Origin of the sequence: Vibrio sp. SCSIO 43132 (assembly GCF_019904195.1) — a bacterium.
In the GTDB taxonomy this organism is placed as follows: Bacteria; Pseudomonadota; Gammaproteobacteria; order Enterobacterales; family Vibrionaceae; genus Vibrio; species Vibrio nigripulchritudo.
The window spans coordinates 3916931-3974601 of record NZ_CP063199.1 but is presented as its reverse complement, the minus strand read 5'-3'; the positions used below and the strand labels follow the sequence as shown (position 1 = coordinate 3974601).

General features: G+C 47.8%; 53 protein-coding genes, 4 tRNA genes and 3 rRNA genes (2 of these 60 running past the window's edge). 36 read left to right on the top strand and 24 right to left on the bottom strand.

All coding sequences use genetic code 11. The features are described from left to right. The 14 genes from mnmG to glmU form a co-directional block, all read left to right on the top strand. On the top strand, nt 1-21 hold the end of the coding sequence (gene mnmG / locus INR79_RS18045) for a tRNA uridine-5-carboxymethylaminomethyl(34) synthesis enzyme MnmG (RefSeq protein WP_223095418.1). 1872 nt of this gene lie to the left of the window's left edge; the window shows 21 of its 1893 coding nt (coding positions 1873-1893); its start codon lies off the left edge, out of view; its stop codon occupies nt 19-21. Continuing rightward, entirely contained in the window at nt 22-654 is a 633-nt protein-coding gene (rsmG, locus tag INR79_RS18040; protein WP_022552164.1) for a 16S rRNA (guanine(527)-N(7))-methyltransferase RsmG, read from the top strand. A gap of 15 nt (nt 655-669) precedes the next feature. Next, complete coding sequence (locus INR79_RS18035; RefSeq protein ID WP_045966205.1) at nt 670-1443, top strand: ParA family protein; 774 nt, start codon at nt 670-672, stop codon at nt 1441-1443. A gap of 22 nt (nt 1444-1465) precedes the next feature. Continuing rightward, nucleotides 1466-2347 (top strand): ParB/RepB/Spo0J family partition protein, encoded by an 882-nt coding sequence (locus INR79_RS18030; RefSeq protein ID WP_223095416.1) that lies wholly within the window; start codon nt 1466-1468, stop codon nt 2345-2347. A gap of 189 nt (nt 2348-2536) precedes the next feature. Further along, a complete protein-coding gene (locus tag INR79_RS18025) occupies nt 2537-2926 on the top strand; it encodes a F0F1 ATP synthase subunit I (RefSeq protein ID WP_223095414.1) in 390 nt (129 codons plus the stop codon). Nucleotides 2927-2934: 8 nt separating this feature from the next. After that, complete coding sequence (gene atpB / locus INR79_RS18020; protein ID WP_004400245.1) at nt 2935-3747, top strand: F0F1 ATP synthase subunit A; 813 nt, start codon at nt 2935-2937, stop codon at nt 3745-3747. Between the two features lie 50 nt (nt 3748-3797). Beyond that, nucleotides 3798-4055 carry a F0F1 ATP synthase subunit C gene (atpE, locus tag INR79_RS18015; protein ID WP_004400247.1) on the top strand — a complete coding sequence of 86 codons (258 nt, stop codon included), beginning with the start codon at nt 3798-3800 and terminating at the stop codon, nt 4053-4055. A 72-nt stretch (nt 4056-4127) separates the two neighbouring features. After that, complete coding sequence (atpF, locus tag INR79_RS18010; RefSeq protein WP_004400248.1) at nt 4128-4598, top strand: F0F1 ATP synthase subunit B; 471 nt, start codon at nt 4128-4130, stop codon at nt 4596-4598. 15 nt (nt 4599-4613) lie between these two features. Next, complete coding sequence (gene atpH, locus INR79_RS18005) at nt 4614-5147, top strand: F0F1 ATP synthase subunit delta (protein ID WP_004400249.1); 534 nt, start codon at nt 4614-4616, stop codon at nt 5145-5147. A 13-nt stretch (nt 5148-5160) separates the two neighbouring features. Further along, complete coding sequence (gene atpA, locus INR79_RS18000; RefSeq protein WP_004400250.1) at nt 5161-6702, top strand: F0F1 ATP synthase subunit alpha; 1542 nt, start codon at nt 5161-5163, stop codon at nt 6700-6702. Between the two features lie 50 nt (nt 6703-6752). Beyond that, a complete protein-coding gene (atpG, locus tag INR79_RS17995; RefSeq protein WP_004400252.1) occupies nt 6753-7619 on the top strand; it encodes a F0F1 ATP synthase subunit gamma in 867 nt (288 codons plus the stop codon). Nucleotides 7620-7653: 34 nt separating this feature from the next. Further along, nucleotides 7654-9057: a F0F1 ATP synthase subunit beta gene (gene atpD, locus INR79_RS17990; protein WP_004400253.1), complete on the top strand. Its 1404-nt coding sequence runs from the start codon at nt 7654-7656 to the stop codon at nt 9055-9057. Between the two features lie 18 nt (nt 9058-9075). Continuing rightward, nucleotides 9076-9498, top strand: a complete 423-nt coding sequence (locus INR79_RS17985; protein WP_004400254.1) for a F0F1 ATP synthase subunit epsilon — start codon at nt 9076-9078, stop codon at nt 9496-9498. Between the two features lie 223 nt (nt 9499-9721). After that, on the top strand, nt 9722-11083 hold the full coding sequence (gene glmU / locus INR79_RS17980) for a bifunctional UDP-N-acetylglucosamine diphosphorylase/glucosamine-1-phosphate N-acetyltransferase GlmU (RefSeq protein WP_223095412.1): 1362 nt from the start codon (nt 9722-9724) through the stop codon (nt 11081-11083). A gap of 73 nt (nt 11084-11156) precedes the next feature. Here glmU and INR79_RS17975 read toward each other — a convergent pair whose 3' ends face one another. After that, nucleotides 11157-11894: an amino acid ABC transporter permease gene (locus INR79_RS17975; RefSeq protein WP_410482888.1), complete on the bottom strand. Its 738-nt coding sequence runs from the start codon at nt 11892-11894 to the stop codon at nt 11157-11159. A 109-nt stretch (nt 11895-12003) separates the two neighbouring features. Here INR79_RS17975 and INR79_RS17970 point away from each other — a divergent pair, with 109 nt between their 5' ends. Further along, complete coding sequence (locus INR79_RS17970; RefSeq protein WP_223095408.1) at nt 12004-12777, top strand: transporter substrate-binding domain-containing protein; 774 nt, start codon at nt 12004-12006, stop codon at nt 12775-12777. Nucleotides 12778-12825: 48 nt separating this feature from the next. On the opposite strand, the gene punC is transcribed toward INR79_RS17970, so the two are convergent. Then, on the bottom strand, nt 12826-14034 hold the full coding sequence (gene punC / locus INR79_RS17965; protein ID WP_223095406.1) for a purine nucleoside transporter PunC: 1209 nt from the start codon (nt 14032-14034) through the stop codon (nt 12826-12828). Nucleotides 14035-14171: 137 nt separating this feature from the next. Between punC and punR the strand changes: the two genes are divergently transcribed. Next, the gene (punR, locus tag INR79_RS17960; protein ID WP_022597350.1) at nt 14172-15080 is read left to right on the top strand and encodes a DNA-binding transcriptional activator PunR; all 909 of its coding nucleotides are present in this window, start codon (nt 14172-14174) and stop codon (nt 15078-15080) included. A gap of 40 nt (nt 15081-15120) precedes the next feature. Here the strand turns inward: punR and ilvA are convergent, their stop codons facing one another. From ilvA to ilvG, 5 genes are read right to left on the bottom strand one after another with little or no spacing between them, the layout of a single operon-like run. Further along, complete coding sequence (gene ilvA, locus INR79_RS17955; protein WP_022597349.1) at nt 15121-16650, bottom strand: threonine ammonia-lyase, biosynthetic; 1530 nt, start codon at nt 16648-16650, stop codon at nt 15121-15123. Between the two features lie 3 nt (nt 16651-16653). Further along, entirely contained in the window at nt 16654-18495 is a 1842-nt protein-coding gene (ilvD, locus tag INR79_RS17950) for a dihydroxy-acid dehydratase (protein WP_022608415.1), read from the bottom strand. A gap of 12 nt (nt 18496-18507) precedes the next feature. Beyond that, nucleotides 18508-19455: a branched-chain-amino-acid transaminase gene (ilvE, locus tag INR79_RS17945; protein WP_004406522.1), complete on the bottom strand. Its 948-nt coding sequence runs from the start codon at nt 19453-19455 to the stop codon at nt 18508-18510. Between the two features lie 15 nt (nt 19456-19470). Further along, nucleotides 19471-19755 (bottom strand): acetolactate synthase 2 small subunit, encoded by a 285-nt coding sequence (ilvM, locus tag INR79_RS17940; RefSeq protein ID WP_004406520.1) that lies wholly within the window; start codon nt 19753-19755, stop codon nt 19471-19473. Beyond that, nucleotides 19755-21401, bottom strand: a complete 1647-nt coding sequence (ilvG, locus tag INR79_RS17935; RefSeq protein ID WP_223095404.1) for an acetolactate synthase 2 catalytic subunit — start codon at nt 21399-21401, stop codon at nt 19755-19757. Before ilvG ends, ilvM begins: the two co-directional genes overlap by 1 nt. A 455-nt stretch (nt 21402-21856) precedes the next feature. On the opposite strand from ilvG, the gene INR79_RS17930 reads away from it, so the two are divergent. Next, nucleotides 21857-23380 (top strand): YifB family Mg chelatase-like AAA ATPase, encoded by a 1524-nt coding sequence (locus INR79_RS17930; RefSeq protein WP_022552154.1) that lies wholly within the window; start codon nt 21857-21859, stop codon nt 23378-23380. A 43-nt stretch (nt 23381-23423) separates the two neighbouring features. Here INR79_RS17930 and INR79_RS17925 read toward each other — a convergent pair whose 3' ends face one another. After that, a complete protein-coding gene (locus INR79_RS17925) occupies nt 23424-24398 on the bottom strand; it encodes a DUF2860 family protein (RefSeq protein WP_022591111.1) in 975 nt (324 codons plus the stop codon). Nucleotides 24399-24609: 211 nt separating this feature from the next. Between INR79_RS17925 and INR79_RS17920 the strand changes: the two genes are divergently transcribed. After that, on the top strand, nt 24610-25494 hold the full coding sequence (locus INR79_RS17920) for an acyltransferase (protein WP_223095402.1): 885 nt from the start codon (nt 24610-24612) through the stop codon (nt 25492-25494). A 68-nt stretch (nt 25495-25562) separates the two neighbouring features. Here the strand turns inward: INR79_RS17920 and INR79_RS17915 are convergent, their stop codons facing one another. The 5 genes from INR79_RS17915 to INR79_RS17895 form a co-directional block, all read right to left on the bottom strand. After that, nucleotides 25563-26165, bottom strand: coding sequence for a thiol:disulfide interchange protein DsbA/DsbL (locus INR79_RS17915; protein WP_004406510.1), 603 nt, complete (start codon nt 26163-26165; stop codon nt 25563-25565). Nucleotides 26166-26188: 23 nt separating this feature from the next. Further along, complete coding sequence (locus tag INR79_RS17910) at nt 26189-27175, bottom strand: serine/threonine protein kinase (protein ID WP_223095400.1); 987 nt, start codon at nt 27173-27175, stop codon at nt 26189-26191. Nucleotides 27176-27220: 45 nt separating this feature from the next. Next, the gene (gene ccoG, locus INR79_RS17905; protein ID WP_022552150.1) at nt 27221-28639 is read right to left on the bottom strand and encodes a cytochrome c oxidase accessory protein CcoG; all 1419 of its coding nucleotides are present in this window, start codon (nt 28637-28639) and stop codon (nt 27221-27223) included. Between the two features lie 309 nt (nt 28640-28948). Beyond that, on the bottom strand, nt 28949-29212 hold the full coding sequence (locus INR79_RS17900) for a YihD family protein (protein ID WP_004406505.1): 264 nt from the start codon (nt 29210-29212) through the stop codon (nt 28949-28951). Nucleotides 29213-29303: 91 nt separating this feature from the next. After that, nucleotides 29304-29471, bottom strand: a complete 168-nt coding sequence (locus INR79_RS17895) for a hypothetical protein (RefSeq protein WP_022597318.1) — start codon at nt 29469-29471, stop codon at nt 29304-29306. A gap of 316 nt (nt 29472-29787) precedes the next feature. On the opposite strand from INR79_RS17895, the gene INR79_RS17890 reads away from it, so the two are divergent. After that, on the top strand, nt 29788-30588 hold the full coding sequence (locus INR79_RS17890; protein WP_004406503.1) for a sporulation protein: 801 nt from the start codon (nt 29788-29790) through the stop codon (nt 30586-30588). Nucleotides 30589-30679: 91 nt separating this feature from the next. Further along, the gene (trhA, locus tag INR79_RS17885) at nt 30680-31333 is read left to right on the top strand and encodes a PAQR family membrane homeostasis protein TrhA (protein ID WP_223095398.1); all 654 of its coding nucleotides are present in this window, start codon (nt 30680-30682) and stop codon (nt 31331-31333) included. A gap of 12 nt (nt 31334-31345) precedes the next feature. Here trhA and INR79_RS17880 read toward each other — a convergent pair whose 3' ends face one another. The 5 genes from INR79_RS17880 to def all read right to left on the bottom strand — a co-directional run bounded on the left by INR79_RS17880 (nt 31346) and on the right by def (nt 37129). Beyond that, complete coding sequence (locus INR79_RS17880) at nt 31346-32791, bottom strand: TrkH family potassium uptake protein (RefSeq protein ID WP_223095396.1); 1446 nt, start codon at nt 32789-32791, stop codon at nt 31346-31348. Nucleotides 32792-32848: 57 nt separating this feature from the next. Further along, a complete protein-coding gene (trkA, locus tag INR79_RS17875; RefSeq protein ID WP_004406496.1) occupies nt 32849-34225 on the bottom strand; it encodes a Trk system potassium transporter TrkA in 1377 nt (458 codons plus the stop codon). Nucleotides 34226-34260: 35 nt separating this feature from the next. Continuing rightward, a complete protein-coding gene (gene rsmB / locus INR79_RS17870) occupies nt 34261-35541 on the bottom strand; it encodes a 16S rRNA (cytosine(967)-C(5))-methyltransferase RsmB (protein WP_022597308.1) in 1281 nt (426 codons plus the stop codon). An 86-nt stretch (nt 35542-35627) separates the two neighbouring features. Next, nucleotides 35628-36575 (bottom strand): methionyl-tRNA formyltransferase, encoded by a 948-nt coding sequence (fmt, locus tag INR79_RS17865; RefSeq protein ID WP_223095395.1) that lies wholly within the window; start codon nt 36573-36575, stop codon nt 35628-35630. A gap of 32 nt (nt 36576-36607) precedes the next feature. Then, nucleotides 36608-37129, bottom strand: coding sequence for a peptide deformylase (gene def, locus INR79_RS17860; protein WP_004406486.1), 522 nt, complete (start codon nt 37127-37129; stop codon nt 36608-36610). Nucleotides 37130-37246: 117 nt separating this feature from the next. On the opposite strand from def, the gene INR79_RS17855 reads away from it, so the two are divergent. From INR79_RS17855 to INR79_RS17840, 4 genes are read left to right on the top strand one after another with little or no spacing between them, the layout of a single operon-like run. Then, nucleotides 37247-38341, top strand: coding sequence for a LysM peptidoglycan-binding domain-containing protein (locus INR79_RS17855; protein ID WP_223095393.1), 1095 nt, complete (start codon nt 37247-37249; stop codon nt 38339-38341). A gap of 1 nt (nt 38342) precedes the next feature. Beyond that, on the top strand, nt 38343-39446 hold the full coding sequence (gene dprA, locus INR79_RS17850) for a DNA-processing protein DprA (protein WP_223095391.1): 1104 nt from the start codon (nt 38343-38345) through the stop codon (nt 39444-39446). Between the two features lie 2 nt (nt 39447-39448). After that, on the top strand, nt 39449-39922 hold the full coding sequence (locus INR79_RS17845) for a DUF494 family protein (RefSeq protein ID WP_004406478.1): 474 nt from the start codon (nt 39449-39451) through the stop codon (nt 39920-39922). A gap of 11 nt (nt 39923-39933) precedes the next feature. Further along, nucleotides 39934-40503 carry a type I DNA topoisomerase gene (locus tag INR79_RS17840; RefSeq protein WP_223095389.1) on the top strand — a complete coding sequence of 190 codons (570 nt, stop codon included), beginning with the start codon at nt 39934-39936 and terminating at the stop codon, nt 40501-40503. 45 nt (nt 40504-40548) lie between these two features. On the opposite strand, the gene INR79_RS17835 is transcribed toward INR79_RS17840, so the two are convergent. Next, on the bottom strand, nt 40549-41676 hold the full coding sequence (locus INR79_RS17835; protein WP_223095387.1) for a 5-(carboxyamino)imidazole ribonucleotide synthase: 1128 nt from the start codon (nt 41674-41676) through the stop codon (nt 40549-40551). A 5-nt stretch (nt 41677-41681) separates the two neighbouring features. After that, complete coding sequence (gene purE, locus INR79_RS17830) at nt 41682-42167, bottom strand: 5-(carboxyamino)imidazole ribonucleotide mutase (protein ID WP_223095385.1); 486 nt, start codon at nt 42165-42167, stop codon at nt 41682-41684. 191 nt (nt 42168-42358) lie between these two features. Here purE and INR79_RS17825 point away from each other — a divergent pair, with 191 nt between their 5' ends. From INR79_RS17825 to INR79_RS17810, 4 genes are all read left to right on the top strand, one after another. Next, complete coding sequence (locus INR79_RS17825; RefSeq protein ID WP_223095383.1) at nt 42359-42916, top strand: L-threonylcarbamoyladenylate synthase; 558 nt, start codon at nt 42359-42361, stop codon at nt 42914-42916. 22 nt (nt 42917-42938) lie between these two features. Further along, nucleotides 42939-43856: an oxygen-dependent coproporphyrinogen oxidase gene (hemF, locus tag INR79_RS17820; RefSeq protein ID WP_022552141.1), complete on the top strand. Its 918-nt coding sequence runs from the start codon at nt 42939-42941 to the stop codon at nt 43854-43856. A 101-nt stretch (nt 43857-43957) separates the two neighbouring features. After that, the gene (gene aroE / locus INR79_RS17815) at nt 43958-44788 is read left to right on the top strand and encodes a shikimate dehydrogenase (RefSeq protein ID WP_223095381.1); all 831 of its coding nucleotides are present in this window, start codon (nt 43958-43960) and stop codon (nt 44786-44788) included. Nucleotides 44789-44792: 4 nt separating this feature from the next. Beyond that, nucleotides 44793-45059 carry a DUF1488 domain-containing protein gene (locus INR79_RS17810; protein WP_022592594.1) on the top strand — a complete coding sequence of 89 codons (267 nt, stop codon included), beginning with the start codon at nt 44793-44795 and terminating at the stop codon, nt 45057-45059. Here the strand turns inward: INR79_RS17810 and INR79_RS17805 are convergent. Continuing rightward, complete coding sequence (locus INR79_RS17805; protein ID WP_223095379.1) at nt 45049-45600, bottom strand: gamma carbonic anhydrase family protein; 552 nt, start codon at nt 45598-45600, stop codon at nt 45049-45051. The genes INR79_RS17810 and INR79_RS17805 overlap by 11 nt on opposite strands. 486 nt (nt 45601-46086) lie before the next feature. Between INR79_RS17805 and INR79_RS17800 the strand changes: the two genes are divergently transcribed. The 7 genes from INR79_RS17800 (at nt 46087) to INR79_RS17770 (ending at nt 51565) form a co-directional block, all read left to right on the top strand. Beyond that, nucleotides 46087-47638, top strand: a 16S ribosomal RNA gene (locus INR79_RS17800). Nucleotides 47639-47703: 65 nt separating this feature from the next. Further along, a tRNA-Ile gene (locus INR79_RS17795) sits at nt 47704-47780 on the top strand. Nucleotides 47781-47821: 41 nt separating this feature from the next. Further along, a tRNA-Ala gene (locus INR79_RS17790) sits at nt 47822-47897 on the top strand. Nucleotides 47898-48204: 307 nt separating this feature from the next. Beyond that, nucleotides 48205-51090 (top strand): 23S ribosomal RNA (locus tag INR79_RS17785). Between the two features lie 93 nt (nt 51091-51183). Further along, a 5S ribosomal RNA gene (gene rrf / locus INR79_RS17780) occupies nt 51184-51299 on the top strand. Together the 16S, 23S and 5S rRNA genes with 4 tRNA genes alongside form the textbook arrangement of a ribosomal RNA operon. Before the next feature lie 44 nt (nt 51300-51343). After that, nucleotides 51344-51420, top strand: a tRNA-Asp gene (locus tag INR79_RS17775). 68 nt (nt 51421-51488) lie between these two features. Beyond that, nucleotides 51489-51565, top strand: a tRNA-Trp gene (locus tag INR79_RS17770). Nucleotides 51566-51853: 288 nt separating this feature from the next. Here the strand turns inward: INR79_RS17770 and ilvY are convergent. After that, on the bottom strand, nt 51854-52738 hold the full coding sequence (gene ilvY, locus INR79_RS17765; protein WP_022599053.1) for an HTH-type transcriptional activator IlvY: 885 nt from the start codon (nt 52736-52738) through the stop codon (nt 51854-51856). Between the two features lie 160 nt (nt 52739-52898). Between ilvY and ilvC the strand changes: the two genes are divergently transcribed. Beyond that, a complete protein-coding gene (ilvC, locus tag INR79_RS17760) occupies nt 52899-54383 on the top strand; it encodes a ketol-acid reductoisomerase (protein ID WP_004399648.1) in 1485 nt (494 codons plus the stop codon). 221 nt (nt 54384-54604) lie between these two features. Here the strand turns inward: ilvC and ubiK are convergent, their stop codons facing one another. Together ubiK and INR79_RS17750 are read right to left on the bottom strand one after the other, a co-directional pair. Then, a complete protein-coding gene (gene ubiK, locus INR79_RS17755; RefSeq protein WP_004399649.1) occupies nt 54605-54856 on the bottom strand; it encodes a ubiquinone biosynthesis accessory factor UbiK in 252 nt (83 codons plus the stop codon). A gap of 116 nt (nt 54857-54972) precedes the next feature. Further along, on the bottom strand, nt 54973-57671 hold the 3' portion of the coding sequence (locus INR79_RS17750; RefSeq protein WP_022604151.1) for a multidrug efflux RND transporter permease subunit. 427 nt of this gene lie beyond the right edge of the window; 2699 of the gene's 3126 nt are visible here — the last part of the coding sequence; its start codon lies off the right edge, out of view; the stop codon is at nt 54973-54975.

Sequence of the window (57671 nt, the reverse complement as noted above, 5' to 3'; positions counted from 1 at the left end):
TTGAAAAAAGGAGCAGCCTAAGTGACAGAGCTTCGACAAAAACTGGATAGCCTGCTGGCTCAGACCGATCTGGATGTTTCCGATCATCAGCGCGATCAACTGGTTGGCTATGTGGCTCTGCTGCATAAGTGGAACAAAGCGTACAATCTGACCTCTGTGCGCGACCCGATGGAAATGCTGGTGAAACATATCCTCGATAGCATCGTAGTGAGTACTCACCTTGAGGGTGAGAGATTTATCGATGTCGGAACAGGACCGGGTTTACCTGGTATTCCGCTGGCAATCATGAATCCCGATAAGTCGTTCACTCTGCTTGATAGCCTTGGCAAACGCATCCGTTTTATCAAACAAGTGCTTCATGAACTGAATATCGAAAACGTTAATGCCGTTCAAAGCCGAGTGGAAGAATTTGACCCGGAAAATGGCTTTGATGGAGTGTTAAGTCGTGCGTTCGCTTCGATTTTAGACATGGTAGAGTGGTGCCAACATTTACCAAAAGCAGATTCCGGCGTATTTTTAGCACTGAAAGGGGTAAAACCCGAATCAGAGCTTGCTCAGCTACCGGACTGGTGTTCTGTGATAGACATCAAATCTTTGGCAGTTCCAGAGCTGGAAGGTGAGCGACATCTTGTAATCTTATCGCGCAAGGGATAATAGCGAGGTCATTCCGTGGGAAGAATCATTTCAATTGCCAACCAGAAAGGTGGTGTGGGCAAAACCACAACGTGTATAAATTTGGCTGCATCAATGGCAGCAACAAAACGCAAAGTACTGGTAATTGATCTTGATCCTCAAGGCAATGCAACCATGGCAAGTGGCGTCGACAAATACAATGTCGAAGCCACGGCTTTTGATCTTCTGGTGGAAGACACCCCGTTCGAACACGTGGTTACGCGTACCACATCAGGTGGCTACGATTTGATTGCCGCCAATGGTGATGTGACCGCCGCAGAAATCAAGCTCATGGAAGTGTTCGCCCGAGAAGTCCGTTTGAAAAACGCGCTTGCGTCAGTTCGTGACAACTATGATTTCATCTTTATCGATTGTCCCCCTTCGCTAAACCTCCTTACAATCAATGCGATGGCTGCCTCTGATTCGGTATTAGTCCCTATGCAGTGTGAATATTTTGCCCTTGAAGGCTTAACTGCACTCATGGATACCATCAGCAAGCTGGCTGCAGTCGTGAATGAAAACTTAAAAATTGAAGGTTTGCTTCGAACTATGTATGACCCTCGCAATCGATTGTCCAACGAGGTGTCGGATCAGCTAAAAACGCATTTTGGCGACAAAGTGTACCGAACGGTGATCCCACGAAACGTTCGATTGGCCGAGGCGCCAAGTCATGGTAAACCTGCAATGTATTACGACAAGTATTCCGCTGGGGCTAAGGCGTATTTAGCGTTGGCTGGCGAGATGCTGCGTCGTGAAGAAATGCCTGCATAGCTCAATTTAGAAGGAAAGCATCATGTCCAAACGCGGCTTAGGAAAAGGCCTCGATGCGTTGCTTGCGACCAGCTCTATGGCGCGAGAAAAGCAACAGACAATCAGCCACAGCCAGTCTCTGTCCTCTGAAGGGGATTTGAGAGACCTTCCTGTGTCGCAATTGCAGGCAGGCGTGTACCAACCTCGTAAGGACATGGAACCTGAAGCGCTGAGCGAGCTCGCGGCATCGATTAAATCGCAGGGCATCATTCAGCCTATCGTTGTGCGTCAGGTTGGAGAGCAGCAGTTCGAAATTATCGCCGGTGAACGTCGCTGGCGAGCGGCCAAACAGGCAGGGCTGAAACAGGTTCCTTGCCTAGTGAAAAAAGTGCAGGATCGCGCTGCGGTTGCTATGGCGCTGATTGAAAACATTCAGCGTGAAGATTTAAACGCCATTGAAGAAGCACAGGCTCTCGAGCGTCTACAGGATGAATTTGAGCTGACGCATCAACAGGTTGCGGATGTGATAGGCAAATCTCGCACAACCGTTTCTAACCTGCTTCGCCTGAATCAACTGAGCGTTGATGTGAAGCGTTTGGTGCAAACCAATAAGTTGGAAATGGGTCATGCCCGTGCCCTGTTGGCCGTCGAAGAAGATGAGCAGCCAGGCATTGCTGAAACAGTGATCGCCAAGAAACTTAACGTGCGTCAGACAGAGCAGTTAGTAAAAAAACATCTCTCACCACAGGTTGAGAGCAAAAAAGCGAAAACTGACCCTGAAACGCAAGCTTTATCGGAAAGATTGAGCGAAAAACTGGGCTCTCAAGTGTCGATTGTCCGTTCTTCGAACGGCAAAGCAAAACTGACAATAAGTATTGATGAACCTCACAAATTGGAGCAACTCGTTGCAATATTAGAGGCTTAAGTGAGATAATTGATGTAGGTCAATTATTAAAAAATGTTTTTTTGTTCGAAAGTTGTCGGTTTGTAAACAAAAATGTAAGTTTTTGCTGCGTTTTAATTGCATTCAAAGCGACTGACCGTATAATTTTCGGCAATTTCTATTCGCTCGCGATTATGGAGTGATGCGGGTGTTTATGAGAGGTACGAATACATGGTAGCTGCGATAGCCAGACCAGGACGAGAGCTTGCAAAGCAATTGTTATTGATCGAGGTTGGCGCGGTTATGTTTGTGGCAGCTGGAATGGCAGTTGTTGTGAATGTTGAATGGGGAATATCAGCGCTGATAGGTGGGAGCATCTTTGTAGTTGCCAACGCCGTTTTCGCAGTATGTGCATTCTTGTTTGTCGGGGCGCGAGCAGCTAAGTTTGTCGCCGCTTCTTTCTATACAGGTGAAGCCCTCAAAATTCTCATCACAGTAGCCCTGTTTTCAGTCGCCTACATGTATATGCAGGTGGAACTTGTTCCCCTGAAACTAACCTATTTGCTGGTTTTAGGGATAAATATCTTTGCTCCAGCGCTATTCATTAACAACAAAAAATAGGATGAGTTATGGCTGCGCCAGGCGAAGCGTTAACACCTTCTGGTTACATTACTCACCACCTTACTAACCTATCAACTCACAAGTTAGGGTTAGTGGCGGAAGAGTCTAGTTTCTGGAATGTACATATCGATAGCCTGTTCTTTTCATGGTTTACTGGTTTAATCTTCCTCGGAGTGTTTTATGCAGTAGCCAGAAAAGCGACAGCAGGTGTACCAGGGAAGCTTCAGTGTTTTGTTGAAATGATCGTAGAATTTGTCGCGTTAAACGTCAAAGATACGTTCCATGGACGCAACCCTCTGATAGCACCTTTGGCACTGACTATCTTTTGTTGGGTATTCCTGATGAACTTGATGGACTTAGTTCCTATCGATTTCGTACCTTACCCAGCAGAGCATTGGCTCGGTATTCCTTACTTGAAAATAGTACCGTCGGCTGATGTGAATATCACCATGGCTATGGCAATAGGCGTTTTTGCTCTGATGATTTACTACAGCATCAAAGTGAAAGGTCTAGGTGGATTTGCAAAAGAACTCGCACTACACCCATTCAATCACTGGACCATGATCCCGTTCAACCTGCTTATTGAAGTGGTATCGCTACTGGCGAAACCTCTGTCTCTAGGTATGCGTCTGTTCGGTAACATGTTCGCAGGTGAGGTTGTATTCATTCTTTGTGCTGCAATGCTACCATGGTATCTACAATGGATGGGTTCACTACCGTGGGCTATTTTCCATATTCTGGTAATCACGATTCAGGCATTCGTGTTCATGATGTTGACAATTGTCTACATGTCCATGGCACACGAAGATAATGATCATTAATTTTTTATTCTTATTTAGTTTAAGTTAATCGCTATATATTGGAGATAGTAATGGAAACTGTATTAAGCTTCTCAGCAATCGCAGTAGCAATCATCGTAGGTCTGTGTGCAGTTGGTACTGCGGTAGGCTTCGCAATTCTGGGTGGTAAATTCCTTGAAGGTGCAGCACGTCAGCCTGAAATGGCACCAATGCTTCAAGTTAAGATGTTCATCATCGCAGGTCTTCTGGATGCGGTTCCAATGATCGGTATCGTAATCGCTCTACTATTCACATTCGCAAACCCATTCGTTGGTCAACTAGCTGGTTAATCATAGGTAATGAGCGACAGGCTCTGGCTTGTCACTGATTAACACTAAGTCCAATAAAGAGGGGTAGCTGTTGTGAATATGAACGCAACTCTGCTAGGTCAAGCAATCTCGTTCGCACTGTTTGTGTGGTTCTGCATGAAGTATGTATGGCCGCCAATTATGCAGGCGATCGAAGAGCGTCAGAAGAAGATTTCTGACGGTCTACACGCGGCGGAACGTGCTGCGAAAGACTTGGATCTAGCGCAAGCCAATGCTTCTGATCAATTGAAAGAAGCTAAGCGCACAGCAACTGAGATCATCGACCAAGCGAACAAGCGTAAGTCTCAAATTCTTGATGAAGCTCGTGAAGATGCTTTGGCAGAACGCCAAAAGATTCTGAACCAAGCGGAAGCAGAAGTTGAAGCGGAACGCAACCGTGCGCGCGATGAACTGCGCAAACAAGTTGCTACTCTGGCTGTAGTTGGTGCCGAGAAAATTCTGGAGCGCTCTATTGATGCAGACGCGCACAAAGATATTCTCGACAACATTACTGCAAAACTTTGATGCAAGGGGCAGCATATGTCTGATTTGACTACAATCGCACGCCCCTATGCTAAAGCAGCTTTTGACTTTGCTGTTGAGAAAGATGCGCTGGACCAATGGGGACAGATGCTCACTTTCGCAGCGGAAGTCGCAAAAAATGACGATGTTGCTGACTTGCTAGACGGGTCAATGACAGCTGAAAAGCTTTCTGAGCTTTTTATCGCGATTTGCGGCGAACAGTTTGATGAATATGGCCAAAACCTGATTAAGGTGCTGGCTGAAAATGGCCGACTTAAGGCTCTGCCTGAAGTGTGTGAAGGTTACTTTGCTCTTAAACGCGAGCATGAGAAAGAAATCGAAGTTGAAGTTACTTCAGCTACCGAGCTTTCTGAACAGCAACTTGCAGACATCAGCAGCAAACTGGAAAAACGCCTAGAGCGCAAAGTAAAGCTGAATTGCAGCATAGAAGAGACCCTACTTGGTGGGGTTATAATTCGAGCCGGAGACCTAGTCATTGATAACTCAGCGCGTGGACGTTTGAACCGCCTGAGCGATGCATTGCAGTCTTGATGGGGATTGGAGCATGCAACTTAATTCCACGGAAATTAGCGAACTGATCAAACAGCGTATTGAATCTTTCAACGTTGTTAGTGAAGCTCGTAACGAAGGTACTATCGTATCGGTAAGCGATGGTATCATTCGCATTCACGGCCTAGCGGACGTGATGCAAGGTGAAATGATTGAATTACCGGGTGGCCGTTATGCACTAGCACTTAACCTTGAGCGTGACTCGGTGGGTGCAGTAGTAATGGGCCCATATGCCGACCTTAAGGAAGGCATGAAAGTAACAGGTACTGGTCGTATTCTTGAAGTACCAGTTGGTCCTGAATTGCTAGGTCGTGTTGTAAACACACTTGGTGAGCCAATTGATGGTAAAGGTCCAATTGAAGCGAAACTTTCTTCTCCTGTAGAAGTTATCGCACCAGGCGTAATCGACCGTAAATCGGTTGATCAACCTGTACAAACTGGTTACAAATCTGTTGACTCAATGATCCCAATCGGTCGTGGTCAGCGTGAGCTTGTCATCGGTGACCGTCAGACTGGTAAAACAGCGATGGCGATTGACTCGATCATTAACCAGAAAGATTCAGGTATTTTCTCTATCTACGTAGCAATTGGTCAGAAAGCATCGACTATCGCTAACGTAGTTCGCAAACTAGAAGAGCACGGCGCACTTTCCAACACTATCGTTGTTGTTGCATCGGCTTCTGAATCAGCGGCGCTACAATACCTAGCACCATACGCTGGTTGTGCGATGGGTGAATACTTCCGCGATCGCGGTGAAGACGCACTGATTGTTTACGATGATCTATCTAAGCAAGCTGTCGCTTACCGTCAAATCTCTCTATTGCTTAAGCGTCCACCGGGTCGTGAAGCGTTCCCTGGTGATGTTTTCTACCTTCACTCACGTCTACTAGAGCGTGCAGCTCGTGTAAGCGAAGAGTACGTAGAGAAGTTCACTAACGGTGAAGTGAAAGGTAAGACTGGTTCTTTGACCGCTCTTCCTATCATCGAAACGCAAGCGGGCGACGTATCTGCATTCGTACCGACAAACGTAATCTCGATTACCGATGGTCAGATCTTCCTACAAACTGAACTGTTCAACGCAGGCGTACGTCCAGCGGTTGACCCAGGTATCTCAGTATCTCGTGTAGGTGGTTCAGCGCAGACTAAAATCATCAAGAAACTGTCTGGTGGTATCCGTACCGCTCTAGCACAGTACCGTGAACTAGCGGCATTCGCACAGTTCTCGTCTGACCTTGATGATGCGACTAAGAAGCAGCTAGACCATGGTCAAAAAGTAACTGAACTGATGAAGCAGAAGCAATACGCTCCAATGTCAGTATTTGACCAGGCACTAGTAATCTTTGCGGCAGAGCGTGGTTATCTTGAAGATATCGCGATCGAAAAGCTGGCTGATTTCGAATCAGCTCTACTGTCGTATGCTCGCAGTCAATACGCTGATCTTGTAAAAGAGATCGATGCAACGGGTGCTTACAACAACGACATCGAAGCGCAGCTTAAGAAGCTAGCGGACGATTTCAAAGCAACCCAAACTTGGTAATTGGTCGGTGACCTTACGGTCACCCATTACCATAAACGGAGAGTAATACGATGGCCGGCGCAAAAGAGATACGTAATAAAATCGGTAGTGTGAAAAGCACTCAGAAAATTACGAAAGCGATGGAAATGGTAGCAGCTTCTAAAATGCGACGTTCACAAGACGCGCGTGAAGCTTCTCGTCCATACGCTGAAACAATGCGTAAAGTGATCGGTCATGTGGCAAACGGTAGCCTTGAGTATAAGCATCCTTATCTCGAGGAACGTGAAGCCAAACGTGTTGGTTACATCATCGTTTCGACAGACCGTGGTCTGTGTGGTGGTTTGAACATTAACCTGTTCAAGAAAGCCGTACTGGACATGAAATCATGGTCTGAAAAAGGCGCAGAAGTTGAATTGGCTGTTATCGGTTCAAAAGCAACTGCGTTCTTTAACAACAGCGGCGCGAAGGTAGCAGCTCAGGTATCTGGTCTTGGCGATAGCCCAAGCCTTGAAGACTTGATCGGTTCCGTAAGCGTTATGCTGAAGAAATATGATGAAGGCGAGTTGGATCGTCTGTACGTAGTGTACAACCACTTTGTGAACACTATGGTACAAGAACCAACGATCGATCAATTACTGCCTCTGCCTAAATCGGACAGCGAAGAGATGCAGCGCGAACATGCTTGGGACTACATTTATGAGCCTGAGCCAAAACCACTGCTGGATACCCTATTGGTTCGTTACGTCGAATCTCAGGTATACCAAGGCGTGGTCGAGAACCTTGCTTGTGAGCAAGCGGCTCGAATGATCGCAATGAAAGCTGCAACGGATAACGCAACCAACCTGATTGAAGATCTGGAACTTGTGTACAACAAGGCGCGTCAAGCGGCTATCACGCAAGAACTGTCGGAAATCGTTGGTGGTGCTGCCGCGGTTTAAGCATAGGTAAAACTAATAAGTTAGAGGATTAACGATGGCTACAGGTAAGATCGTACAGATCATCGGTGCGGTAGTCGACGTAGAGTTCCCACAGAGCGAAGTACCAAGTGTATACGATGCTCTGAATGTTGTTGAAGCGAAAGAGCGTCTCGTTCTTGAAGTTCAGCAGCAGCTAGGCGGTGGCGTAGTTCGCGCAATCGTAATGGGTAGCTCTGATGGTTTACGTCGTGGACTGACAGTGGAAAACACTGGCGCTCCAATCTCAGTACCAGTAGGTACTAAGACTCTTGGTCGTATCATGAACGTTCTAGGTGACGCGATTGATGAGTGTGGTGAGATCGGTGCTGAAGAGCACTACGCAATTCACCGCGAAGCACCAAGTTACGAAGAGCAATCTAACGAAACAGCTCTACTAGAGACAGGTGTTAAAGTAATCGACTTGGTTTGCCCATTCGCTAAGGGTGGTAAAATCGGTCTGTTTGGTGGTGCAGGTGTAGGTAAGACCGTTAACATGATGGAACTTATCAACAACATCGCACTTCAGCACTCTGGTCTATCAGTATTCGCTGGTGTTGGTGAGCGTACTCGTGAAGGTAACGACTTCTACCACGAGATGCAGGAAGCAGGCGTTGTAAACGTTGAGAATCCTGAAGAATCTAAGGTAGCAATGGTTTACGGTCAGATGAACGAGCCACCAGGTAACCGTCTACGTGTTGCACTGACTGGTCTAACAATGGCAGAGCGTTTCCGTGACGAAGGTCGTGACGTTCTACTGTTCGTTGATAACATCTACCGTTACACACTAGCAGGTACAGAGGTATCGGCACTTCTAGGTCGTATGCCATCTGCGGTAGGTTACCAGCCAACACTTGCAGAAGAAATGGGTGTACTTCAGGAGCGTATCACGTCAACGAAACAAGGTTCTATCACCTCTGTTCAGGCGGTATACGTACCTGCGGATGACTTGACTGACCCATCTCCAGCAACAACGTTTGCTCACTTGGATGCAACGGTTGTACTTAACCGTAACATCGCAGCTATGGGTCTATACCCAGCGATTGACCCATTGGATTCGACATCTCGTCAGCTTGATCCATTGGTTGTTGGTCAAGAGCACTACGACATTGCACGTGGCGTACAGTCTACACTTCAGCGCTATAAAGAGCTGAAAGACATCATCGCTATCCTAGGTATGGACGAGCTTTCTGAAGAAGATAAGCAAATCGTATCTCGTGCGCGTAAGATTGAGCGTTTCCTAACTCAGCCTTACCACGTAGCAGAAGTATTTACAGGCGACCCAGGTATTTACGTACCTCTTAAAGAAACTCTACGCGGTTTCAAAGGTCTGTTGTCTGGTGAGTACGATGACATTCCAGAGCAAGCGTTCATGTACTGCGGTACTATCGACGACGCTATCGAGAATGCGAAGAAGCTATAAGGCTAATTAGGAGGCGATATGGCAGCAATGACCTTTCATCTGGATGTAGTAAGCGCAGAGAAAAAACTGTTCTCTGGTCTTGTTGAAACATTTCAGGTGACCGGTAGCGAAGGTGAGCTGGGTATTTATCCTGGGCATACACCGCTGCTGACCGCTATCACGCCTGGTATGGTACGCGTTGTGAAACAGCACGGACACGAAGAGGTTATTTATGTCTCTGGTGGTCTTATCGAAGTTCAGCCTGGTACAGCGACTGTACTGGCTGATACAGCGATTCGTGGTGAAGATCTAGACGCGGCTAAGGCAGAAGAAGCCAAGCGCAAAGCTGAGGAGAGTATTCATAATCAGCACGGCGATATGGACTTCGCGCAAGCGGCCAGTGAGCTGGCTAAAGCCATTGCTCAGCTTCGAGTTATCGAACTGACCAAAAAAATACGCTAACCATTAGCGCAGCGATTAAGGCGACCTTAGGGTCGCCTTTGTTTTATCTGTCGCTTACTTCATTATTTTTTGAGCAATTTGGCTCTACTGGTTGAATAGGCTCTCGTCACTTTTCTTAAACTTAACCATCCTTTTGCATGAAATTCGTGCCATTTCTTTAACAGACAGTGAAATTCACGCTAAAATCTAGCACTTAACAACAACGTCTCAGGAACCACAATATATGAAGTTCAGCGCGGTTATCCTCGCAGCGGGTAAAGGCACTCGCATGTATTCTAATAAGCCGAAAGTTCTGCATACCTTAGCTGGCAAACCCATGGCGAAACACGTGATTGACACTTGTTCAGGGTTGGGCGCTCAAAACATTCACTTAGTGTACGGTCACGGCGGTGACCAGATGAAAACGGTATTAGCTGAGGAACCTGTGAATTGGGTTCTGCAAGCGCAGCAGCTAGGTACCGGGCATGCGGTGAATCAGGCTTCTCCAGAATTTGCTGACGATGAAAAAGTGCTGGTATTGTATGGCGACGTTCCGCTGATTTCTTCTGAGACCATTGAAAACCTGCTAGAAGCCCAGCCTACAGGTGGCATTGCTTTATTGACAGTCATGTTGGATAACCCAATGGGTTACGGCCGTATTGTTCGTAAGAATGGACCTGTTGTGGCGATTGTCGAGCAGAAAGACGCTACCGAAGAGCAAAAACTGATTAAAGAAATCAACACTGGCGTGATGGTAGCGACGGGTGGGGATTTGAAACGTTGGCTTGCTAACCTGAAGAATGAAAACGCACAGGGTGAGTACTACCTGACAGACGTCATTGCTGCGGCTCACGATGAAGGTCGAGCGGTAGAAGCAGTTCATCCTGTTAGCCCAATCGAAGTTGAAGGGGTGAATGACAGAGCGCAACTGGCGCGTTTGGAGCGAGCTTACCAACAGGCAAATGCACAGAAGCTGCTTGAGCAAGGGGTGATGCTGCGTGATCCAAATCGTTTTGACTTACGTGGTACTTTGCAGTGTGGCATGGACGTCGAGATTGATACCAACGTTATTATCGAGGGTAACGTTAGCTTGGGTGATAACGTTGTAATTGGCTCTGGCTGTGTGCTGAAAGACTGTGAGATTGACGACAATACAGTCGTTCGTCCATACAGTGTGATTGAAGGCGCTACTGTAGGTGAAGAGTGTACGGTTGGTCCATTTACTCGCCTACGTCCAGGCGCAGAGCTTCGTAACGATGCTCACGTCGGCAACTTTGTTGAAGTGAAAAATGCTCGCTTAGGGGAAGGTTCAAAAGCTAATCACCTGACTTATCTGGGCGATGCGGAAATCGGTCAGCGAACCAATATTGGTGCTGGCGCTATTACCTGTAATTACGACGGTGCAAATAAACACAAAACCATCATTGGTGATGACGTGTTTGTCGGCTCTGACAGCCAACTGATTGCCCCAGTAACGGTTGCCAACGGCTCAACCATTGGCGCAGGTACGACAGTGACCAAAGATGTCGAAGAAGGTGAGTTGGTGATCACTCGTGCTAAAGAGCGCAAGATTGCAGATTGGCAGCGCCCAGTCAAAAACAAGTAATCACGATTTTATCTAGTGAAAAGGCTGACGATTGTCAGCCTTTTTTCCTTGGTGTTTAGTTAGTTTCTTGGCGTTAGTTACTTGGTATCGCTATTCGTTTTTCTAACCAGCGAATACATTGGGAGACAAATAAAATCAGTACCAAGTATTCGATAACTAAGAAAGTGTAGATTTCCAAAGGTAAGTACTCATTAACCACCAATTCGTTAGCTCGCCTTGTTAAATCACTCAAGCCAATCACACTCACCAGAGAAGACATTTTCAAAATATAGACAAACTGATTACCCAGAGGGGGTAGTATCTGCCGGAAAGCTTGCGGCAAAATCACCAGGCGCATTTTTTGCCAGTAATTCAATCCCAGAGATTCCGCAGCTTCATGCTGACCTCGAGCTATCGCCTGAATGCCTCCTCGGAATACCTCCGCCATAAAGGCACTTTCAGCAATAGTGAGTGCGATGACACCTGCTGCAAAGTAATCCAGAGACACGTCCAAAAGAGTCGGTAAGCCGTAATAGACCCAGAGCAGAAGAACCAGAACGGGGATAGAACGTACGGATTCGACATAGACTCGGTTAACAGCCCGCAGCGCTTTTTTCTCGCTCAGAGCTGGTAAAGCGACGATCAAACCCAGCAACATAGCCAGAAACATACTTATCAGAGAGATATAAATCGTATCTTCAAAGCCCGCGATTAAGAATTTGAGATTAGTGAGACCCTGTTCAGTCGTTGGGTCTAAAACATACCAGCCCCATTGGTAGTCACTGCATCCTGAGAGCAAGAAAACGGATAAGGCAACAAAAAGCGAAGACAAGCGCACAATATTTATAACCAAACGCTAAAAAATGTTCAAAGATGTTGCTATGTTATCAGTGTTGTCGAGAGAAAACGTTGTTTTTTCGAACATTTAAGAAGGAATTAAAATGAAAAAGTGGTTATTAAGTGTTGTCGTATTGCTATTGGGGCTTGCTCAAGCCCAGGCCGCCAGCCGTTTGCATGAGATTTTAGATGCCGGAGTGTTGCGTGTGGGAACCACAGGTGACTGGAATCCAATGACAATGAAGAATCCTGCGGATAACAGCTACCGCGGTTTTGACATTGATGTTACGACAGAGTTAGCAAAAGACCTGGGTGTCAAAGTCGAGTATGTCGCGACTGACTGGAAAACTTTGGTGAATGGTGTGACGGCCAATAAATACGACATTACGGGAAGTGCTTCCTTAAATATGTCTCGAGCTAAAGTAGCGGGCTATAGCCAGCCATATTTCTACTTAGCATTCGTGCCAGTGGTACAGAAAAAAGACCTAGGTAAGTTCGCTGACTGGAGTGACTTTGATAAGGCGGATGTTCGTGTCGCTGCGACACTGGGCACAGTCCAAGAAAAAATGGTGAAAGACTTTTTCCCGAACGCTAAGCATGTGGTGATTGAAGCACCTGCTCGTGACTTCCAAGAGCTGTTGGCACGTCGCGCTGATGTTTCGGTGACATCAAATGTGGAAGCGGCAACTTTGGTTGAGAAGTTCAAGCAACTGGCTATTGTTCCTGTGAAAGAGCCTCGTCGTCCAACGCCTATTTCTATGCTACTTCCTCAAGACGACCAAGTGTGGATAAACTACGTCAATCACTGGGTCGAGCTTAAGAAAACGCAAGGGTTCTTCAAGAAAACTGCAGAGAAGTGGGGGCTGAAAAGCCTGTAAGTAAGCCGATTGAGAGAAAGGAGCATTGCGCTCCTTTCTTTTTGTCTTCTACTTTTCTTCTTGAGCCACCACACGAGAGTTGTCTGGCAGGGTAAAGTGCCTCGCTGCTTTCTTGTTAGACACAAAGTACCCCGTCCACAATCCTATCAAGCACACAAGGATCGCGAACCCAGTGATGGTCAACGCCATACTGGCATAAGTAGCAACCACAGCACTGACGATGCCACTGACACAAATTTGTAAGCTATTTTGAAGCCCAGCTGCGGTGGCCGGGCTCTGTTTGGCACTGGATAACGCTCGGTTGACCACTATAGGGTAAAGAGCTCCATTGGCGATGGCAATAAAGCAAAATGGTACTAACAATGGATAGATGGTCGTTAACGTCCATTGTGTCGCCATGAAGACCAATAATGCAGACACACTGAACAGCGCCAGTAATTGTTTCAGTACCAATTCATCGCCGTATTTCGCAACACAACGTTTGCCCAAATATCCACCCACCATAAACGCGATGGTTTGAGGAATAAAGCTGAAGCCAATATCTTTCGCGTCATAACCCAGTTTAGCCATGATTTCCGGCATACCTGTCAGGTAAGCGAAGAATGCCGCCGAAGCCATGGCAAACATCATCACATTGCCAAGATAGATTCGTGAACCCATTAACGATTTGATGTCTTTACCCATGCTGGTGGTTTTCTTTTCTGTATGAGTATCTACTTGCTTTAACGTGATTAGGACCAAAATGATAGCCAGTATGACCAAAACGACAAAAATGCTCCGCCACCCAGAAAGATTCAACAACGCAACACCAAGTTGAGGGGCCAGAGCAGGAGACAAAGCCACTAGCGGCATGATGGTAGCAAAAATCTGTTGGCTGACTTTTTCCTCGTACTGTTTGATGACCATTGCTTGCCAGATAACAGCAGGTGCACACACGCCCAACGCCTGAATAAATCGAAGCAATTGCAATTGCCAAATGCTGGTACACGCTGCCAGTGCCAGTGAAGAGAGACCAAATATCACTAACCCAAAAATCAGGGTGCGCTTGTGACCGTAATTGTCGCTCGCCAGTCCCCATAGAAATTGCCCTGCCGCCAATCCTGCCAAAAAGACAGACAGAGACATTGCGATCGATTCGGGACCAGTTGCAAAGTCATATTCCATGGCTTTAAAAGCGGGTAAATACATGTCCGTTGCTATGAATCCCAACATTGAGAGGAGGGCTAAATAGAAAAGTTGAAACTTAGTCGCTTTCATCTTTTTACCGTTCAAATTATTTGTATGATTGAAGATGGTTTTTCTTTGAAACCAATTGAGGTAATGATTCTATTTTTGGATATACCAAACGATAAGCGCTATATTTTGTAGTTATCTATCAAAAAAATTGAAAGCAAATGTTCTCCAAACAGTCTTTAGAAATGCTGGATACGGTCGCTCGGATGGGCAGTTTCAGCGCGGCCGCTGAACGGCTTCACAAGGTGCCCTCTGCCATCAGTTATAGCGTTCGGCAGATAGAGCAAGAGATGGGCGTATTGCTGTTTCGTCGATTGCCGAGAAAGGTAGAGTTAACCCCTGCGGGTGAGACGTTCATCCAGCATGCTAGGCAGATGCTTATCCAGATGGAAGATGTGCGAGCGCAAACCCGACGCGCCGCTCTAGGCTGGCATCAGACGCTTAAACTGACATTGGATAATGTGGTCAAGCTGGATAAGTTGAAGCCCCTGATTGAAGACTTTTACCAGACGTTTGATTTTGCCGAGCTGCAAATCAACATGGAAGTGTTTAATGGCTCGTGGGAAGCCATATCGCAAGAGCGCGCAGATATTGTCCTTGGTGCGACAGCTGCCGTGCCTGTCGGAGGGGATTTTGGTATTCGACCCATGGGGGATTTGGAGTGGGTATTTGTGATGTCGCCGGCTCATCCTTGTGTATTGGCTGAATCATTATGTGAAGAGACGGTGAGCCCTTTTCCTGCGATTTGTTTGGATGATACTTCTATCGTATTGCCGAAAAGGCACAACTGGCACTATCGACAACAGAGACGCATTCTATTGCCTAACTGGTTCAGTGCTATTGAATGTCTGAAAAATGGTGTCGGGGTAGGGTATATGCCCAAACACATTGCCAGCGGATATTTGGCACGTGGAGAACTGATAGAAAGAGAAATAGAGACCTCAGAAAACAGCCCTATGAGTGCATGTTGTATGGTCTGGCGTCAAAATGAAGATCATCGACTGAGAGACTGGATGATTAATTACTTAGGTGATACAGATACCCTTTATCGGGATTGGATCGAAAGCTAGAAAAACGGGGCAAAGCCCCGTTTTTTGTTAAGAATTACCGTTAAGAAAGGAAGAATTGATAAGACGGGTTATCCGACTCGTCTTTGCATTGATAACCAAGTTCTCTAAGGTGAGCCGAGAATCGAGACAAGTCCGATTCATCCAGTTCAAAGCCGCACAATACCCGGCCGTAGTCCGCACCTTGGTTGCGGTAGTTGAACAGGCTAATATTCCAGTGTGTGCCTAAGGTGCTCAAGAACTTCACAAGCGCACCAGGGTATTCCGGGAATTCAAAGCTGTACAAACGTTCTTTCAATGGCTTAGAGGGTTTGCCACCAATCATATAGCGGACGTGCAGTTTTGCCATTTCATCGTCAGACAGATCAACCACAGGGTACCCGCCATCACGCAGATCCTGAATGACGCTGTCGAGCTCCTGCTGACCGTCTTGCAGTCGCAGACCTACGAAAATGTTGGCAAGCTTGTCATCGTTATAACGATAGTTGAACTCGGTAACCGCTCTGCCGCCAATCAGGTTACAGAACTCAAAGAAAGCACCTTGACGCTCAGGAATAGTCACCGCCAATAAACCTTCACGTTTCTCACCCAACTCACAACGCTCTGAAACGTAGCGCAAGCCGTGGAAGTTGGTGTTGGCACCGGATAACACGGTTCCAAGCTGTTTGCCTTGTAAGGCATTCTGCTCGGCAAATTTTTTCAACCCAGCTAACGCCAGTGCACCAGATGGTTCGGCTATCGCACGAGTGTCTTCAAAAATGTCTTTGACTGCAGAACAGATCTCGTCACTTGAAACGCTAACGTGTCCGTCGATATATTGCTGACATAAGCGGAAGGTTTCCTCGCCAATGCGCTTTACCGCTACGCCATCAGCAAACATGCTGACTTGATCCAAGACCACAGGCTCACCAGCATCCAGTGCGGCTTTGAGACAAGCTGATTCTTCTGGCTCTACCGCAATCACTTTGATTTCTGGCATCAGTTGTTTTACGAGCACTGCAACGCCTGCTGCGAGACCGCCGCCACCTACCGGGACAAAAATGTAATCGAGATGACCATTTTGTTGGAGCATTTCCATACCAATCGTGCCCTGACCCGCGATCACCATAGGATGATCGAAGGGTGGTACAAAGGTATATCCGTGTTCCAGAGAAAGTCGCTCTGCTTCAGCTTTGGCTTCATCAAAGTTATTACCATGAAGAACCACATTGCCACCAAAACTTCGAACTGCGTCGACTTTGATGTCTGGCGTGGTCTTGGGCATTACGATGGTGGTTTGAATGCCGAGCTTAGAGCCTGACAGAGCCATACCCTGGGCATGATTACCAGCGGATGCCGCAATAACCCCCGCAGCCTTCTGATCGTCAGATAAGTTCGCGACCATGTTGTAAGCGCCGCGAAGTTTAAACGAGTGAACGGGCTGGCGATCTTCTCGTTTGATTTGAATATGGTTGCCAATGCGCGCGGAGAGCCGTGGCATCTCCTGAAAAGGGGACACCATTGCCACTTCGTATACCGGAGCGCGCAGGATTTGGCGCAGATATTCTGCGCCAGTTTGAGTGGTCAGTGTCATAAGCTAGCCCTCTAGCTTAGATTTGTCGCGGACGGCGCCCTTGTCTGCACTGGTTGCCAGGCTGGCAAACGCTTTAAGTGCAAAGGAAACTTCACGTTCACGATTTTCTGGTTTCCAACCCAGTTCGTCTTGTTTCGCTCGACGAGCTGCCAGTTCTTCTTCGGGCACTTCCAGCGAAATGGTTCTGTTAGGAATATCAATCGCGATGATATCGCCTTGTTTCACCAGACCAATGGTGCCACCGCTTGCCGCTTCAGGTGAGGCGTGACCAATAGAAAGACCAGAAGTACCACCGGAGAAACGACCGTCGGTAAGCAGAGCGCACTCTTTGCCTAGCCCCATCGATTTAAGGTAAGTCGTTGGGTACAGCATTTCCTGCATGCCCGGACCGCCTTTTGGTCCTTCATAGCGAATAACGACCACGTCGCCAGCTTTTACCTTGCCGCCTAAGATGCCTTCTACCGCCGTTTCCTGACTTTCGAATACCACAGCAGGACCGGTGAATTTCAAAATGCTTGCGTCTACACCAGCGGTTTTTACGATACATCCGTCAAGGGCGATGTTGCCTTTCAGAACGGCCAGACCGCCGTCTTGGCTGAATGCATTCTCTTTAGTACGAATACAGCCGTTTTCACGGTCGTCATCAAGACGATCCCAGCGACAGTCCTGAGAAAATGCTTGAGTGGTACGAATACCTGCCGGACCCGCACGATAGAATTTAAGAATGTCAGCGTCTTCGGTTTGCATGATGTCGTACTGCGCTAACTGTTCTTCCATAGATAGACCCAGCACCGTTCGGGTTTGGTTGTTCACCAAGCCAGCACGATTCAGCTCACCAAGAATCGCCATTACACCACCAGCACGGTGCACGTCTTCCATATGGTATTTCTGAGTAGAAGGCGCCACTTTACACAAGTGTGGTACGCGTCGAGACAAGCGATCAATGTCTTCCATATCGAAGTCAACGTCGCCTTCCTGCGCCGCAGATAGCAAGTGCAAGATGGTGTTGGTGGAACCACCCATCGCAATATCCAGAGCCATGGCATTTTCGAACGCTTCAAATGAGGCAATGTTGCGAGGCAGAGCCGTTTCATCGTCCTGCTCATAGTAGCGTTTGGTCAGTTCAACGATGCGACGGCCCGCATTCAGGAACAGGGATTCGCGGTCAGCGTGAGTTGCCAGCATTGAGCCATTACCTGGCTGAGACAGACCAAGTGCTTCCGTCAGGCAGTTCATTGAGTTTGCGGTAAACATACCGGAACAAGAACCACACGTTGGGCACGCAGAACGTTCGATTTGCTGGCTTTGTTCATCAGATACGTTTGGATCGGCACCCTGAATCATGGCGTCGACCAGGTCTAGCTTGATGATTTGATCGGATAGCTTTGTTTTACCCGCTTCCATCGGTCCGCCAGATACAAAAATGACTGGGATGTTGAGGCGCATAGCTGCCATCAGCATTCCCGGAGTGATTTTGTCACAGTTCGAGATACATACCATGGCGTCTGCACAGTGCGCGTTGACCATGTATTCCACGGAATCAGCGATCAAGTCGCGCGATGGCAGGGAATACAACATACCACCGTGACCCATTGCGATTCCGTCATCGACGGCAATGGTGTTGAATTCTTTGGCGATACCGCCTGCTTTCTCAATTTCCCTTGCCACCAGTTGCCCCATGTCTTTGAGGTGTACGTGACCAGGAACAAACTGGGTGAAGGAGTTAACTACCGCAACGATAGGTTTTCCGAAATCTTCTTCTTTTACGCCAGTGGCACGCCATAAGGCACGTGCGCCAGCCATGTTACGACCATGGGTTGTGGTGGCGGATCTGTATTTTGGCATTGTTCTACTTCCTTACTTCGCTGGTGCATTCTCTGGATATACGTAATCCAGCCAGCCCCACTTGTCCTCTGTGGTGCCGTTAAACAACCCAAAATAGGCGTCTTGCATTTCTTTTGTAATCGGACCGCGTTTACCGCTGCCCACGTCAATTTTGTCTATGGTGCTCACTGGCACAATTTCCGCTGCAGTACCCGTCATAAAGACTTCATCCGCAAGGTAAAGTGCTTCACGAGCAATGTTGGCTTCACGGACTTCGTAGCCGCGATCTCGCGCCAGCGTCATAATGGAGTCACGAGTGATGCCTGGAAGGATCGCACTGGTTGCAGGTGGAGTAGTGATAACTCCATCTTTCACAACAAAGATGTTTTCACCTGCCCCTTCAGAGAGATAGCCGTCAACGCTAAGCGCAATACCTTCATCGTAGCCATGACGGCGGGCTTCACCGCCTACTAGCAATGAAGATAGGTAGTTACCACCAGCTTTTGCTGCAGTTGGGATGGTGTTAGGTGCGGCACGATTCCAGCTTGAAATCATCGCGTCTACACCGTTTTCCAATGCTTCTTCACCTAAGTAAGAACCCCATGGGAATGCCGCAATGATCACCTCCATTTCGGTGCCTTCCGGTGGGCATACACCCAAGCCCACATTGCCAACAAAACCCAATGGACGGATGTAAGCGTTATCCAGCTTGTTCTGGCGCAGAGTCTCACGAGTGGCTTCCATGATTTCCTCAACTGTGTAAGGAATAGGGAAGCGGTATATTTTGGCAGAATCTTTCAGGCGTTTAGCGTGCTCTAAGTGGCGGAATACGATTGGTCCATTTGGTGTGTTGTAGCAACGAACACCTTCAAACACGGAAGTACCGTAGTGCATGGCGTGAGTCAAGACGTGAACGTTCGCCTCTCCCCAAGGAACCATTTCACCATTGAACCAGATGTAATCAGCTGTCTTTTTTGTCATGTTCGCATTCCTTCCTTAAGCACAAACTTTTTGTTGTAAGTTGTTATTGGGCAATTCGTCTCTATTGATTTCCGTGACCTCTACAGTGCGAATGTCCCACAGCTTTTCTATCTGATTGATCAGAGTGGTGATAGGGCGGTCGCTATCGACGATGATTTCTACGCTGGCAACCTTGCTTTCGTGGTTTTGAGTCGCAGCAACCTGCTTGATGACAAAACCACGATGGCGAACCACACGAAGAACACGTTCCAGCAATACAGGCTTATCATCGGCTTTGATGTCCATTAAATAACGTTGCATCAGGTGTTCTCCAGCATGTCATTGTTTGAAGCGCCTGGTGGAACCAGAGGCCATACATTTTCTTCTTCGTCGATCAAAACGTGCAGTAAGTAAGACGTTTCGCTTTCCAGCATCTCTTTAAGTGATGGCTCAACTTCTTCTTTTTTGGTGATGACCTTGCCCGGAATACCGAAAGCTTGTGCCAGCATGATGAAATCTGGGTTGTCATCAAGAATGGTTTCACTGTGGCGACCATCGAAGAACAGCGACTGCCACTGACGAACCATACCCAAACGCTGGTTATCTAGAAGCACCATTTTCACCGGAATCTGGCGGCGTTTTAGCGTTCCCAATTCCTGAACGTTCATCATAAATGAACCATCCCCAGATATAAGGATAGACTGGTCATCAGGACGTGCGACTGCCGCCCCCATTGCAGCTGGAAGACCGAAACCCATAGTGCCCAGACCGGCAGAGCTGATGAAGTTTTGCGGCTCCCGAGGCTGAATGTGCTGCGCTGCCCACATTTGGTGCTGACCAACGTCGGTCGATACCATGGAAGAGTCAGGCATCATGTCGGAAAGCTGTTTAAGCAGAAGAGGGGCAAAAATAAGATCGCCAGGGTGGTCATAACGCCATTTGAATCCGCTTCTTAAACTTTCACTGTGATGAACCCAAGGAGAGATATCGTGGGACAACTCAAGTTGAGGAAGGATGACATTGATGTCACCACGAAGTGCCGCGTTAGCGGTTCTTAGCTTATTGAATTCTGCCGCGTCGATATCGATATGAATTACTTTGGCGTGAGGCGCAAAGGTATCAAGTTTACCTGTCACTCGGTCATCAAAACGTGCACCGACCACAATCAGAAGATCAGATTCCTGAACTACCAGGTTTGCCGCTTTGGTGCCATGCATACCCAGCATGCCAAGATAGTGAGGATCGTGCCTTTCGATGGTCCCCAGCCCCTTAAGGGTGCTGACAGAAGGCATTGGGTTAAGACGCAGAAACTCACGAACGGATTCCGTTGCTTTCGCCAGTTGAACACCGCCGCCAACATATAAGACAGGGCGTGTTGCTTTAGACAGAAGTTCTTGCGCTTGTGCTACGGCTTTAGGATCAACAACTGGGATCGCTGGTGGCTCGAAATGAGGCAGGATCTCGGTTGGCGCCTGAGCCAGTTGAACGTCTTTGGCAATATCAACGATAACCGGTCCCGGACGACCTGTTTTTGCTACTTCAAAAGCTTCGGCAAGAGTGGGGGCGAGTTCGTTGATGTCTGTAACCAGGTAGCTATGCTTGGTACACGCCAATGACATGCCAATCACATCCATTTCCTGGAATGCGTCAGTACCTATATGAGAACTGGCAACCTGACCGGTAATCGCAACCAGAGGCACCGAGTCCAGAAAGGCATCCGCCAGACCGGTAACCAGATTTGTGGCACCCGGTCCAGATGTTGCCATACAGACAGCAACGTCTTGTGTTGCACGCGCCATACCAATTGCTGCCATGGCAGCGCCTTGTTCATGGCGGCACAGGATGTGCTCCACACCACCATCATATAACGCGTCGTAGATTGGCATAATGGCACCGCCCGGGTAGCCAAATACCGTTTTAATTCCTTCTTGCTGCAGAGCCGCAACAACCAATTCTGCTCCTGTCATTGCTGCTCTCCTGCGGTTTGCGAGGGACGAAACGGCTTCATCCCTTTACTGCCTTGGCACATTGTGTGCTCCCATTCTTCCTGTATTAACCTGATCTCATTCGGTTAATGATGTCTTAAGTTATAAAAAAACCCCCGAGCTTCTCAGCGCGGGGGTTTTTGCTATTCTGTGGTTATTTTCTGCCCACAATCCCCCGCGCGGTACTAATAATGACCACGATAATCAGGGCAACGAGTGCGTTAGTGCGAGCAGATAATTTCATTAATTCTAGTTATTCAAAAGTTGTGAATTTGTTTGCGTTTCTAGTGGTAACACAATCCTTGGTTACATGACAAGCAAAAAGTAAGACTTTTTTCACATTTATTGCGTACGGAAAAAGGATATATAAGAAATAGTCTTTAAAAATTAATTAGTTATAAAATTGTCATTGTTTAAATAGTAGGCAGGGAAGCAACATGGCGTTAGCGATCATTCATAGTCGGGCGTGTGTAGGAGTGGAAGCTCCAGAAGTGACGGTTGAGGTTCACATCAGCAACGGAATGCCAGGGTTTACGTTGGTAGGTTTACCAGAAACAACCGTGAAGGAATCTCGAGATCGGGTTCGCAGTGCGATTATTAATTCAGGCTTTGAGTTTCCAGCCAAGCGAATTACGGTCAATCTGGCTCCCGCTGACTTACCGAAAGAAGGTGGAAGGTTTGATTTACCCATAGCGCTGGGTATTTTGGCGGCATCAGAGCAAATTGCCATTACCAAACTGGGTCAGACCGAGTTTATTGGTGAACTAGCCCTTTCGGGTGAACTTCGGTCTGTCAAAGGCGTGTTACCAGCGGCGTTAGCCGCAAACCGGGAAAACCATTGCTTGGTTGTGCCCGATGCGAATGGTGATCAGGCAGCGCTTGTAGGGGCGGATGTTCACAAATCGGCAGCCAATTTACTCGATGTATGCGCTGACTTGTGTGGGCAGAAAACACTGGGATTATTTCAAACCCCAGAACTTCATTTTGCAAAGGAATCATCACGATGCCTGCAAGACATCATTGGCCAGCAGCAAGGTAAGCGAGCACTAGAAATAGCCGCTGCGGGTAATCACAATTTGCTTTTTCTTGGACCACCCGGCACGGGGAAAACCATGTTGGCGTCGCGACTGTGCGATTTGTTGCCCGACATGAGCGAAGATGAGGCTATGGAAAGTGCGTCAGTTGCTTCTCTCACCCAGCAAGAGATTAACCAGTACAACTGGAAGAAGCGTCCATTCCGTTCCCCACACCATTCGAGTTCTATGGCGGCATTGGTTGGCGGTGGATCGATTCCCCGTCCTGGTGAAATATCTTTAGCTCATAACGGTTTGTTATTTTTAGATGAGATGCCGGAGTTTGAACGAAAAGTTCTGGATTCACTCAGAGAACCACTGGAATCCGGTGAGATCATCATTTCTCGCGCCGCGGGGAAAACCCGTTTTCCTGCCCGATTCCAGTTAGTTGGGGCATTGAACCCTAGCCCTACGGGGTACTATGAGGGGAATCAAGCTCGAGTGAACCCTCAGACGATCCTGCGGTATTTGGGGCGACTATCAGGGCCTTTACTTGATCGCTTTGATATGTCACTGGAAATACCGGCACTGCCGAAAGGTACGTTATCAGAAGGTGGCGATCGCGGAGAGCCGACTCAGGTGGTGAAACAGAGGGTCAACTTTGCCCGAGAGAAAATGCAGGCTCGCAGTGGAAAAGTGAATGCGCTACTGGGTACACGTGAAATCGACAAATACTGTCCTTTGCATAAGCAAGATGCAGAGTTTCTGGAGAACGCATTGCACCAACTCGGGCTATCCATACGCGCTTATCATCGAATCATCAAAGTGGCACGTACGATTGCAGATTTGTCAGGAAGCCCTCAAATCGAGCGGCCACATATTGCTGAAGCGTTGGGGTATCGAGCGATGGACAGATTAATGAAGCAACTGACGGCTCAAGCGGTATAAAAAATGCCAGCGTTTGCTGGCATTTTTTAAAAGTAAGATGGAATTAGAAGCTGTAGTTTAAGCCCGTTGCCACAATCCAGTTACTGCTGTCATAAAAATCGATGTTTGAAGAAACATTCTCATAACCACCGAAAGCGACCAGAGAGGTATTCTCCCAGTTCATGAAGTTCTGATACTCATAAGCGAGGAACAGCTTGAGTTGGTTGTCGTCACGGGTTTTGTCAAATACGGGGTTTACATCGTCGTAGCCTCTGTTCATGTAAGAAACAGTGGTTGCGATCTGGTGTTGACCTCTCAGCATCAATACGGTCAGGTCTGCGCCTATCCCTGTATTTTGCATGGCTGAGCCGTCGGCATTACGCTGAACGTATTTCAATGAAGGCATTAGGAATGTCGTGCGGCTGAGGGGAAGAAACTTCTCTACCTTTGAGTAGTAGACATTTCCTTCACGAGCCAACTTCTCTGCACCTGAAGCCAGCTCAGAGCCCGACGTTTCCTTGTCGATATTGATTTGACCGTAAGCGAGATCAAAACTGAGTCCCCAAAGTGGTGTTTTCTTCAGTTGCAAGCGGTAAGCCGTACCGAACTCTTTGGTTTCTTTTCTTGAACCCACCAATTGATATGGGTCTTGCCATACATCAGATTGCAATACACTTGGCAGAGCCGCAACACTCCATGTCATACCGGATGGCAGTTCATTACGATAACCGAGCTCAAGTGCCAATGTACCAATAGCAACGTCCGCACGTGACGTACCGATGAACACCTGATGGTTTCGCTTATCTCCGAAGGTGTATTGCAAATTTCCGAGAGGCGCAATGAGCTCTTTATTTTGCGTTGGGGTTTCCCCTTCTACACGTTGAGCATCCGCTTCTGTGTTCAAATTGGAAGTCTGGCTGGTGTATCCAACATTAATAGCGACCTCGCCACTGATTCCATTTCTATCGTTCAGTTCTGCCTGTACGCCATAAGAGGCAAATAACGCTGCAAGTACAACACTTAACGATTTTCGTTTCATGATATTTCCTTTATCTGATGTTGCGAGATCTGTTTTTGGCTGAGAGTACAAGTGATCATGTTAATCCGTAGTTAACTCATTATTCCATGACAGCATACGAAAAATTCGACAAATCAGACCATTAAATAAATGGATTACATTAAGATGACAGCACAGTACAATATTGCACCGTTTTATTGGCTCGGTTCACTTTCCAACACTTATAGCGTCTATGTTTGGTTATCTTCTTCTTATCATCAATGTTTCGCTCGTTATTCTTAATTCCGCCATGTGCTCGATTCCAATAGTGATCTTAGCGCTGGTAAAGCTTCTACTTCCAGGGCAAAAGCTTAAAACGCAAATTACCCGTGTAGCCAACTTTTTCATGTGGCTATGGGCGACTGTGAATGGTTTGATTCTGTCTGCGTCTAATCGCGTAGAGTGGACGATTGAGGGGGGAGAAGGGCTGAAAAAAGACGGTTGGTACCTGATGATCAGTAACCATCTAAGCTGGACTGACATTGTAGTGCTTTGCACTGTATTCAAAGACAAAATCCCGATGCCGAAGTTTTTTCTTAAACAGCAACTGCTGTACGTACCATTTGTAGGTATGGCTTGCTGGGCGCTGGACATGCCATTTATGCGCCGTTACTCGCGAGAATATCTGATTCGTCATCCTGAAAAGCGCGGTCAGGATCTGGCAACGACCAGACGTTCCTGCGAGAAGTTTCGCCACCTGCCGACTACTGTAGTGAACTACGTGGAAGGGACTCGCTTTACCCAGGATAAACAGCGCAAATCAAAAGCGCCTTATGAGTACCTGCTGGCACCAAAGTCAGGCGGTATCGCATATACTCTTGCCGCTATGGGCGAACAGTTTGACAGCATTATCGATGTAACTCTCGCTTATCCAGAAAATGTAAATTCGCCTTTTAAGGATATGCTGATGGGAAGAATGAAACGCATTGAGGTGAGAATCCGCACCATTCCGATGACAGAGGAAGTACAGGGCGATTACTTTAATGATAAGCCTTATAAGCGTCAGTTCCAGCAATGGCTGGGGGATGTTTGGCTACAAAAAGACGAAGTGCTAAAGAATATTTATCAAAGCCGGTAAGGCTAGATATGTCATGCAAGAAAAAAGGAGCCGAGGCTCCTTTTTTCTTAGTTCGTTGTAGCGAAGCGTTATTTCAGCTTCAGCAGGTAGTTAACCAAATCGAAGTACTGGTCCAGAGACTCAAGGCCTTCTGTATTTACCAGGTACTTATTGTTTACCACTACTGCTGGCACGCCACGCAGACCGCTATTCTGGAACTGCTTGTCGAAACGGCGAACCATTGAATCTACGGCAAAGCCTTTGTATGCCGCATCAAACTTCTTCGCATCCACACCTTCATCCAGGAAGATTTGGCGCAATTCAGCTTCATCTTTTGGTGGCTTACGCAGGTTGTGAATGCGGTTGAACATCACTGGCACCATTTTGTCTTCCACTTTTAGCGCAACCATAGTTGCGTAAGCTTTGCTCATTGGTGCGCCCATGTTGCCACCCATAAAAGATACGTGGTTCTTAACCAGTTTCGCGTCTTCAGGGATTTTCTTTTTCAGTTGCTGGATGATTGGCTCAAACGAGTTACAGTGAGGGCAATAAAAAGAGAAGAACTCGGTAACAGTCGGGGTTTTAGAGGCTTCTAAATCCAGCACCTTGTAATTGGTGCCTTCCTTAAACTGCGCAGCGTGAGCGCTGACGCTCAATACAAGTGTTGCGACAAGTGCAAACAGCTTTTTCATTGTGTACTCCATTATTACTTTTCTTAATATTGTGGCATCAGAGTCAGAGAAGGTTCATCCAGCGCCGCAATTTGTTCTTTGAATGCCAGTACCTGACTTTCCCAGTACTTTGGATCATCAAACCATGGGAAGGCAGCAGGAAACGCCGGATCTTGCCAACGTCTGGTCAACCAAGCCATGTAATGTACCATTCGTAGACCGCGCAAAGGCTCAATTAGTTTCAATTCATTGTGATTAAAGTTACAGAATTCCTCATAACCCTCAAGAATGATATCCAGTTGAGCCAGCTTGTCGTGGCGCTCGCCATTGAGCAGCATCCACAGGTCTTGTACCGCGGGACCGTTTCGTGCATCGTCTAAATCCACAAACATGGGACCGTCTCGCCACAAGATGTTTCCCGGATGGCAATCCCCATGTAGGCGCTGCAGTTTAAAGTCCGAGTGCCAGTACGACTCAATCCTTGTAATAAGTAAATCCAAGTCATTGAAAAAGCTCTGTTCCAAATGCATTGGAATCATATTGGATTGCTGCAACACGGTTCTTGGCTGGTACAGGTACTCGTCTAATCCTATCGTGGGTCGATGCTTGAAGTGTTTCGTTTGTGCAACTTTGTGAATACGCCCCAAAAAACGACCTACCCATTCCAGTTGTTCAAAGTTGTCTACTTCGAACTGGCGTCCACCTACGCTCTCAAACAGAGTGAATAAGTAGCCTTGGTATTCGTGCAGCGTATTGCCATTGATTCGTAGTGGCGGTGCAAGGGGAATATCCTGTTCGAGCAATTCAAGCGCGAAATCGTGCTCTTCCTGAATTTGTGCTTTGCTCCAACGTGAAGGTCGATAAAACTTCACTACATATCGACGGCGATCTTCATCGGTAAACTGATAAACCCGGTTTTCATAGCTGTTCAAAGCCAGCAAACCGGATTCCGCGCGAACACCGATACTTTCTAATGCGTACCACATGAAGTCAGGGGTCAGAGCTTCGAAGTTAAAAGCGTTATCAGACATACAAAAGAAAGGCGCATTGCTGCGCCTCATTCCATCTCAGAAAGTCTAAAGCTTTTTGATAAACCGGCTTTCGACTTCAACAGTAAATTGGTCACTGTCCGAGAGTATAAACTGAATCTTTGAGATAGGAGAGCGAAGTTTGTCTGGGTCTGCCCCCAGGCTGAGTGGAAGGTTCAAGACCTCACCGGGATTAACATGTACCGTCTGAGCGCCATACCAGCGAACATCGCTAAGTCCTTCTACACTGAGCGTGTATTCTTGTCGCTCTTGAGTTTTATTGATGATTTTTAGCGTGTAGGTGTTTTCCACCAGCCCTTCGCTGTTCATTCGGAATAGCTGATTTCTATCTCGCAATACCGACATCCCTGCGGGCTCAACACTGGCGATCTGGAACAGAAACAGACCCGTCATCAGTATCATCACCACACCGTATCCCAACAGTTTAGGACGCATAATGTGGGTTTTGTGCCCCGATAAGCGGTGTTCCGTGGTGTAACTGATGAGCCCTTTTTCGTAGCCCATGCGATCCATGGTTTTGTCACAGGCATCAATACAGGCACCGCAGTTGATACACTCGTACTGCAAGCCATCCCGAATGTCGATGCCAGTCGGGCAGACCTGTACGCAGAGATCGCAGTCGATGCAGTCACCAAGCCCAAGTGATTTTGGATCGGCTTTGCGTGAGCGTCCGCCTCGGGTTTCACCTCGCTTGGTGTCGTACCCTACGATGTAGGTGTCTTTATCAAACATCGCAGACTGAAAGCGAGAATACGGGCACATGTGAATGCACATGATAGAGCGCATCCAGCCAGCATTCCCGTAAGTACAAGCGGCAAAAAAGACGACCCAGAACACCGGCCAGAAACTGGCATTTAAAGTGAAAAAGTCAATCACCAGATCTTTTACGGGCACGAAGTAGCCGACAAACGTGAAACCGGTGATTAAAGCAATCGCCCACCACGCTATATGCTTGAGCGTTTTTCTGAAAACCAGGTTGGATGAGAGAGTTCCACTGTCTTGCTTTCGTCTTTTATTGGCTGAGCCTTCCAGCTTCTCTTCAAACCAGATGTACATGAATGTCCAGACTGTTTGAGGACAGAGATACCCACACCAGACGCGACCCAAAAAAGTGGTAAGAAAAAAGAGTCCGAAAGCCGCGATCATAAACAGTAACGCAAGCAGCGTTAAATCCTGAGGGTATAAGGTGGTACCAAAGAAGTTGAATTGCTGATTGCCCAGATCAAGCAAAATTGCCTGTCTGTCTCCGTAAGGTATCCATGGGGTTAAACCAAATATGAGCAGTAGAAACCAGCCTCCATATCGGCGAAGCTTTTGGTAAGTACCTTTGCTTTCCCGAACGTAAATTCGGTTACTTGGGTTAAAGCGATCTCCTTTCCCTTTATGTGTTTTGGGATTAAAGGTTTTCGGAGTCACGTCTTTGACATCGATTCTTTCCTGACCCATACAGGTGTCCTTCTTAGGCGTATTGAGGCGAAGGTTCTTTTGCCTTCACTCTTCGACATTGCTACTTATCTTTTATTTTAGTCGCCCTATATTGCTCTCACACGATCAAGCCCTTTAACTATCAGGTTTGCGTTGATGAAGAATAAGGCGTAGCTCAAATTGCACACGAATTATACGGGTTTAAAAACATTTATTTTTTTATGGGTATCAAGGTTTAAAAAGAATCTTAGTAACAGTTGAGTAGAAAAAAGGGTAAACAGGGGACAGGGACAAAAAAAGCGGCTGATGCCGCTTTTTAGAAAGAGAGAGTTAAATTACGCCGCGCGCTTTAAGCAGCGCAGTTTTAAAATCGTCTTCCTGGTCTTTTGCCAGACCTGGAATCATCTCGTCTTTTTCACTGTTGCGCATCTTGAGGTGATAAATCAGTACATCATCCGTTAGATCTTCTAATTTACCGTCATAACCTGCTTCTTGAGTCAATTTGACGATGAACTCCATTAAATTGAGCTCAGAGTCTTTTTGCCATTCAGGGTGGATCAGTTCAATCAGCTCATTGACGCGGTGACATTTCATTTATTTCTCCACAATACTTGTGTTGTCTTATGTCGCTAAGTTAACAAAATCTGTTGAAATAAAAAAGCGCAGTCAAAGACCGCGCTTTTCATTAAGCCGCTTCGGTAACTTTATTGTCTTGCTGGCTCTTTTGAGCGTTGCGAGCAACTAAGTTTACTTGTGGAGCCGGTTTGCTGTTAACCGGAGCAGATACAAAACCTGGGCGACGTCGACTCGCACTACGATTCGTGTGCGAAAACCTGACAGGTGTTGGGCGCATTGGTTTACCTAACAGTCAGACACATCCCTTGCCAAATTAATGGCCCGATTCCCTATGAGATTTCTCTCTTCTGGCCGTGCCAATCCAATAGAAAATCAGGAGTAAAGATATGAAACCATATCCGGCTCAGAGAGTAGCACTAATTGTAAGAATGTGCGAATGAAATGCTGGTTTTTTGCTCATTTTTTAGTGAGTCCATTGTTTGAATGTTGCACAAGCCGACCGTACAGGATATGTATAGAAAATAAACGGAACTTTCTTCTGCCAATCATGACCTTATAAAGCAAAGGAAGACCCCAATTTAGAGGAGTTGTTCATGTCATTTTTTAAAAAAACGCTAGCTAGCTTTGGTATTGGCAGTGCCAAAGTAGATTCTATTCTTCAGCAGGAAGTGCTGATTCCTGGGCAAAATGTCAGCATTAAAATCCATGTGTATGGCGGCTCGTCGGCTCAGGAAGTTGACAACATCGATTTGAAGCTTTGTTGTCGTTATGTTCGCGAAGTTCCGGCAGATAATGACAAAAGCCACGTTCAGGAAGGAATGCAGACCAAAAAGCAGAACGTGAAATACGCTTTGGCGTCATGGCAACTGCCTTATGCTTTTACCATTGAACCGAGTGAAGAGCGTGTGTTTGATGTAGAGCTTCCCATCCCCTGGAATACCCCAGTGACGATTGGCGATGCCAAAGTCTGGCTAGAAACTGGCTTAGACATCTCCATGGCGATCGACCCAACTGATAAAGATGTGCTGACAGTACGTCCTGATCCGTTAATGGACGGGATTTTTACCGCGTTAGAGGAGCAGGGGCTTCGCATTCGTCAGGTTGAATGTGAAGAAGCTAAAGGGTTTGAGCTCCCATTCGTTCAGGAATTTGAGTTTGTCCCGACGACAGGACCTTATCACGGTCGTTGGCGTGAACTGGAAATCGTGGCCTACCGTGATGAGAATGAGCTGAAACTCTGGTTTGAAGTGGATCGCCGCAAAAGAGGCATCGGCGGTATGCTTGCCGGGCTGTTGGGCGGGAATGAACTTAAGCGTCATTTAACCTTGTCTTCTCAACTTTCAGGGGAAGAAGCGGGCAGACAGGTGTTGGAGTTTTTAGAAAGCACTACCTGAATTTTTGATGTGAAATTTAAGCTTACAACTGTACGCTGAGTGTGTCATACTGCACCTCTCTTGAGTCGTTACTCTATTGAAGGAGGGGCGTATGACACGTCCTTTAGCGAGTGAATACAGCTTAAATGAAGAAATCGCCAACAGCGTTACTCATGCATTGGGAATGATTTGCGGCATCGTTGGGCTGGTTTTTTTACTGATTAAAGCCGTAAACCACCATGCCGACGCATTGACCATTACCAGTATGAGTGTGTATGGCGGCAGTTTGATTTTACTGTTTCTTGCCTCTACGGTTTATCACGCCGTTCCCTATCGAAAAGCCAAACGTTGGCTGAAAACCTTTGACCATTGTGCGATTTACCTCCTTATTGCAGGAAGCTATACCCCGTTTCTTTTAGTGAGTTTAAGAACGCCACTCGCGATTGGTTTGATGATTGTGATTTGGTCGATTGCCCTGGTTGGTATCATCGCCAAAATTGCCTTTGTGTATCGGTTTAAAAAGCTCTCGTTGTATACCTATCTGACCATGGGGTGGCTATCACTTATCGTGATTTATCAACTGGCTATTTCATTGGATATTGGCGGTCTGGTCTTGCTGGCAGTGGGCGGAGTGGTTTATTCACTCGGGGTGATTTTCTACGTCTGCAAACGCATTCCCTTTAACCATGCCATCTGGCATGGGTTTGTTCTGGGTGGGGCAGCGTGCCATTTCTTTGCGATCTATTTCTTTGTTGACCCGATTTAATCGGGTCATTCACTACCTTCTCCAGAATGCGGGGAAGAAAAGCACCAGAATCGTCAGAATTTCTAGCCTGCCCATCAGCATTCCTAAGCTCAGTATCCATTTGGCGGCATCTGGTAGTGGTGCAAAATTTCCAGTAGGACCAATCACATGACCCATCCCCGGTCCTACATTCGCAACCGCAGTAACCGCACCAGAAATGGCTGTCACCGGATCCAGTCCCATTGCTCCTAGCACACCCGCTATAACAATGATAGTGATAAGGAACATCAGTCCGAATGCGACGAGAGAGCGCACAATGTCCTCATTAACTGGGCGCTGATTGTATTTCTGGACGAAGACACCAGACGGGTGAATCAGCTTCATCATCTGTTTGTGGAGTAGAGTAAGTGCAATCTGGAAGCGGAACACTTTGATTCCACCGGAGGTCGATCCCGAGCATGCCCCAGCCATCATGATGAACGCAAAAATGACCCCGGGTAGAGCTCCCCACGCGGTGAAATCTTCCAACCCAAAGCCCGTGGTTGTCACTACAGAGATGATGTTGAATAGCGAGACGCGAACCGCATCAGACATGGAATAATCTTCATGAAACCACAGCCAAGCCGCCACGACTGACGCGGTAAACAGCACCAGATAGGCGAACCCTTTTACCTGAGCATCTTGCCACAATGACATCGGGCGCTTTTTCTTTAATGCCGTGACAAACAGCAAGAAAGGCAACCCACCCAAGAACATAAAGGCGATTGCGACCCAATGCGCGCCGTTGGAAAAGTGGTTCATCGAGCCATCCGATGTGGAGTAGCCACCTGTCGAAAGAGTCGTGAAAGCGTGATTGATGGCATCAAACCCAGACATACCAGTGATCAAGTACCCAATCAGGCACAAAGCAGTGAGCGTGAGGTACACATAGACGATATGGATGGCGACAATCTTAGTTCTTGGGGCGCTTTTGTCTGACCAGTCTGAGCTTTCAGTTTGGAAGAGTCGCATCCCTCCGACATTGAGCATGGGCAGGATCGCCACACCCATGACGATAAACCCTATTCCGCCCAGCCATTGCAGTATTGAACGCCACAATAAGATACTCGGAGCCATCTCGTCTAACCCACTGAGCACAGTGGAGCCAGTGGTCGTGATGCCTGACATGGTTTCGAAATACGCATCGGTAAAGCTGATGTGATTGATGAACACAAACGGCAAAGCGGCAAAGGCGCTGGCGATGGTCCACACAAACGAGGTGATCAGGAACATATCCCGAACCCCGAGTCGGAATTCAGCGGTACGACCAATAGTCAGACAAACAAAAGCAACACCATGAAGGATAAGTACCGATTGCCCAAACTCAATGAAGCCTGGCGTGCCTGAAAAGAATGCCACCGCAGTGGGGGCGTACATGAAGAGGGCTAGCTTAGAGAGCACCAGTCCAATGACAAATAAGATCGGGCGTAAATGAACCATATCGACTTATTACCACGGTTTGTGCGGCGCTCTGAAATCGGAGCGCCAACGCTGACTCTATAGGAAGAATGGGCTTGGTTGGAACAAACGCTCGACGTCTGGCACGTATTTCTTGTCGACGAGGAACATCACCACGTGATCATCTTGTTCAATCACGGTTCTGTCATGGGCAATCAGCACTTCTTCACCCCTAACGATGGCACCTATGGTAGTACCCGGCGGCAGCTTGATATCGCCAACCGCGCGCCCCACCACTTTGGAGGTGGTTTCATCACCATGAGCGATGGCTTCGATGGCTTCTGCTGCACCACGACGCAACGAGGATACGTTAACGATATCAGCTCGACGAACGTGAGTAAGTAACGCTGAAATGGTGGCTTGCTGTGGTGAAATCGCCACATCAATGGTTCCACCCTGGACTAAGTCTACGTAGGCGCCACGCTGAATCAGTACCATCACTTTCTTGGCACCCATGCGTTTTGCAAGCATAGCTGACATGATGTTGGTTTCGTCTTCATTAGTAAGCGCAATGAACACATCCACCTGATCAATGTTTTCTTCAGCAAGCAGCTCCTGATCGGCAGCGTCACCACAGAAAACAATGGTATTTTCTAACTGCTCGGATAGCCTTTCCGCCCTTTGGTAGCCTCGTTCGATCAGTTTTACGCTGTACTCTTTTTCCAAGCGCTTAGCTAGGCTGGCACCGATATTACCGCCGCCCACAATCATGATACGACGGTAGGGCTTTTCAAGGCGCTGAAGCTCACTCATGACCGAGCGAATGTGGTTACTGGCGGCGACGAAGAAGACTTCGTCGTCAGCTTCAATAATGGTGGTGCCCTGTGGGCGAATCGGGCGACCCTGACGGAAGATAGCCGCCACACGTGTGTCGATATGGGGCATGTGATCGCGCAGAGCAGACAAGGCATTCCCGACCAAAGGGCCGCCATAGTAGGCTTTTACCGCCACAAGGCTGACTTTACGCTCGGCAAAGCTTACTACCTGCAGTGCTCCAGGGTACTGAATCAAACGTTCAATGTAGCTGGTTACCAGTTCTTCAGGCGCAATCAAATGATCGACAGGAATCGCACCAGACTGAAACAGCGCATCTTTCTCAGCCAGATACTCAGGCGAGCGGATTCTGGCAATACGGTTTGGGGTATTGAATAGGGTGAACGCCACCTGACAAGCCGCCATGTTGGTCTCATCGGTATTGGTAACGGCGACCAGCATATCGGCATCTTGCGCCCCCGCTTCGCGCAGCACGTCTGGGTGACAGGCGAACCCATTTACCACTCGCAAATCGTACTTGTCCTGCAACTCACGAAGTCGGTCTCCATCACGGTCTACCACTGTGATGTCGTTATTTTCACCCACCAAGTTTTCTGCCAGGGTGCCACCTACTTGTCCAGCACCGAGTATGATGATTTTCATCGCTCACCTATTCTGCTTAGACCCTAGTATCGCGCCTAAGCTTTTTTCGTTAAAACGGCGTAATAAAACCCGTCCATATCTTCTTCGCCTGGAAGAATCTGTCTGCCCGGATTATCCAGCTCCGAACCGACAAGCTGAGCGCTATCGGTTCTTTCAAGGAACTGAATGACCTGATGCTTGTTTTCTTGTGGCGTGATTGAACACGTCGCGTAAACCAAGGTGCCCCCAGGTTTTAGCTGCTGCCACATGGCATCCAGAATTTCGCTTTGCAGCTCGGCAAGCGCTTCAATGTCGTCTGCGCGTCTTAGCCATTTGATGTCTGGATGACGGCGAATCACACCCGTTGCGGAGCAGGGTGCATCCAGCAAAATGCGATCAAATTGTTCGCCTTGCCACCATTCTTGAGGATTACGTGCATCACCGCAAACGACTTTCGCCTGAAGATTGAGACGCTTCAGGTTTTCATGCACTCGCTTCAGGCGGTTTTCGTCACAGTCGATGGCAACAACATCGCTGTTGGTGGTTCGTTCCAGAATATGCGCGGTTTTCCCGCCCGGCGCCGCACAACAGTCCAGAATCAATTCCCCGTCTTTAGGTTCAAGGTAATTGAAGGACAATTGCGCTGCTGCATCCTGAACCGACACCCAACCTTTTTCGAACCCCGGAAGAGAAGCCACATCTTTTGGTGAGGCTAATTTTATGGCGTCTTCCGCTTCGGAGTGAGCGCTCGCATCTATGTTTTCATTTTTGAGTAGCTCAAGGTATTCGTCTCGGCTGTGATGCTGGTGGTTAACGCGAAGCCACATCGGCGCTTTCTGATTGTTGGCTTCGATAATTGTTTCCCACTGCTCTGGGTAAGCGTCTTGCAACAACTTTAATAGCCAGCTCGGGTGTGCGTATTTACCTGCATTATGGCTAACGGCAGCTTGATCCAGCTCTTCCTGATTGCGTTGGTAATTACGCAATACAGCGTTGATTAACCCTCTTAAGCGAGGACCTTTCAGCGCTTTGGTGCCTTCCACGGTTTCACCTACCGCGGCATGCGCGGGAATCCGCATAAAGCTGAGTTGGTAAATGCCGACCAGAATCAAGTGGTGGAATACTCGTTGCTTACCTTTTAACGGTTTGTCCATCAAGTTGTTAGCGATGGTTTCCAGACGAGGAAGGTAACGTAACGCGCCGTAGCAAATCTCTTGCAGCAGGGCGTGGTCACGAGAGCGGATATTCTGTTGTGCAGCAGGAAGGGCGGTAGATAATGAGTGACCCTTGTCGACAACAAGATACAAAACGTTGGCTGCTTCAGCGCGAACATTCATGGTGAATACCTTAAAGCAAAGGAGGGCATCTCTGCCCTCAAAAAGTTCGTAATGAAGTGATCATGCACTTCGTCGTTTGTTCTGGGTTAAACCAGTTGGCTGCCTACTTCAAACCAGGACGCTCTTGCGTTCAAAATGTCCTGAACTGACATGGCTTTTTTACCCGGAACCTGAATCTGTTCAAGCACTAATACGCCATTACCTGTTGCGACATAGATACCTGTTTTGTCAGCTTGAATGATGGTGCCTGCTGGCTTGTCCGTGGTTTGGTTGTCCAGACGGCTTTGCCAGACTTTAATGGTGTTGTCAGCGGCATCGAAATGGCTGATTGGCCATGGGTTAAATGCGCGGACGCAGCGCTCTATGTGAGCCGCATCGTCGTTCCAGTTGATGCGTGCTTCTTCTTTGCTGAGCTTCTTGGCGTAGCTGGCTTCGTCATCATTCTGCTTAACGGGAACGGCTCTACCTTCTGCGATATCACAAAGGCAGTCAATCAGAGCTTGAGGACCAAGTTCCGCTAACTTGTCGTACATGGATGTGCTGGTATCGGTCGCTTCAATTGGAAGCGTTGCAATTTTCAGCATATCGCCAGTATCCAGACCGATGTCCATCTGCATGATGGTTACGCCAGCTTCTTCATCACCAGCCCATACTGAGCGTTGAATCGGTGCTGCTCCACGCCAGCGAGGCAAAATTGAACCGTGAACGTTAATACAACCAAGGCGAGGTGTATCCAGTACGGCTTGTGGCAGCAACATACCGTAAGCTACAACGACCATGATGTCGGCATTCAAATCGACCAGCGCTTGTTTCGCTTCGTCGGATTTGAAGTTTTCTGGTTGGTAAACGGGCAAGTCATGTTCCAGCGCTAAGCTCTTAACCGCTGAAGGGGTGAGCTTCTTACCGCGACCTGCTGGTCGATCTGGGTTGGTGTAAACCGCAATAACCTCGTGCTCCGAAGACAATAACGCCGCCAAATGACGGGCGGCGAAGTCCGGAGTACCTGCAAAGACAATTCTTAAAGACTGACTCAAGGTAAACTTCCTTAAATATGTGAAGAAGGGTGTTAGGCTCTTTTCGCTTGCTTCTCGTTAAAACGCTTAAGTTTAAGCATCTTATCTTGAATACGCTTACGCTTCAGAGGCGAAAGGTAGTCCACAAAGAGCTTGCCCTCAAGGTGGTCCAGCTCGTGCTGAACACAGATAGCCAAAAGCTCATCCGCTTCAAACGAATATTCTTTGCCTTCACGATCCAGTGCAGTCACAGACACTTCTGCCGCACGAGGAACCAATGCGCGTGCACCCGGAATAGACAAACAGCCTTCCTCAATACCATCTTCACCGCGTTTGTCGGTGATTTCAGGATTGATCAACACCATTGGTTGATCACGGGTGTCAGACACGTCGATGACGACGATGCGCTGGTGAATATCAACCTGGGTTGCCGCCAGACCGATGCCTTCTTCGTCGTACATGGTTTCCAACATGTCGTCGACGATCTTTTGAATCTCTGGTGTCACTGCTTCGACAGGTTTTGCCACTGTGCGAAGGCGATCATCAGGGAAAGTTAATACTTGTAATACAGACATATACACTCGAAATATTGAACTGTGCCGAAACAGCTAAAACCTAGCTGGCTCAATTCTAGACATTTTATAACCTAAATGACAGCATCCTAGCCAATATTGGATAGGGAAACTGGGGTTATGAAAGGATTAGTGGCCAAGTTAGGTCGTACCTCTTTAGCTATAATAACATGTGTTGTGGCACATGGTGTCCTTGCAAAAGGTGATGTTTTATCGGTTAAGGAAAATGCACCTAAAACCTACGAGGTAAAAAAAGGCGATACCCTTTGGGATATTTCGGCTTTGTACCTTGATAGCCCTTGGCTTTGGCCGCGTTTATGGCAAATCAACCCAGACATTGATAACCCCCATCTAATCTACCCTGGCGATAAACTCACACTGGTCTGGCGAAATGGTCAGCCAATGCTGAGCCTGAAACCGCTGCTCACTCTCTCCCCTAAAGCTCGTATTATCGACAAACAAGCCGTTCCAACTTTGCCTGAAGGGCTGGTTTTACCTTACATCAATTCCGATCGTCTGGTGACAGAAGAGGTGGTAGATAACGCTATGCGTGTAGTGGGTACGCAGGATGGACGTCGTTTCCTCAGTAAACATGATCAACTTTTCATTGATGGTCCTACCGATGAGAAAAACTGGGGAATTTACCGGGCTGTGCAGGAATATCGCCGCAGTGATACCGGAGCAGAAGTTCTTTCTTTGAAAATGGTCGCCACAGCCACCTTGCTAGAAGCAGGAGAAAAACTCAGCGCACTGCAAGTGGAGACTCAGCAGCAAGAGATTCTGTCTAACGACATAGCACTGCCATTGCTGACCAAAGAAGGCTTTTCTTTATCCAACACCTTCTATCCAGAACCTGCACCGAAGAACGTTTCAGCCTCTATTTTAGGTGCGCTTGAAGGCAGCAAGTACATTGGTCGAAATCAGGTAGTGATCATCGATCGCGGTCTGAACGATAACGTTGATCAGGGCACCATGTTTGATTTGTGGGAAGAAGGGCTGGGTGTTTCAGGTAGCCGTGGCAATTACATTGTCGACGATGGCTGGCTGAGCGAGAAACTGCCCGATGTATCTGTAGGTGAGATGATTGTCATTCGACCTTATGATTCGTTCAGTATTGCATTGATCACCCGAAGCAAAGCACCTATTCATACCCAGACATTAGGTCTTTCCCCTCTGTTAAAGGAAACGACAGAGGAAGAGGACTCCAATACCTGACATGACGAACAATGAGTTACGAGCCTGGCTGACCTTAAGTTTCACCCCACAATTAGGCGGCCAGTCGTTGACTCGATTGCTCGCTATTGATTCTCCCGTCAACATACTGTCTTCCGGTCCGGAGCGCTGGCAAGCCATTGGTCTTAAACCAAAACAGATCGCTTACCTACAAGCTCAATCCCACCCAGAAGTAGAAGAAAGCCTTGAGTGGGAGGCGGCTTCTGATTCCCATCATATTCTCAATTTGCTGGATACTGATTATCCGCCTCTGTTGAAAGAAGTCCCTTCACCGCCCACCACACTCTTTGTGAAAGGTGAAGTGTCGTCTTTGAGTGCACCTCAAATCGCAATGGTGGGTAGCCGAAATGCCAGTATTGAAGGGCTGCAAACCGCAAAAGCCTTCGCTAAAGACCTATCATGTAATGGGCTGGTTGTGACCAGCGGCCTGGCTTTGGGCGTAGATGGATATGCTCATGATGGAGCATTGGAAGGAGGTGGCAGAACGGTTGCTGTATTGGGTTCTGGGTTGGAATGTATTTACCCGGCAAGGCATCGCAAGCTTGCTGCCAGAGTTGTCGAGCAAGGGGCTCTGGTGTCAGAGTTTCGCCCGAACACCAAGCCTCGTCCTGAACATTTTCCCCGTCGTAACCGAATCATCAGTGGATTATCGGTAGGTGTATTTGTCGTAGAAGCGGCAGAGCGCAGTGGCTCACTTATTACTGCCCGCTATGCCGCAGAGCAGGGGCGCGATGTTTTTGCCTTACCGGGCTCAATTCATAACCCCAATGCCCGAGGTGGTAATGCGCTGATCAAGTCAGGTGCCTGCTTGGTTCAGTCCTCCCAAGATATCCTGCAGGAAGTTGAAAATTTAGTTTCTTGGTCGTTTTCTCAACAAACATCTATATTTAGTGAAGAAGCCGAGCAAGAAGAATTGCCATTTCCCGAACTAATGGCTAACGTAGGAATAGAAGCAACACCCGTTGATATTCTTGCAGAGCGGACCCATATACCTGTGCATGAAGTCATGATGCAACTACTGGAACTTGAGCTTTCAGGGCATATTGTTGCAGTACCTGGTGGCTATATTCGAAAGGGGAGGGGCTAACTATGATGGACATACTGATGTATTTGTTCGAGACCTACATCCACAGCGATGCGGAATTAATGGTCGATCAAGATGAGTTGGAAGATGAGCTCCTGAGAGCGGGATTCCATCAAAAAGAGATCTACAAAGCCCTGAACTGGTTAGAGGACTTGGCAGCGCTGCAGCAAAGCGATGCACAATCCGCCATGAGAACCAGTGCAGCTACGTCGGTACGTATTTACACTCGTACCGAAATGTCACGCTTAGACCTGGAATGCCGCGGATTCCTAATGTTCCTTGAGCAGGTCGAAGTACTAACCGCTGAAACCCGTGAAATGGTCATTGACCGTGTCATGGGGCTGGAAACCAACGATTTCCAGCTCGACGATCTGAAATGGATTGTGCTGATGGTACTGTTTAACGTACCTGGCAATGAAAACGCCTACACCCAGATGGAGGAGCTCCTGTATACTACGGAGAGCGGTATTCTTCATTAACGGTGGAGTGAATGAGCGGTAAAATCGATGCACAACTTTTCTCTGCCCATGAGCATGCACTGGAAACAGAGCCGTGCCCTCAATGTGGCGGAGAATTGTCTTTGCGCCATGGCAAATATGGTCCTTTCTTAGGGTGTAACCAATACCCTGCTTGCGACTACATTCGTAACCTTAACCAGAATGACGGTCACGTCGTTAAAGAACTTGGTGTACCTTGCCCGAAATGTGCCAGTGAGCTGGTATTAAGGCAGGGTCGATATGGCATGTTTATTGGTTGCAGCAGCTACCCCGAATGCCATCACATCGAATCTCTGGATGCACCAAAAGAAGAGCAAGTTCCTCAAGACGAGATAGCGTGCCCAGAATGTAAAACCGGGCATTTAGTGGAAAGAAAATCTCGCTACGGCAAAATGTTTTATGCCTGCGATAGCTACCCTAAGTGCAAGTTTGCCGTGAATCACAAACCGGTTATCGGGACGTGCAGCGAATGTAATTACTCACTATTAGTAGAGAAGAAACTGGCGTCCGGCGCAAAAGTTGTGTGTGCGAATCGGAAGTGTCAGAAAGAGCAAATTCAATAAAAAACGGCACTCATATGAGTGCCGTTTTTTACGAGTAATTACGTGTTACAAAGCTTGAGCACTTTCCTTTAAAGCGGGAAAGGCATCGGCATCCAATATGCTTGCAAGCTTTACCAGTGCCGCTTTCAACGCTTCGTCGCTGCCTGCGCACACATTGATGTGTCCCATTTTACGACCTGCACGCTTCTCCTTGCCATACCAGTGAACGTGACACTCTGGCATCGCCAGAACACTTTCTGGTACTTGGTCTTCACCTAAGATGTTGACCATAGATGTCGGACGCACAAGCTCCGTACTGCCTAAAGGCAACCCACACACAGCACGTAAGTGGTTCTCGAACTGGCAGGTTTCCGCACCCTGCTGAGTCCAGTGACCAGAATTGTGAACACGAGGCGCGATCTCGTTAACCAGCAGTTCGCCATTTACATCGAAAAATTCCAATGCCAAAACACCAACATAGCCAAGTGATTCGGCAACCGCCGTGAACGCTTTATTTGCCTGGGTTTGCAAAGCTTTATCATCAATTGCCGTCGAAAGCGTAAGTACACCATCGGTATGAACGTTCTCTGCCAGCGGGTAGATTGCGATTTCGCCTGCCGCATTTCGAGCGCCAACTAATGACACTTCACGCTGAAATGGCACAAACTCTTCTGCCACGATGGCTTGGTTTGGCGTTTCTGCGATGCATTCAGACATTTCCTGCCAAATCGCCTCTGCCTGCGCTTTGTCTTTTAAGCGCCATTGTCCTTTACCGTCGTAACCGCCAAGCGTGCTTTTCAGCACCATTGGAATGCCAACGTGTTCGATGGCTTGCTCAAAGGCCGCTTTGGTGTTGATCACAAAGTACTTGGCGTTTTTAACGCCAGCGTTATCGAGTAAAGATTTTTCGATGCGACGATCACCACCTGCTTTGATGGCATCGGTAGTCGGGAAGAATTTGCCGCTTTTCTCGCACTCATCCAGTACATCATGAGGAATGTGTTCGAACTCAGCCGTAATCACGTCCGCCTGGTTTATCGCATTGGCTAACCCACTGCCAGTAACCTGGTTAGTTAGCGGATGAACAATGTTTTCCGAGCCCACATCAAAAGCGGAAATTTCAATGTTCAGAGGCGCACCAGCCAAAGACATCATTCGAGCCAGTTGACCAGCACCTAAGACTAGAACGTGCATGGGTATCAATCCTCTGCTGGATTCGGGTTAGCCAAAACCGTATCTGTTTGCTCTTGGCGGAAAGCTTCAACTTTTGCCATCACATCTTCATTGTGTGTACCAATGATTTGTGCTGCTAGGATACCAGCGTTTGCAGCACCGGCTTCGCCGATTGCCAGCGTACCTACTGCGATACCTTTAGGCATCTGAACAATAGAAAGCAAAGAATCCATGCCTTTCAGAGCACGAGACTGAACCGGAACACCTAGAACCGGTAAGCTTGTGAATGCTGCAGCCATACCCGGCAGGTGAGCCGCACCGCCAGCTCCGGCGATGATAACCTTGATACCACGCTCTTTTGCGCTGTTGGCGTAGTCGGCCAATAGTTGCGGTGTACGGTGGGCAGAAACCACTTTCGTTTCATAAGAAACACCAAAGCGATCCAGCATTTCTGCTGCTAGCTTCATGGTTGGCCAATCAGATTTAGAACCCATAATAATACCGACTTGCATCTCAAAACTCCTTCAGCGCTTTTATTGGGTGAGCGGATATTTTGCGCGCATTATACGTAGAAATGACATTAAGGAAAACGTTTGCACAAATTCGTTTTAAGGTTTGATACAGTTTCCCGGCAAATTACTTTGAGTGGTCGTGTAAACTCTTTGTACACTATTGTTCAAATGTTAAGTAAAAGGGCCTCAAATTGACCAATTTTGAAAACACAGTTCAAGCGCTGCGCGATGGCGAAGTGATTGCTTACCCTACGGAAGGCGTATTTGGTGTGGGCTGTGACCCTGACAATGCTGAAGCCATTATGAAGCTGCTAGAGCTTAAGAAACGCCCGGTCGAAAAAGGGCTGATTCTTATTGCTGCAAATTTTGATCAATTAAAGCCTTACGTAGATGAGAGCGCACTAAGCGAAGAAGCAAAGGCGGCTGTGTTCGCGACCTGGCCAGGTCCTGTTACCTGGGTGATGCCAGCGAAGCCAGAGCTGTCAAACCTGCTTTCGGGTCAGTTTGACTCAATTGCGGTACGCGTAACTGACCACCCTCTGGTTCAAAAACTTTGCGAGACGTTCGGTAAACCGCTAACCTCTACCAGCGCCAACCTGACAGGTGAGCCTCCATGCATGACTTTTCAGGAAGTTCAGGTTCAACTGGGCGATCATTTAGTGGCGATTCTGGAAGGCGAAACGGGTGGACGCGAGAAGCCAAGTGAAATTCGTGACGCTTTGACTTCCCAAGTATTAAGACAGGGGTAACCTGCGAACAAAGGAACATACGATGTCAGAGATAAACAAAGATGCAGTAAAGTACTTTTTATTGAGTCTGCAAGACACCATTTGCCAGAAGCTGGAAGACGCGGATGGTAAGGCGGTGTTCAAAGAAGACATCTGGCATCGTGAATCTACCGAGCGGTTAGGTGGCGGTGGTCGAACTCGTGTGATGACGGGTGGTCAGGTTTTTGAGCAGGGTGGTGTCAACTTTTCTCATGTCTCTGGTCGAGAAATGCCAGCTTCTGCGACCGCTCATCGCCCTGAACTGGCAGGACGAAAATTCGAAGCTATGGGGGTCTCTTTAGTAATGCACCCAAATAACCCTTACATACCCACGTCCCACGCTAACGTACGCTTTTTCATTGCAGAGAAAGAAGGTCACGACCCCATCTGGTGGTTTGGTGGTGGCTTTGATCTGACTCCTTTCTATCCGTTCGAAGAAGATTGCCAGTACTGGCACAATACCGCTAAAGAAATCTGTGCGCCGTTTGGTGAAAACGTCTATGCCGAGCATAAAAAGTGGTGTGATGAGTACTTCTTCCTACCTCACCGAAACGAGACTCGTGGCGTCGGCGGATTGTTTTTTGATGATCTGAATGAATGGGGATTCGATAAAAGCTTTGAATACATCAAAGCCGTAGGGGAAGGGTACACCGACGCGTTGCTTCCTATTATTGAGCGCCGAAAAGAGACAGAGTTTGGTGAGCGAGAGCGTCAATTCCAGCTTTACCGACGCGGACGCTATGTTGAGTTCAACCTGGTTTACGACCGAGGCACTCTGTTTGGCTTACAAAGCGGTGGGCGAACGGAGTCTATTTTAATGTCCATGCCGCCACTGGCTCGATGGGAATATGACTATCAGGTTGAACCTGGTACCCACGAAGACGATTTGTACCAAAATTACCTAAAGCCCAGAGACTGGTAGATTGCAGCCATAAGTGCCGAGAGTCCGATGGCTTGAGGCTATCTGGGTATGATGATAGGGTCGGTTAAAACGATCCTATTTCTATTTTTGCAGGCAAGGAAATGACGCAAAACATCGATCAGTACGTAGTATTTGGCAATCCTATCGGGCACAGCAAATCCCCCTTTATTCATACACTCTTTGCCCGGCAAACGAATCAATCGCTCACCTATACAACCATGCAGGCACCTATTGGTGGCTTTGTTGAGTCCGCAAAAGAGTTTTTTGCGAATGGAGGTCGAGGTTGCAATATCACGGTTCCATTTAAAGAGGACGCCTACCAGTTTGCTGATCGACTGACCGAACGAGCACAACTCGCGGGTGCAGTGAATACACTGAAAAAGCTCGATGATGGAGAAATCATTGGCGATAATACCGATGGAGAAGGTCTCGTTCAGGACTTGCTTCAGTATCAGGTTCCCCTCAAAGGCGCGAGAATACTGACTATTGGCGCTGGTGGTGCGGCGCGTGGTGTTATCAAGCCGTTACTGGATCAGTCCCCTGCAAACATCGTGGTGGCTAACCGCACTTTTTCTAAAGCCCAAAAATTAGAAGAAATGTTCAAAGAGTTTGGTGCTATTGAGGCAGTGCCAATGGAAGAGATCCAAACCTCTTTCGATGTTGTTATCAATTCCACTTCAGCCAGTTTGAGCGGTGATTTGCCTGCTATTAGCCCGGCAATATTTGATAAACACACCGTGAGCTACGACATGATGTATGGACAAGGTCTTACTGCATTTAATCAATGGGCAAAAGATAAAGGTGTTGCTCAGACCTACGATGGATTGGGAATGCTGGTTGGGCAAGCGGCAGAAAGCTTTATGCTTTGGCGTGGGTTAAGACCGGGTACTAAGCAAATCTTAAGAGAACTAAGAAAAAATTTAGAAGGATAACTCAGTGAATCAATCGATTTTATTTCCAGACATGCAGACATGGGATGAAGAAAATCAAGCGATTCGTTTTCCCGCCCAGCAATCAGGTATGTTGATTGAGTGTCTGGTGTCGTTGGAAATGATTCAAGAGATCAGTAAAGAAGAGATCAAAGAAGAACAGCAAGCTCTTTCATTATTCTCACAGTATCGCTTCGAGATAGAAGAACTTGCTGAATCTTTAATAGAAGATGAAGATTACGACAGTAACGGTAATATCGTCATCACTCGTTAATGTTTTCTACTTCTGTAAGATATTCATTTTTAGTCCGTACGTAGTTGCTGGCGGACTTTTTAAGAAACGCAGTTTCTTTTTCAGTTAGTGGTCGAGCTTGTTTTACAGGGCTACCGATATAGAGGTAGCCACTTTCCAATACCTTGTTTGGTGGCACTAAGCTACCCGCTCCGATCATCACATCATCTTGAATCGTCGCGCCGTCCAAAACAATCGCCCCCATTCCTACCAGTACCCGGTCTCCAATGGTGCATCCGTGAAGCATCACTTTGTGTCCAACTGTCACCTCATTACCAATAATAAGAGGGTAACCTTCGGGGTTCTCAGGGTTCTTGTGCGTAACGTGAAGAACAGACCCATCCTGTACATTAGTGCGATCACCGATGCGAATATGGTTCACATCCCCTCGTGCAGCAACCAAAGGCCAGATACTGGCATCTTTCCCTATTTCAATATCGCCAACCAAAACTGAGCTGCTATCTATATAGACGCCCTCACCAATTTTTGGGCAAATACCCTTATAACTTCTCATTGAGCTCATAATTTCTCCTTAACTAAGGCGATTAAAGGGCAAAAATCGATAGAAGAGTAGTGAAAATACACTCTTTTGAATAAAAAACACCCAAACGATTTAGAAATCAAAAAAAACATCAAAAAGCGCTTGCCAATGTGATGCTGATCTCTATAATGCCCCCTCGCTGACACGGGATGGCTTCGAAAGAAACCAAGCGAGTCAGAGGTTAGATTAGAGCGCTGAAAAGCAAACGAAATAAACTGAAAAAAGTGTTTGACACAAATGTTTATCTCGCTAAAATAGCCGTCCGATTTGAGTAGAGCTCAAATCAATGTTCTTTAACAATATAGACCTATCAATCTGTGTGGGCACTCGTTGATGATAATCCAAATAGATACTTCGGTATCAATTTAGGTTTCAATGAACTGAGTGACCAATCGGTAGCAATACCGGCACAGTCAATTCAACATTACTATGTAATGTAATCAGTATTCATTGAGCCGACCAAATCTTAAATTGAAGAGTTTGATCATGGCTCAGATTGAACGCTGGCGGCAGGCCTAACACATGCAAGTCGAGCGGAAACGAGTTGTCTGAACCTTCGGGGAACGACAACGGCGTCGAGCGGCGGACGGGTGAGTAATGCCTGGGAAATTGCCCTGATGTGGGGGATAACCATTGGAAACGATGGCTAATACCGCATAATAGCTTCGGCTCAAAGAGGGGGACCTTCGGGCCTCTCGCGTCAGGATATGCCCAGGTGGGATTAGCTAGTTGGTGAGGTAAAGGCTCACCAAGGCGACGATCCCTAGCTGGTCTGAGAGGATGATCAGCCACACTGGAACTGAGACACGGTCCAGACTCCTACGGGAGGCAGCAGTGGGGAATATTGCACAATGGGCGCAAGCCTGATGCAGCCATGCCGCGTGTGTGAAGAAGGCCTTCGGGTTGTAAAGCACTTTCAGCAGTGAGGAAGGGTGTGTATTTAATAGATGCGCATTTTGACGTTAGCTGCAGAAGAAGCACCGGCTAACTCCGTGCCAGCAGCCGCGGTAATACGGAGGGTGCGAGCGTTAATCGGAATTACTGGGCGTAAAGCGCATGCAGGTGGTTTGTTAAGTCAGATGTGAAAGCCCGGGGCTCAACCTCGGAACTGCATTTGAAACTGGCAGGCTAGAGTACTGTAGAGGGGGGTAGAATTTCAGGTGTAGCGGTGAAATGCGTAGAGATCTGAAGGAATACCGGTGGCGAAGGCGGCCCCCTGGACAGATACTGACACTCAGATGCGAAAGCGTGGGGAGCAAACAGGATTAGATACCCTGGTAGTCCACGCCGTAAACGATGTCTACTTGGAGGTTGTGGCCTTGAGCCGTGGCTTTCGGAGCTAACGCGTTAAGTAGACCGCCTGGGGAGTACGGTCGCAAGATTAAAACTCAAATGAATTGACGGGGGCCCGCACAAGCGGTGGAGCATGTGGTTTAATTCGATGCAACGCGAAGAACCTTACCTACTCTTGACATCCATAGAACTTAGCAGAGATGCTTTGGTGCCTTCGGGAACTATGAGACAGGTGCTGCATGGCTGTCGTCAGCTCGTGTTGTGAAATGTTGGGTTAAGTCCCGCAACGAGCGCAACCCTTATCCTTGTTTGCCAGCACTTCGGGTGGGAACTCCAGGGAGACTGCCGGTGATAAACCGGAGGAAGGTGGGGACGACGTCAAGTCATCATGGCCCTTACGAGTAGGGCTACACACGTGCTACAATGGCGCATACAGAGGGCGGCCAACTTGCGAGAGTGAGCGAATCCCAAAAAGTGCGTCGTAGTCCGGATTGGAGTCTGCAACTCGACTCCATGAAGTCGGAATCGCTAGTAATCGTGGATCAGAATGCCACGGTGAATACGTTCCCGGGCCTTGTACACACCGCCCGTCACACCATGGGAGTGGGCTGCAAAAGAAGCAGGTAGTTTAACCTTCGGGAGGACGCTTGCCACTTTGTGGTTCATGACTGGGGTGAAGTCGTAACAAGGTAGCCCTAGGGGAACCTGGGGCTGGATCACCTCCTTATACGATGATTATTGCGATGAGTGTTCACACAGATTGATACGGTTTATAACGTTAAGAGCAATGTTGGGTCTGTAGCTCAGCTGGTTAGAGCGCTCGCCTGATAAGCGGGAGGTCGGTGGTTCAAGTCCACTCAGACCCACCACTATCTTCCCAAAGATAGCGGGTCAGACATTGAATCTTTATGGGGCTATAGCTCAGCTGGGAGAGCGCCTGCCTTGCACGCAGGAGGTCAGCAGTTCGATCCTGCTTAGCTCCACCATCTTTAAGTATTTTCTTGATACAGAATATTTAAAAATGGTTCTTAACGAATCATGCTCTTTAACAATTTGGAAAGCTGACGAATAGCAACAATCCCCTTATCTTCGGATAAGCGTTGTTATTCAATTAAAAGTTCTCAAATCCTATGTCTTTTGAAGATGTAGGTACCAACACACATTCAAGTGTTCTTGGAAACATCCATAGGATGTTTATATTTGAGTCCGGCAAAATCGAATGTCTCTCGCTCATTCAATAATGAGAGACACAACCTTGGTTGTTTGAACATACAAGACCTCTTGGGGTTGTATGGTTAAGTGACTAAGCGTACACGGTGGATGCCTTGGCAGTCAGAGGCGATGAAGGACGTACTAACTTGCGATAAGCCCAGATAAGACAGTAAGAGTCATTTGAGTCTGGGATTTCCGAATGGGGAAACCCACTTACATAAGTAAGTATTGCTGAGTGAATACATAGCTCAGTGAAGCGAACTCGGGGAACTGAAACATCTAAGTACCCGAAGGAAGAGAAATCAACCGAGATTCCGAAAGTAGCGGCGAGCGAAATTGGATTAGCCCTTAAGCTTTTTATGCGTCAGGTGAAGCTTCTGGAAAGGAGCGCGATACAGGGTGATAGCCCCGTAACCGACAGCGCATTTCAAGTGAAATCGAGTAAGGCGGGACACGTGATATCCTGTCTGAATATGGGGGGACCATCCTCCAAGGCTAAATACTACTGACTGACCGATAGTGAACCAGTACCGTGAGGGAAAGGCGAAAAGAACCCCTGTGAGGGGAGTGAAATAGAACCTGAAACCGTGTACGTACAAGCAGTAGGAGCCCTTCGGGGTGACTGCGTACCTTTTGTATAATGGGTCAGCGACTTATATTCAGTGGCAAGGTTAACCATCTAGGGGAGCCGTAGGGAAACCGAGTCTTAACTGGGCGCTCAGTCTCTGGATATAGACCCGAAACCAGGTGATCTAGCCATGGGCAGGTTGAAGGTTGAGTAACATCAACTGGAGGACCGAACCGACTAATGTTGAAAAATTAGCGGATGACTTGTGGCTAGGGGTGAAAGGCCAATCAAACCTGGAGATAGCTGGTTCTCCCCGAAAGCTATTTAGGTAGCGCCTCGGACGAATACTACTGGGGGTAGAGCACTGTTAAGGCTAGGGGGTCATCCCGACTTACCAACCCTTTGCAAACTCCGAATACCAGTAAGTACTATCCGGGAGACACACGGCGGGTGCTAACGTCCGTCGTGGAGAGGGAAACAACCCAGACCGCCAGCTAAGGTCCCAAAGTATTGCTAAGTGGGAAACGATGTGGGAAGGCTCAGACAGCCAGGATGTTGGCTTAGAAGCAGCCATCATTTAAAGAAAGCGTAATAGCTCACTGGTCGAGTCGGCCTGCGCGGAAGATGTAACGGGGCTAAGCAATACACCGAAGCTGCGGCTGCATACTTTGTATGCGGGGTAGGGGAGCGTTCTGTAAGCCGTTGAAGGTGGTCTGTAAGGGCTGCTGGAGGTATCAGAAGTGCGAATGCTGACATGAGTAACGATAAAGGGAGTGAAAAACTCCCTCGCCGGAAGACCAAGGGTTCCTGTCCAACGTTAATCGGGGCAGGGTAAGTCGACCCCTAAGGCGAGGCTGAAAAGCGTAGTCGATGGGAAACGGGTTAATATTCCCGTACTTCTTACAATTGCGATGGGGGGACGGAGAAGGCTAGGTGGGCCTGGCGACGGTTGTCCAGGTTCAAGTGCGTAGGCTTGAGAGTTAGGTAAATCCGGCTCTCTTTAAGGCTGAGACACGATGTCGAGTCACTACGGTGATGAAGTCATTGATGCCATGCTTCCAGGAAAAGCCTCTAAGCTTCAGATTGTAAGGAATCGTACCCCAAACCGACACAGGTGGTCGGGTAGAGAATACCAAGGCGCTTGAGAGAACTCGGGTGAAGGAACTAGGCAAAATGGTACCGTAACTTCGGGAGAAGGTACGCTCTTATCGGTGAAGTCCCTTGCGGATGGAGCTGACGAGAGTCGCAGATACCAGGTGGCTGCAACTGTTTATTAAAAACACAGCACTGTGCAAAATCGTAAGATGACGTATACGGTGTGACGCCTGCCCGGTGCCGGAAGGTTAATTGATGGGGTTAGTCTTCGGACGAAGCTCTTGATCGAAGCCCCGGTAAACGGCGGCCGTAACTATAACGGTCCTAAGGTAGCGAAATTCCTTGTCGGGTAAGTTCCGACCTGCACGAATGGCGTAATGATGGCCACGCTGTCTCCACCCGAGACTCAGTGAAATTGAAATCGCTGTGAAGATGCAGTGTACCCGCGGCTAGACGGAAAGACCCCGTGAACCTTTACTACAGCTTGGCACTGAACATTGAACCTACATGTGTAGGATAGGTGGGAGGCTTTGAAACGCAGTCGCCAGATTGCGTGGAGCCGTCCTTGAAATACCACCCTTGTAGCTTTGATGTTCTAACTTGGCTCCCTTATCGGGAGTGAGGACAGTGCCTGGTGGGTAGTTTGACTGGGGCGGTCTCCTCCCAAAGAGTAACGGAGGAGCACGAAGGTGGGCTAAACACGGTTGGACATCGTGTGGTTAGTGCAATGGCATAAGCCCGCTTGACTGCGAGAATGACAATTCGAGCAGGTGCGAAAGCAGGTCATAGTGATCCGGTGGTTCTGAATGGAAGGGCCATCGCTCAACGGATAAAAGGTACTCCGGGGATAACAGGCTGATACCGCCCAAGAGTTCATATCGACGGCGGTGTTTGGCACCTCGATGTCGGCTCATCACATCCTGGGGCTGAAGTCGGTCCCAAGGGTATGGCTGTTCGCCATTTAAAGTGGTACGCGAGCTGGGTTTAGAACGTCGTGAGACAGTTCGGTCCCTATCTGCCGTGGGCGTTGGAAGATTGAAGGGGGCTGCTCCTAGTACGAGAGGACCGGAGTGGACGAACCTCTGGTGTTCGGGTTGTCATGCCAATGGCATTGCCCGGTAGCTAAGTTCGGAATCGATAACCGCTGAAAGCATCTAAGCGGGAAGCGAGCCCTGAGATGAGTCTTCCCTGATACTTTAAGTATCCTAAAGGGTTGTTCGAGACCAGAACGTTGATAGGCAGGGTGTGTAAGCGTTGTGAGGCGTTGAGCTAACCTGTACTAATTGCCCGTGAGGCTTAACCATACAACACCCAAGGGGTTTTGTGGGCTCAGATAAGAACATTGAATGTGTAAGAACTAGAACTTAAAAAAACAGCTTTCCAGATTAAAGAATTTGCTTGGCGACCATAGCGTTGTGGACCCACCTGATTCCATGCCGAACTCAGAAGTGAAACGCAATAGCGCCGATGGTAGTGTGGGGTTTCCCCATGTGAGAGTAGGACATCGCCAGGCTTTATATTTGAACATCTGCTTATGATAAGCAGGTCTTCCACTGCGGAGTGGTAGTTCAGTTGGTTAGAATACCGGCCTGTCACGCCGGGGGTCGCGGGTTCGAGTCCCGTCCACTCCGCCATTTATTTAAGAAGCCTCGCTTAGTGCGAGGTTTTTTTGAATCTGACATTTAAAGATTCAATACAGTTTAGGGGTGTAGCTCCAATTGGCAGAGCAGCGGATTCCAAATCCGCGTGTTGGGAGTTCGAATCTCTCCACCCCTGCCATATAGAAAGCCTCAGCAGAAATGCTGGGGCTTTTTTGCATCTATTGCTTTTGCAAAGCAAGTGTTGGGAGCTGGATCGCCAGCCCGGTCGAATCTCCGGAGTGCCGGCTCAGTCCCCCCTGTCATACAGAAAGCCTCAGCGGAAATGCTGAGGCTTTTTTTGCATCTATTGCATTTACAAAGCAAGTGTTGGGTGCTGGATCGCCAGCCCAGTCGAATCTCCGGAGTGCCGGCTCAGCTCCCCTGCCATACAGAAAGCTTCAGTAGAAATATTTGGGGCAATTGCTATCTATACAAACTTTCCTTCAACCAGCTCCCATAGCGCTTTGATCATCGGATTGGAGATCTGTGCTTGTTGGCAACATACACCTAATTGTAATGGTTTAAGAGGTTGCACCTTTAAGCGCTCTACTTTATCGCGTACTGGGCTGTTGTTAATGACCACATCTGGTGCAAAGCCAACGCCACAACCTAGAGCGACCATGCTTACAATGGCTTCATGTCCTGCCACTTGAGCGTAAACGTTGGGCTTAAGTTTCATTTTTTTAAACCAGTGATTGGCTCTGTCTCTTGCTGTTCCTGCCTCTGGAACGATAAATGGAATTTGAGACCAGGCTGGGTTTTCTTGATTGAGTAATGGAGCAAAGCTGCTGTTGCCCGTTGGCGCTATTACCGACAAAGGGATATCGCTGATGGTTTCAAACATCAATTTGGCTGGCATGTTGTCGGGTTTGGCTGAAATTGCGATATCTGCTTCGTCATTGAGGATCTTATCTATCGCCTGAGCTGGGTCACCTGTAGACAGTTTTAGCTCGATATTGGGGTACTGAATTCGAAAGTCATTGAGCAAGTCTGGAAGGTGAGAATAACTGGCGGTAACGGAACAAAATAGCCTTAGTTCACCGGTTAAAGCTTCGGTTTCTCCCGATACCGAAGAGCGAAACTGATTCCACTCGCCAATCATCTGGATTGCAACAGGAAGCAGCTTCTTACCTGCCGGTGTCACATCCACACTGCGGTTATCACGAAGAAATAAGGTCTGCTGAATTTCGTCTTCGAGTTTTTGTATTTGTCTGCTGAGTGCCGAAGGACTGATGTGCATTGCTGTCGAGGTTTTACTAAAACTTCGACTGTCGCAAAGATGGACAAAGTATTGAAGGCTTTTGATGTTCATAATGGTGTCATTTTGAGCAATGAAAAGATCGGTTGTTGCGATTATCACAATTACTAATTGTGAATATATCACTTTGAGCAACTTAATGTCTGAATTAGTATGAGGGTATTCGACATTGAGCTGTCGACCTTATGGAAAAATTAAACAGGAGTTCCAGAAAATGGCTAACTACTTCAACACCTTAAACTTGCGTGAGCAACTAGACCAACTAGGTCGCTGTCGCTTTATGGATCGCAGCGAATTTGCAACAGAAGCTGATTACCTGAAAGGTAAGAAAGTGGTCATCGTAGGTTGTGGTGCGCAAGGTCTTAACCAAGGTCTGAACATGCGTGACTCTGGTCTGGACGTATCTTATGCGCTACGTCAGGCTGCGATCGATGAGCAACGCCAGTCGTTCAAAAACGCAAAAGACAATGGCTTTGAAGTAGGAAGCTACGAGACTCTTATCCCTCAAGCGGATCTTGTGATGAACCTTACGCCGGACAAACAACACACTAATGTGGTTGAAACGGTAATGCCTCTAATGAAAGAAGGCGCTGCTCTGGGCTACTCCCATGGCTTCAACGTGGTTGAAGAAGGAATTCAGATCCGTAAAGACCTAACGGTTGTAATGGTTGCTCCTAAGTGTCCGGGTACGGAAGTTCGTGAAGAATACAAACGTGGCTTCGGTGTTCCTACACTTATCGCGGTTCACCCTGAGAACGATCCAAAAGGCGAAGGCTGGGACATCGCGAAAGCTTGGGCTGCGGCAACAGGCGGTCATCGTGCAGGTTGTCTAGAGTCTTCTTTTGTTGCTGAAGTTAAGTCTGACCTAATGGGTGAACAAACCATCCTTTGTGGCATGCTTCAAGCGGGCTCTATCGTATGTTACGAGAAGATGATTGCTGACGGTGTTGATGCTGGCTACGCAGGTAAACTTCTGCAATACGGTTGGGAAACAGTGACTGAAGCACTGAAGTTCGGTGGTATCACTCACATGATGGATCGTCTGTCTAACCCAGCGAAAATCAAAGCATTTGAGCTATCTGAAGAGCTAAAAGATCTGATGCGTCCTCTGTACAACAAGCACATGGATGACATCGTTACGGGTCACTTCTCTAGTACTATGATGGCTGACTGGGCAAACGACGATGTGAACCTACTTGGCTGGCGTGCAGAGACGGGTGAAACTGCTTTTGAAAACTACCCAGAAACTGACGTAGAAATCTCAGAGCAAGAGTACTTCGACAACGGCATCCTAATGATCGCTATGGTTCGTGCGGGTGTTGAGCTGGCTTTCGAAGCTATGACGGCGTCTGGCATCATTGATGAGTCTGCATACTACGAGTCTCTACACGAGCTTCCACTGATTGCAAACACCATTGCTCGTAAGCGTCTGTACGAAATGAACGTGGTTATCTCTGATACTGCAGAATACGGTAACTACCTGTTTGCTAACGTTGCTACTCCACTGCTACGCGAGAAGTTCATGCCTTCAGTAGGCACAGACGTTATCGGTAAAGGACTGGGTGAGTCTTCTAACCAAGTAGACAATGCTCGCCTAATCGAAGTGAACGAAGCGATTCGTAACCACCCAGTTGAGTACATCGGTGAAGAGCTTCGCGGTTACATGACTGACATGAAACGTATCGCAGTAGGCGGCTAATTCCGACTACTCAGAAGCTAGGAATTCACTAACGTTCAAAGTGAGTGCCTTCTTCTGAAACTGAAGATTTGTTCCAGCGTGGTCGAGTAAATCGACTACGCTTATAAAGCAAAAGAACTCCAGCAGACTGGGGTCGATAATACAAATAGTAAACACAACATAAATAAAAAAGGCTTGTTCCATTTGGAGCAAGCCTTTCTTTTTGTATCAACTTCTTGAGTCTACTTATCTGCAAGCTTCTCTTCGAGCTCTGCCAGCTTTTGCTCCATTTCTGTCAGCTTTTGACGAGTGCGAAGCAGTACTTGAGTCTGTACATCAAACTCTTCTCGGCTAACAACATCCAGCTTGTTTAGCTGACCTTGAATGACCTGGCGTACTTTATGTTCTACATCGCTGCCAAGTTCTTTTACAGGTTGTGGCATCGATTCATGAATCTGTTTGGCAATTTGTTCGAGTTTCTTCGGATCAAACATGGGTAACTCCTTTCTATTTGGTTCCATTTTATGTAATTCCACGTACAAAGTCGTTAGCTACAGATAAGAAAAAGGCTACCTAAGTAGCCTTTTTACGAACCAAAGTTCTCGTTGGTTTAGACCGATTCGTTACGAATCTCTCGCTGTGCTGCTTTCGCTTCGTCAACGCGAGCCAATTTGTCCAGTTCCTTGTCTTCAACAAAGACTGGCAATGGTTTGTGGTCTTCTGCTAGGTAACTGTATATCACCGGAAGTACGAACAGGGTGAATAGAGTACCGATTGCCAGACCTGCCACGATAACAATACCGATGCTGAATCGCTGAGCGGCACCTGCGCCTGTTGCGTACATCAGAGGAATCAGGCCTGCGATCATCGCAGCAGTGGTCATCAGGATTGGGCGAAGACGAACCTTCGCGGCTTCCATAACAGCCTGCATCTTGTTCTTCTTGTTATGAAGCTGCTCTTCTTTGGCAACCTCACAAATCAAGATACCGTGCTTAGTGATAAGCCCGACAAGGGTAATCAGACCAACCTGCGAGTAGATGTTCATTGATGCCGCACCCCACGCAAGGGCAATCAAAGCACCACATATCGCCAGAGGTACCGATACCATGATAACCAGTGGATCTTTCACGGATTCAAACTGAATCGCCAGTACCAAGAAGATGATTGCTAATGCCAATCCGAAAGTTGCATACAGTGCGCTTCCTTCAGTAACAAACTGGCGAGAGGCACCCATGTAATCATGGTTGTAACCCGCAGGCAATTTGGTCTCAGCAATGTTCTCAAACCAATTGATGGCTTCACCCATGGCAATACCTGGAGAAGGAACTGCGCCTACAGTGGCAGAGTTTAATTGGTTAAAGTGAGGTAATGAGCGAGGCTCTGCTACCACTTCAATCGAGATTAAACTGCCCAGAGGAATGGCTTTGCCATCTGCTGCGCGAACATAGTAGTTGTTCATCGATTCCGGGTTCAGGCGGTACTTACGTTCTACCTGAGGAATAACTTCATACGAACGACCATTCAAATCGATTCGGTTAACGTAACCATCGGCCATCATGGTGCTTAGGGTGATACCTATGTCTTGCATGGTCACTCCGTACACACCCGCCTTATCTTTATCGATATGGATTTTCATGGTGGCTGAGTCGTAGTTCAGATCCAGATCTGAGTATACGAACAACGGGCTGCCATTCACTTCAGTCAATACATCCGTTGCTACCTGGAACAGACTTTCGAAGCTGTTTGGTGTTGTCATAACGAACTGGATAGGCAGACCAGAACCTGCCCCTGGAAGTTCTGGCATCTCGAATGCCGTGACTGCCATACCCGGGATGTCCTGTACTAACTGACCCACACGGTTTTTCACGTCTGCCTGACTGGCTTCACGCTCACTCCAAGGTACCATTGAAGCAATACCAAACGCCTGGTTGGAGTTAGGTACACCAGTGAAGACCTGTGCGAACGCGACTTCAGGCTGATCCGACAGAATCTTATTTACGTCGTTCATGGTGTTTTGCATGAAGTCCAAGTTGGCGTTGGACGGTGCCGTACCCATCAGCATGACCACACCTTTATCTTCTGCTGGGGCCAGTTCACTTGGGATGAACTTAAACAGCATTGGAAGGCTGGCAAATACAATGATGGCAAACGCGATGATGACAGGGCGACGCTGCATTACAGCAGCCAGCATGCCTTCGTATTTGTCCGACATGCGATCCAGGAAGTTATGAACGGTCTGCTCAAATTTGCTTGGCTTTTCGTTTGCCTTGAGCATTTTTGAACACATCATCGGCGAAAGCGTCAGTGCCACGATACCAGAGACAAATACCGAACCTGCAAGCGTTAAGGCAAACTCCTTGAAGAGCGACCCAGTGATGCCACCCATCATTGCGATTGGTGCGTACACTGCACCCAACGTCAATGTCATTGCGATAACTGGAACCGCGATTTCACGAGTACCAATAATGGCTGCGCGGAATGGAGACTCACCCAGCTTGATGTGGCGGTCAACGTTTTCTAATACGACGATGGCGTCATCTACTACCAGACCGATGGCAAGTACCATTGCCAGTAGTGTCATCAGGTTCCATGAGAAGCCCATTGCCTGCATAACCATCGCCACACCAATCAAAGAAAGTGGAATAGTAACGATTGGAATAAGCACCGCACGGAAAGAGCCCAGGAAGAGGGTGATCACCACCAATACAATCAGCGCTGCTTCCAGAATGGTTTTAATAACCTCCTGAATAGATTCATTGATTGCAATAGTGGAGTCATACATGACTTCCATTTTGATGTTACTTGGCAGGTTTTTCTCGAGCGTTGGCAATAACTCCAGCACGTCTGCCGCAATGTTGATCGGGTTTGCACTTGGCGCGGCGTTGATCGCTGCTACTACCGCTTCCTGACCATTAGCACTTGCACGATAAACGTCATGGCTTTTTTCCAGAGATACCTTCGCGATGTCGCCAAGGCGGATCACCAAACCTTCGCCAGTTTTCACTACCAGTCGACGCAGTTCTTCTACGTTGGAGATTTGTGTGTCGGCACTGCCGTTGTACAGCACAAACTCACCAGTAGACTGACCCGTTGCAGACTGATAGTTGTTGGCGTTCAATACGCCCATCACGTCGGTTGCAGTTAAGTTTAGCGCGCCCATTTTCGCAGGATCCAGCCATACACGCAGGGCGTATTTCAAACCGCCGTAAAGGTCGATTTTTGACACACCGTTAACCGTAAATAGCTGAGGATTGATCACTCGCTCAAGATAGTCTGTTAACTGGCTAGACACCAATTCATCACTGGTGA

What these genes read in the sequence shown, in the direction of transcription:
- INR79_RS18030 (WP_223095416.1), top strand. Translation starts at nt 1,466, where the DNA reads ATGTCCAAACGCGGCTTAGGAAAAGGCCTCGATGCGTTGCTTGCGACC.
- INR79_RS18025 (WP_223095414.1), top strand. Translation starts at nt 2,537, where the DNA reads ATGGTAGCTGCGATAGCCAGACCAGGACGAGAGCTTGCAAAGCAATTG.
- atpB (WP_004400245.1), top strand. Translation starts at nt 2,935, where the DNA reads ATGGCTGCGCCAGGCGAAGCGTTAACACCTTCTGGTTACATTACTCAC.
- atpE (WP_004400247.1), top strand. Translation starts at nt 3,798, where the DNA reads ATGGAAACTGTATTAAGCTTCTCAGCAATCGCAGTAGCAATCATCGTA.
- atpH (WP_004400249.1), top strand. Translation starts at nt 4,614, where the DNA reads ATGTCTGATTTGACTACAATCGCACGCCCCTATGCTAAAGCAGCTTTT.
- atpA (WP_004400250.1), top strand. Translation starts at nt 5,161, where the DNA reads ATGCAACTTAATTCCACGGAAATTAGCGAACTGATCAAACAGCGTATT.
- atpG (WP_004400252.1), top strand. Translation starts at nt 6,753, where the DNA reads ATGGCCGGCGCAAAAGAGATACGTAATAAAATCGGTAGTGTGAAAAGC.
- atpD (WP_004400253.1), top strand. Translation starts at nt 7,654, where the DNA reads ATGGCTACAGGTAAGATCGTACAGATCATCGGTGCGGTAGTCGACGTA.
- INR79_RS17985 (WP_004400254.1), top strand. Translation starts at nt 9,076, where the DNA reads ATGGCAGCAATGACCTTTCATCTGGATGTAGTAAGCGCAGAGAAAAAA.
- glmU (WP_223095412.1), top strand. Translation starts at nt 9,722, where the DNA reads ATGAAGTTCAGCGCGGTTATCCTCGCAGCGGGTAAAGGCACTCGCATG.
- INR79_RS17970 (WP_223095408.1), top strand. Translation starts at nt 12,004, where the DNA reads ATGAAAAAGTGGTTATTAAGTGTTGTCGTATTGCTATTGGGGCTTGCT.
- punC (WP_223095406.1), bottom strand. Translation starts at nt 14,034, where the DNA reads ATGAAAGCGACTAAGTTTCAACTTTTCTATTTAGCCCTCCTCTCAATG.
- punR (WP_022597350.1), top strand. Translation starts at nt 14,172, where the DNA reads ATGTTCTCCAAACAGTCTTTAGAAATGCTGGATACGGTCGCTCGGATG.
- ilvA (WP_022597349.1), bottom strand. Translation starts at nt 16,650, where the DNA reads ATGACACTGACCACTCAAACTGGCGCAGAATATCTGCGCCAAATCCTG.
- ilvD (WP_022608415.1), bottom strand. Translation starts at nt 18,495, where the DNA reads ATGCCAAAATACAGATCCGCCACCACAACCCATGGTCGTAACATGGCT.
- ilvE (WP_004406522.1), bottom strand. Translation starts at nt 19,455, where the DNA reads ATGACAAAAAAGACAGCTGATTACATCTGGTTCAATGGTGAAATGGTT.
- ilvM (WP_004406520.1), bottom strand. Translation starts at nt 19,755, where the DNA reads ATGCAACGTTATTTAATGGACATCAAAGCCGATGATAAGCCTGTATTG.
- ilvG (WP_223095404.1), bottom strand. Translation starts at nt 21,401, where the DNA reads ATGACAGGAGCAGAATTGGTTGTTGCGGCTCTGCAGCAAGAAGGAATT.
- INR79_RS17930 (WP_022552154.1), top strand. Translation starts at nt 21,857, where the DNA reads ATGGCGTTAGCGATCATTCATAGTCGGGCGTGTGTAGGAGTGGAAGCT.
- INR79_RS17925 (WP_022591111.1), bottom strand. Translation starts at nt 24,398, where the DNA reads ATGAAACGAAAATCGTTAAGTGTTGTACTTGCAGCGTTATTTGCCTCT.
- INR79_RS17920 (WP_223095402.1), top strand. Translation starts at nt 24,610, where the DNA reads ATGTTTGGTTATCTTCTTCTTATCATCAATGTTTCGCTCGTTATTCTT.
- INR79_RS17915 (WP_004406510.1), bottom strand. Translation starts at nt 26,165, where the DNA reads ATGAAAAAGCTGTTTGCACTTGTCGCAACACTTGTATTGAGCGTCAGC.
- INR79_RS17910 (WP_223095400.1), bottom strand. Translation starts at nt 27,175, where the DNA reads ATGTCTGATAACGCTTTTAACTTCGAAGCTCTGACCCCTGACTTCATG.
- ccoG (WP_022552150.1), bottom strand. Translation starts at nt 28,639, where the DNA reads ATGGGTCAGGAAAGAATCGATGTCAAAGACGTGACTCCGAAAACCTTT.
- INR79_RS17900 (WP_004406505.1), bottom strand. Translation starts at nt 29,212, where the DNA reads ATGAAATGTCACCGCGTCAATGAGCTGATTGAACTGATCCACCCTGAA.
- INR79_RS17895 (WP_022597318.1), bottom strand. Translation starts at nt 29,471, where the DNA reads ATGCGCCCAACACCTGTCAGGTTTTCGCACACGAATCGTAGTGCGAGT.
- INR79_RS17890 (WP_004406503.1), top strand. Translation starts at nt 29,788, where the DNA reads ATGTCATTTTTTAAAAAAACGCTAGCTAGCTTTGGTATTGGCAGTGCC.
- trhA (WP_223095398.1), top strand. Translation starts at nt 30,680, where the DNA reads ATGACACGTCCTTTAGCGAGTGAATACAGCTTAAATGAAGAAATCGCC.
- INR79_RS17880 (WP_223095396.1), bottom strand. Translation starts at nt 32,791, where the DNA reads ATGGTTCATTTACGCCCGATCTTATTTGTCATTGGACTGGTGCTCTCT.
- trkA (WP_004406496.1), bottom strand. Translation starts at nt 34,225, where the DNA reads ATGAAAATCATCATACTCGGTGCTGGACAAGTAGGTGGCACCCTGGCA.
- rsmB (WP_022597308.1), bottom strand. Translation starts at nt 35,541, where the DNA reads ATGAATGTTCGCGCTGAAGCAGCCAACGTTTTGTATCTTGTTGTCGAC.
- def (WP_004406486.1), bottom strand. Translation starts at nt 37,129, where the DNA reads ATGTCTGTATTACAAGTATTAACTTTCCCTGATGATCGCCTTCGCACA.
- INR79_RS17855 (WP_223095393.1), top strand. Translation starts at nt 37,247, where the DNA reads ATGAAAGGATTAGTGGCCAAGTTAGGTCGTACCTCTTTAGCTATAATA.
- dprA (WP_223095391.1), top strand. Translation starts at nt 38,343, where the DNA reads ATGACGAACAATGAGTTACGAGCCTGGCTGACCTTAAGTTTCACCCCA.
- INR79_RS17845 (WP_004406478.1), top strand. Translation starts at nt 39,449, where the DNA reads ATGATGGACATACTGATGTATTTGTTCGAGACCTACATCCACAGCGAT.
- INR79_RS17840 (WP_223095389.1), top strand. Translation starts at nt 39,934, where the DNA reads ATGAGCGGTAAAATCGATGCACAACTTTTCTCTGCCCATGAGCATGCA.
- INR79_RS17835 (WP_223095387.1), bottom strand. Translation starts at nt 41,676, where the DNA reads ATGCACGTTCTAGTCTTAGGTGCTGGTCAACTGGCTCGAATGATGTCT.
- purE (WP_223095385.1), bottom strand. Translation starts at nt 42,167, where the DNA reads ATGCAAGTCGGTATTATTATGGGTTCTAAATCTGATTGGCCAACCATG.
- hemF (WP_022552141.1), top strand. Translation starts at nt 42,939, where the DNA reads ATGTCAGAGATAAACAAAGATGCAGTAAAGTACTTTTTATTGAGTCTG.
- aroE (WP_223095381.1), top strand. Translation starts at nt 43,958, where the DNA reads ATGACGCAAAACATCGATCAGTACGTAGTATTTGGCAATCCTATCGGG.
- INR79_RS17805 (WP_223095379.1), bottom strand. Translation starts at nt 45,600, where the DNA reads ATGAGCTCAATGAGAAGTTATAAGGGTATTTGCCCAAAAATTGGTGAG.
- ilvY (WP_022599053.1), bottom strand. Translation starts at nt 52,738, where the DNA reads ATGAACATCAAAAGCCTTCAATACTTTGTCCATCTTTGCGACAGTCGA.
- ilvC (WP_004399648.1), top strand. Translation starts at nt 52,899, where the DNA reads ATGGCTAACTACTTCAACACCTTAAACTTGCGTGAGCAACTAGACCAA.
- ubiK (WP_004399649.1), bottom strand. Translation starts at nt 54,856, where the DNA reads ATGTTTGATCCGAAGAAACTCGAACAAATTGCCAAACAGATTCATGAA.